Source organism: Mycobacterium hippophais, assembly GCF_027529605.1.
Taxonomy (GTDB): domain Bacteria; phylum Actinomycetota; class Actinomycetes; order Mycobacteriales; family Mycobacteriaceae; genus Mycobacterium; species Mycobacterium arseniciresistens.
In genome coordinates this window covers 56,473-114,143 of sequence record NZ_JAPZPY010000005.1, presented here as the reverse complement: position 1 = coordinate 114,143, position 57,671 = coordinate 56,473, and the positions used below count along the sequence as shown (strand labels likewise).

The 57,671-nt window shown below is 70.9% G+C and carries 42 protein-coding genes (2 of these 42 only partly in view); 22 read left to right on the top strand and 20 right to left on the bottom strand.

The annotated features are described in order from the left end of the window. Together O6P37_RS13680 and O6P37_RS13675 are read right to left on the bottom strand one after the other, a co-directional pair. Positions 1–21, bottom strand: the beginning of a protein-coding gene (locus O6P37_RS13680; protein ID WP_269894585.1) for an MMPL/RND family transporter. The gene continues 2,976 nt to the left of window position 1, outside the view; the window shows 21 of its 2,997 coding nt (coding positions 1–21); its start codon is at positions 19–21; its stop codon lies beyond the left edge, outside the window. A 65-nt stretch (positions 22–86) separates the two neighbouring features. Continuing rightward, a complete protein-coding gene (locus O6P37_RS13675; RefSeq protein ID WP_269894584.1) occupies positions 87–1,508 on the bottom strand; it encodes a condensation domain-containing protein in 1,422 nt (473 codons plus the stop codon). A gap of 262 nt (positions 1,509–1,770) precedes the next feature. On the opposite strand from O6P37_RS13675, the gene O6P37_RS13670 reads away from it, so the two are divergent. Next, positions 1,771–12,891 (top strand): type I polyketide synthase, encoded by an 11,121-nt coding sequence (locus O6P37_RS13670; RefSeq protein WP_269894583.1) that lies wholly within the window; start codon positions 1,771–1,773, stop codon positions 12,889–12,891. On the opposite strand, the gene O6P37_RS13665 is transcribed toward O6P37_RS13670, so the two are convergent. Next, positions 12,892–13,986 (bottom strand): NAD(P)H-dependent amine dehydrogenase family protein, encoded by a 1,095-nt coding sequence (locus O6P37_RS13665; RefSeq protein ID WP_269894582.1) that lies wholly within the window; start codon positions 13,984–13,986, stop codon positions 12,892–12,894. A 238-nt stretch (positions 13,987–14,224) separates the two neighbouring features. Between O6P37_RS13665 and O6P37_RS13660 the strand changes: the two genes are divergently transcribed. Beyond that, complete coding sequence (locus O6P37_RS13660) at positions 14,225–16,060, top strand: acyl-CoA dehydrogenase (RefSeq protein WP_264011492.1); 1,836 nt, start codon at positions 14,225–14,227, stop codon at positions 16,058–16,060. A gap of 491 nt (positions 16,061–16,551) precedes the next feature. Here O6P37_RS13660 and O6P37_RS13655 read toward each other — a convergent pair whose 3' ends face one another. Beyond that, positions 16,552–17,853, bottom strand: coding sequence for an acetyl-CoA C-acetyltransferase (locus O6P37_RS13655; protein ID WP_269894581.1), 1,302 nt, complete (start codon positions 17,851–17,853; stop codon positions 16,552–16,554). Positions 17,854–17,952: 99 nt separating this feature from the next. Here O6P37_RS13655 and O6P37_RS13650 point away from each other — a divergent pair, with 99 nt between their 5' ends. Continuing rightward, the gene (locus O6P37_RS13650) at positions 17,953–19,305 is read left to right on the top strand and encodes a 3-oxoacyl-ACP reductase (protein ID WP_269894580.1); all 1,353 of its coding nucleotides are present in this window, start codon (positions 17,953–17,955) and stop codon (positions 19,303–19,305) included. A gap of 3 nt (positions 19,306–19,308) precedes the next feature. After that, positions 19,309–20,157 (top strand): MaoC/PaaZ C-terminal domain-containing protein, encoded by an 849-nt coding sequence (locus O6P37_RS13645; protein ID WP_269894579.1) that lies wholly within the window; start codon positions 19,309–19,311, stop codon positions 20,155–20,157. A gap of 74 nt (positions 20,158–20,231) precedes the next feature. Here the strand turns inward: O6P37_RS13645 and O6P37_RS13640 are convergent, their stop codons facing one another. Next, positions 20,232–20,861, bottom strand: a complete 630-nt coding sequence (locus O6P37_RS13640) for a TetR/AcrR family transcriptional regulator (RefSeq protein WP_269894578.1) — start codon at positions 20,859–20,861, stop codon at positions 20,232–20,234. Positions 20,862–20,928: 67 nt separating this feature from the next. Here O6P37_RS13640 and O6P37_RS13635 point away from each other — a divergent pair, with 67 nt between their 5' ends. Beyond that, positions 20,929–22,095 (top strand): amidohydrolase family protein, encoded by a 1,167-nt coding sequence (locus O6P37_RS13635; protein ID WP_269894577.1) that lies wholly within the window; start codon positions 20,929–20,931, stop codon positions 22,093–22,095. 1 nt (position 22,096) lies between these two features. Here O6P37_RS13635 and O6P37_RS13630 read toward each other — a convergent pair whose 3' ends face one another. After that, a complete protein-coding gene (locus O6P37_RS13630) occupies positions 22,097–23,278 on the bottom strand; it encodes a glycoside hydrolase family 3 N-terminal domain-containing protein (protein ID WP_269894576.1) in 1,182 nt (393 codons plus the stop codon). Between the two features lie 153 nt (positions 23,279–23,431). Between O6P37_RS13630 and O6P37_RS13625 the strand changes: the two genes are divergently transcribed. Genes O6P37_RS13625 through bla form a run of 6 tightly spaced genes read left to right on the top strand, consistent with a single transcriptional unit; the run spans position 23,432 to position 31,782 of the window. Further along, positions 23,432–23,914 (top strand): universal stress protein, encoded by a 483-nt coding sequence (locus O6P37_RS13625; RefSeq protein ID WP_269894575.1) that lies wholly within the window; start codon positions 23,432–23,434, stop codon positions 23,912–23,914. A 23-nt stretch (positions 23,915–23,937) separates the two neighbouring features. Beyond that, entirely contained in the window at positions 23,938–24,111 is a 174-nt protein-coding gene (locus O6P37_RS13620; protein ID WP_264011484.1) for a DUF2613 domain-containing protein, read from the top strand. A 7-nt stretch (positions 24,112–24,118) separates the two neighbouring features. Then, positions 24,119–28,378, top strand: coding sequence for an alpha-(1->3)-arabinofuranosyltransferase (locus O6P37_RS13615; RefSeq protein WP_408633169.1), 4,260 nt, complete (start codon positions 24,119–24,121; stop codon positions 28,376–28,378). Positions 28,379–28,389: 11 nt separating this feature from the next. Beyond that, entirely contained in the window at positions 28,390–29,367 is a 978-nt protein-coding gene (locus tag O6P37_RS13610) for a phosphotriesterase family protein (RefSeq protein WP_269894574.1), read from the top strand. Then, a complete protein-coding gene (locus tag O6P37_RS13605) occupies positions 29,367–30,842 on the top strand; it encodes an AMP-binding protein (RefSeq protein WP_269894573.1) in 1,476 nt (491 codons plus the stop codon). Before O6P37_RS13610 ends, O6P37_RS13605 begins: the two co-directional genes overlap by 1 nt. A gap of 43 nt (positions 30,843–30,885) precedes the next feature. After that, positions 30,886–31,782 carry a class A beta-lactamase gene (gene bla, locus O6P37_RS13600; protein WP_269894572.1) on the top strand — a complete coding sequence of 299 codons (897 nt, stop codon included), beginning with the start codon at positions 30,886–30,888 and terminating at the stop codon, positions 31,780–31,782. A gap of 4 nt (positions 31,783–31,786) precedes the next feature. Here bla and O6P37_RS13595 read toward each other — a convergent pair whose 3' ends face one another. Then, a complete protein-coding gene (locus O6P37_RS13595; RefSeq protein WP_269894760.1) occupies positions 31,787–32,911 on the bottom strand; it encodes an acyltransferase family protein in 1,125 nt (374 codons plus the stop codon). 227 nt (positions 32,912–33,138) lie between these two features. Here O6P37_RS13595 and O6P37_RS13590 point away from each other — a divergent pair, with 227 nt between their 5' ends. Next, positions 33,139–34,335 (top strand): DUF3068 domain-containing protein, encoded by a 1,197-nt coding sequence (locus O6P37_RS13590; protein ID WP_269894571.1) that lies wholly within the window; start codon positions 33,139–33,141, stop codon positions 34,333–34,335. 11 nt (positions 34,336–34,346) lie between these two features. Next, on the top strand, positions 34,347–35,999 hold the full coding sequence (locus tag O6P37_RS13585; RefSeq protein ID WP_269894570.1) for a hypothetical protein: 1,653 nt from the start codon (positions 34,347–34,349) through the stop codon (positions 35,997–35,999). A 39-nt stretch (positions 36,000–36,038) separates the two neighbouring features. On the opposite strand, the gene O6P37_RS13580 is transcribed toward O6P37_RS13585, so the two are convergent. Continuing rightward, entirely contained in the window at positions 36,039–36,452 is a 414-nt protein-coding gene (locus tag O6P37_RS13580) for a hypothetical protein (RefSeq protein ID WP_269894569.1), read from the bottom strand. Between the two features lie 93 nt (positions 36,453–36,545). Here O6P37_RS13580 and O6P37_RS13575 point away from each other — a divergent pair, with 93 nt between their 5' ends. Next, entirely contained in the window at positions 36,546–37,484 is a 939-nt protein-coding gene (locus tag O6P37_RS13575) for a D-2-hydroxyacid dehydrogenase family protein (RefSeq protein ID WP_269894568.1), read from the top strand. Here O6P37_RS13575 and O6P37_RS13570 read toward each other — a convergent pair. Beyond that, positions 37,481–38,638, bottom strand: coding sequence for a glycosyltransferase family 4 protein (locus O6P37_RS13570; protein WP_269894567.1), 1,158 nt, complete (start codon positions 38,636–38,638; stop codon positions 37,481–37,483). The genes O6P37_RS13575 and O6P37_RS13570 overlap by 4 nt on opposite strands. 11 nt (positions 38,639–38,649) lie before the next feature. After that, positions 38,650–39,468, bottom strand: coding sequence for a hypothetical protein (locus O6P37_RS13565; RefSeq protein ID WP_269894566.1), 819 nt, complete (start codon positions 39,466–39,468; stop codon positions 38,650–38,652). 131 nt (positions 39,469–39,599) lie between these two features. On the opposite strand from O6P37_RS13565, the gene O6P37_RS13560 reads away from it, so the two are divergent. Together O6P37_RS13560 and O6P37_RS13555 are read left to right on the top strand one after the other, a co-directional pair. After that, positions 39,600–40,391: a class I SAM-dependent methyltransferase gene (locus tag O6P37_RS13560; protein ID WP_269894565.1), complete on the top strand. Its 792-nt coding sequence runs from the start codon at positions 39,600–39,602 to the stop codon at positions 40,389–40,391. Between the two features lie 46 nt (positions 40,392–40,437). After that, a complete protein-coding gene (locus O6P37_RS13555; RefSeq protein ID WP_269894564.1) occupies positions 40,438–41,919 on the top strand; it encodes an aldehyde dehydrogenase in 1,482 nt (493 codons plus the stop codon). 87 nt (positions 41,920–42,006) lie between these two features. Here the strand turns inward: O6P37_RS13555 and O6P37_RS13550 are convergent, their stop codons facing one another. Continuing rightward, on the bottom strand, positions 42,007–42,528 hold the full coding sequence (locus O6P37_RS13550) for a dihydrofolate reductase family protein (protein ID WP_269894563.1): 522 nt from the start codon (positions 42,526–42,528) through the stop codon (positions 42,007–42,009). After that, complete coding sequence (locus O6P37_RS13545) at positions 42,528–43,457, bottom strand: helix-turn-helix domain-containing protein (protein ID WP_269894562.1); 930 nt, start codon at positions 43,455–43,457, stop codon at positions 42,528–42,530. The genes O6P37_RS13550 and O6P37_RS13545 overlap by 1 nt, the downstream gene beginning before the upstream one ends. Before the next feature lie 69 nt (positions 43,458–43,526). Here O6P37_RS13545 and O6P37_RS13540 point away from each other — a divergent pair, with 69 nt between their 5' ends. Further along, the gene (locus tag O6P37_RS13540) at positions 43,527–44,693 is read left to right on the top strand and encodes an acyl-CoA dehydrogenase family protein (RefSeq protein WP_269894561.1); all 1,167 of its coding nucleotides are present in this window, start codon (positions 43,527–43,529) and stop codon (positions 44,691–44,693) included. Next, positions 44,690–45,697 (top strand): acyl-CoA dehydrogenase family protein, encoded by a 1,008-nt coding sequence (locus O6P37_RS13535; protein WP_269894560.1) that lies wholly within the window; start codon positions 44,690–44,692, stop codon positions 45,695–45,697. The genes O6P37_RS13540 and O6P37_RS13535 overlap by 4 nt, the downstream gene beginning before the upstream one ends. 1 nt (position 45,698) lies before the next feature. Here the strand turns inward: O6P37_RS13535 and O6P37_RS13530 are convergent, their stop codons facing one another. The 5 genes from O6P37_RS13530 to O6P37_RS13510 all read right to left on the bottom strand — a co-directional run bounded on the left by O6P37_RS13530 (position 45,699) and on the right by O6P37_RS13510 (position 48,633). Then, positions 45,699–46,565, bottom strand: a complete 867-nt coding sequence (locus O6P37_RS13530; protein WP_269894559.1) for an arylamine N-acetyltransferase family protein — start codon at positions 46,563–46,565, stop codon at positions 45,699–45,701. Between the two features lie 65 nt (positions 46,566–46,630). Further along, on the bottom strand, positions 46,631–46,963 hold the full coding sequence (locus tag O6P37_RS13525; protein WP_269894558.1) for a hypothetical protein: 333 nt from the start codon (positions 46,961–46,963) through the stop codon (positions 46,631–46,633). After that, positions 46,963–47,211: a hypothetical protein gene (locus O6P37_RS13520; RefSeq protein ID WP_269894557.1), complete on the bottom strand. Its 249-nt coding sequence runs from the start codon at positions 47,209–47,211 to the stop codon at positions 46,963–46,965. Before O6P37_RS13520 ends, O6P37_RS13525 begins: the two co-directional genes overlap by 1 nt. Before the next feature lie 40 nt (positions 47,212–47,251). Beyond that, positions 47,252–47,866 (bottom strand): hypothetical protein, encoded by a 615-nt coding sequence (locus O6P37_RS13515; RefSeq protein WP_269894556.1) that lies wholly within the window; start codon positions 47,864–47,866, stop codon positions 47,252–47,254. Then, positions 47,851–48,633, bottom strand: coding sequence for a crotonase/enoyl-CoA hydratase family protein (locus O6P37_RS13510; RefSeq protein WP_269894555.1), 783 nt, complete (start codon positions 48,631–48,633; stop codon positions 47,851–47,853). The genes O6P37_RS13515 and O6P37_RS13510 overlap by 16 nt, the downstream gene beginning before the upstream one ends. An 84-nt stretch (positions 48,634–48,717) precedes the next feature. Between O6P37_RS13510 and O6P37_RS13505 the strand changes: the two genes are divergently transcribed. Next, positions 48,718–49,527 carry a 1-acyl-sn-glycerol-3-phosphate acyltransferase gene (locus tag O6P37_RS13505; RefSeq protein ID WP_269894554.1) on the top strand — a complete coding sequence of 270 codons (810 nt, stop codon included), beginning with the start codon at positions 48,718–48,720 and terminating at the stop codon, positions 49,525–49,527. A gap of 60 nt (positions 49,528–49,587) precedes the next feature. Beyond that, positions 49,588–50,886 (top strand): alpha/beta hydrolase, encoded by a 1,299-nt coding sequence (locus O6P37_RS13500; RefSeq protein WP_408633168.1) that lies wholly within the window; start codon positions 49,588–49,590, stop codon positions 50,884–50,886. A 17-nt stretch (positions 50,887–50,903) separates the two neighbouring features. On the opposite strand, the gene O6P37_RS13495 is transcribed toward O6P37_RS13500, so the two are convergent. Next, the gene (locus tag O6P37_RS13495; protein WP_269894553.1) at positions 50,904–52,322 is read right to left on the bottom strand and encodes a WS/DGAT/MGAT family O-acyltransferase; all 1,419 of its coding nucleotides are present in this window, start codon (positions 52,320–52,322) and stop codon (positions 50,904–50,906) included. Between the two features lie 25 nt (positions 52,323–52,347). Beyond that, the gene (locus O6P37_RS13490) at positions 52,348–53,571 is read right to left on the bottom strand and encodes an alpha/beta hydrolase fold domain-containing protein (protein WP_269894552.1); all 1,224 of its coding nucleotides are present in this window, start codon (positions 53,569–53,571) and stop codon (positions 52,348–52,350) included. A gap of 183 nt (positions 53,572–53,754) precedes the next feature. Here O6P37_RS13490 and O6P37_RS13485 point away from each other — a divergent pair, with 183 nt between their 5' ends. Next, a complete protein-coding gene (locus O6P37_RS13485; RefSeq protein ID WP_269894551.1) occupies positions 53,755–55,923 on the top strand; it encodes an acyl-CoA dehydrogenase in 2,169 nt (722 codons plus the stop codon). Between the two features lie 7 nt (positions 55,924–55,930). Here O6P37_RS13485 and O6P37_RS13480 read toward each other — a convergent pair whose 3' ends face one another. After that, the gene (locus O6P37_RS13480) at positions 55,931–57,046 is read right to left on the bottom strand and encodes a TIGR03364 family FAD-dependent oxidoreductase (RefSeq protein ID WP_269894550.1); all 1,116 of its coding nucleotides are present in this window, start codon (positions 57,044–57,046) and stop codon (positions 55,931–55,933) included. A 108-nt stretch (positions 57,047–57,154) separates the two neighbouring features. On the opposite strand from O6P37_RS13480, the gene O6P37_RS13475 reads away from it, so the two are divergent. Further along, positions 57,155–57,671: the 5' portion of an HD domain-containing protein gene (locus O6P37_RS13475; protein WP_269894549.1), read on the top strand. The gene runs 8 nt beyond the window's last position; 517 of the gene's 525 nt are visible here — the first part of the coding sequence; the start codon lies at positions 57,155–57,157; its stop codon lies off the right edge, out of view.

Sequence of the window (57,671 nt, the reverse complement as noted above, 5' to 3'; positions counted from 1 at the left end):
GAGGTCGGCTAGCCGTCGCATGTCGCCCTCATCCTCGCGCCGAATTCGCGCATCGCCGATTTCCCTTGGCCATCATTTGCCCGCCGCTATGCGACGCGTCCCCAGTGCCCGGTGTCAGCAACGCGGCTCGTCACCGAGCTCATCGCCTCCATGTATCGCGTCACCGACTTCTCGGCGACGGCGTTGTCCGGATGCATGATCGCCATCACCGTGCCCTCGCCGTAGCGGAAGATGTAGATCGTCAACTGGTAGGAGAACCGGTTGTCGGGATACATGCCGATGTTGTTCGCCAGGCCCATCTCGCCGGCCGCGAGAATGGCGTTCAGCGGTGCCGCGCCACCGTGCAGGAAGTTCGACACCGGGAAGTTCGGCCGCGGCCAGTTGAGCCACGGCGCCAGTTCCAGGACCCGGTAGTACGGCACCCTCGCCATGTCCAGGCCCGAATCGAACGACGTCTGCGCTGCGCCCGCGGCATCGCTGAACGAGGTCGCCGCGATCGGCACCGTGATCGGTATCAGGCCGGTGAACCAGCCCTGGGTCATGAAATTGTCGCCACCGGTGCGGGAATCCCTTGGGGTGAGCCCGTAGTACGTCAGCGCACCGGTGAATTCGTGCTCCACCAGGCCAAGACAGGCGAACAGTCCGCCGACGAAGCGGGCGCCCGCGGCGCTGCAGGCCGACTCGAACCGATCCGTCTGAGCCGCGTCCATCAAGACCTGAGAGGACCAGGCGCTGCTCATCGACTCGTTCGGATCACCGAGCGGCAAGGGGAATTCCGGGAAGCCGTCACTGTTGTCCTCGGCGAACTCGATCCACGCACGCACGCCCGGCGAGTCCAGGGTCAACGTCGAGGTGAACTCACGCTCGCGAACACAGAAGTCGTCGAAGCTGCCGGCGTCGGGCAGCGTGAGTGCCTGACCGGTGCCACTCATGGCCGAGTACATGCCGTTGGCTTCCATCATGGTCGTGCCGATCAGGGTGGCGTCTCCGTGCACGTGATCCATGGCGGCGAAGAACGTGAAGTGGTCTTCGTGCTGGACGATCCCGAACGTGAAGCAGGCCCACTCCAGCGGATTCGGGATAGCCACGACGTGGTCGCGGATCTCTTCGACCGTCATCTCGCCCTGATCGACCGGCATGAATTCGATCGCATCCGGATTTTCAATAGCGTGCCTAACGAATTTGCCAGAATCGGTCTGCTCGAACCAGCTCCGGAAGGTGTCGTGCCGCCGGATGTAGGAGTTGACGGCATGGTCCATCGCGGCTATGTCGCACGTGCCCGCCACCTCGCAGCTGGCGATGATCTGCCGGGAGAAGTTGAGGCCCGCGGCCTCCCGCTCGCAGTAGTTACGAAGGTGCTGGCTCTGCATGTAGCTAACCGGAACCGAGCTGACCGAAGCGCGGCTCGCTGTTTCCTGCGCGGCGGCCGTCGGATGCCAGGAAGTGACCGATCCCGGACTCAGTGACCATTCACCAAGTGCGCCAACAGTTATCTTCCCGATGCGCAAAACCCGGTCCCTTCGCTCACTTCTCCTCGGCCCGATTTCCGGGCTCGGCAAATCGTGCCGCGGCATCAACGTACCCGAGGTTCGGCCGCACCCGCCGTGCACGACCGGAGCCGGGACACGGAAGCGCGCATACCTCGGGTAGGCGTGCCATAGTGTGCGTCGGAGTTCACACGATCTTGGTTCAGGCCGTCGTTACTACTGTCGAGTAGGTTAGCCTGACTACTGCGTAAATTACCGCACGGCCCCTCAAGGAGACAACCGCATGGGATCCGCTCAACATCCGACCGAGCCGACTCAGCGGTTTGCCATCGTTGGCTATGCGGCGCGTTTTCCCGGCGCACCGGACGCCGACGGATTCTGGGATGTTCTTCGCGAGGGCCGCGACGCGGTGTCGGAGATCCCCGCCGACCGCTGGGATGCCGACGCGTTCTTCGACCCGGAGCCCGGAGCCCCCGGCAAGGTCGTGACCCGCCGTGCCGGCTTCGTCGATGACGTGACCGGGTTCGACGCGCCGTTCTTCGGCATGTCGACGCGCGAGGTCAGGATGATGGACCCGCAGCACCGGATCCTGCTCGAGACGGCGTGGCGCGCGGTGGAGCACTCGGGCACCGCACCCACGGCCCTCGCCGAGACCAACACCGGTGTGTTCGTCGGCCTGGCCACCCACGACTACCTGGGGATGGCGTCCGACGAACTGACCTACCCCGAGATCGAGGCCTACCTGGCCATCGGGACGTCGAATGCCGCGGCCGCCGGCCGGATCAGCTACCGGCTTGGACTGCAGGGTCCCTCGGTGGCCGTCGACACCGCCTGCAGCTCGTCGCTGGTCGCGATCCACCAGGCATGCCAGGCGCTGCGCCTTGGCGAGTGCGACCTCGCGCTGGCCGGCGGCGCCAACGTACTGCTCACTCCCGCAACGATGATCACCTTCTCGAACGCCCAGATGCTCGCGCCCGACGGCCGGTGCAAGACCTTCGACGCCGCCGCCGACGGCTACGTGCGTGGCGAGGGCTGCGGCGTCATCGTCCTCAAGCGCCTCGAGGATGCGCTCCGCGACGGTGACCGCATCCGTGCGGTGATCCGTGGCAGCGCGATCAACCAGGACGGCGCCTCGGGCGGCTTGACCGTCCCGAACGGTGTTGCGCAGCAACGGGTCATCACCGATGCGCTGAAGCGCGCGGGCCTCGAACCCAGCGACGTCGGATACCTGGAGGCGCACGGCACCGGCACATCGCTCGGTGACCCGATCGAAGCGCAGGCCGCGGGTGCGGCGTTCGGCGCCGGACGCGACCCCGGCCGGCCGCTGCTGATCGGTTCGGCGAAGACCAACATCGGGCACCTGGAGGCGGCCGCGGGCATCGCGGGTGTCATCAAAGTCGTGCTCTCGCTCGAGAACGAGACCCTGCCCAAGCACCTGCACTTCGAGAACCCGTCACCGCACATCCCCTGGAACCGGCTGCCTGTCGAGGTGGTCACCGAGACGATGCCCTGGAAGAGCAACGGCCGCCCGCGCATCGCGGGCGTCAGCTCATTCGGGTTCGCCGGCACGAACGCCCACGTCATCCTGGAGGAGGCGCCCGAAGAAACAGCTCGGATCTCCGCGGCTCCGGCGCCCGATGTCGCCGCCGGGGCGGCTCCGGCGCCCGATGTCGCCGCCGGGGCGGCCCGGTTCAGCATCCTGCCGCTCTCCGCGCACACGCCCGCCGCACTGGTCCAGCTCGCCGACCGGTACCGCGGCTTCTTCAGCTCGCACCCCGAGGCCACTCTCGCCGACGTGTGCTTCACCGCCGGGGCGGGGCGGGCGCACCTCAAACACCGTGCCGCGCTGGTGGTCGACTCGAGGGAGTCCGCCGTCGAGCTGCTCGGTGCGCTGGCCGACGACCGCCCGGCACCGGGTCTGGTGCGCGGGGACTCCCAGGACGTTCCCAAGACGGCGTGGCTGTTCACCGGCCAGGGCAGCCAGTACCCCGGCATGGCCCGCGAACTGTTCGACACCGAACCGGTGTTCGCCGAGACGCTGAACAGATGCGCGGCGGCAGTGGCTGAGGCTCTCGGAAAGCCCTTGCTCGACGTGATCTTCGACCTCGACAGCCCCGAGAACGAAGCGACGCTGCTGCAGACCTCCTACGCACAGCCCGCCCTGTTCGCGGTCGAGATGGGCCTGGCACGCCTCTGGCAGTCATGGGGATTCGACCCGGACGTGGTGCTGGGCCACAGCGTGGGCCAGTACTCCGCGGCGTGCGTGGCCGGCGTGTTCGGCCTCGAGGACGGCGCGCAGCTGATGGCCGAACGGGGCCGGCTGTTCGGCAGCCTGCCCGAAGGCGGACGGATGGTCGCGGTGTTCGCCGCCGCCGAGCGCGTCGAGGCCATCACCGACGAGTTCCCGGCGCTGTCCGTCGCCGCCTACAACGGCGCCAACACCGTGCTGTCCGGACCCGCGCAGGATCTGGAGCAGGCGGTGGCCGGACTCGCGGCCGACAACGTCCGGTGCGACTGGCTCGACACCAGCCACGCGTTCCACTCGGCGCTGCTCGACCCGATCCTCGACGACTTCGAGTCGTACGCCGAGCGGTTCACGTACGCGGCGCCGCAACGGATCCTGATCGACAACCGCACTGGCGCCGCCCTCGGCAGGAGCGTGAAGCTCGACGGCGCATACTGGCGCCGCCACGCACGCCAACCGGTTGAGTTCGCAAAGAGTGTGCGCACCCTCGCCGGCCTCAACTGCAAGTTGCTGGTCGAGATCGGCCCGCGACCGGTGCTCACCGCCGCCGCGCTGAGCACCTGGCCCGACCCGGCCACCGCACCGCGCGTGGTCACCTCGTTGCGCCGCAACACCACCGACCACCGGCAGATCACCGAGGCCGTCGCCGACTCGTACGTACTGGGCCACCTGCCCGACTTCGCCGCCATGGCGCAGCCGCACGCCCGCAAGCTCGACCTGCCCACCTACCCCTTCGAGCGTCGCCGGTACTGGTTCTCCGACGACCGGCCCGACAGCCGCACCGACGACCAGGACAGCACCAGCGACCAGCTCCCGCCCGCCGCACGCACCCACGCCGTCCGCCTCCTCGAGGACGGCCGGATCGACGAACTCGCCGCACTGCTCGACGGTCCCGGCGGCGATCAGCAGACCCTGCAGGTGCTGACCAAGCTTGCCGCACAACACAATCAACAACGGTCGACGCAGTCCGTCGCCGACGGCCGCTATGAGTTCCGCTGGCAGGAATCCCCCGCGCCGCTCTCCGCCGGCGGGCCCGCCGGAGCCCACAGCTGGATCATCGTCGGCGACTCCGCCGACGCCGTCGCGCCCCTGGTCGCCGCACTCGACGCGCGAGGCCACCGGCACCGGACCGTTGGACTGCCGGTCTCCGATGCCGACTCCGAACAGCTCGTCGACGCGTTACGCGCCGCGGCAGCCGATGACTCGACGCTGCGCATCCTGCACGTCGCGGCACTCGACTCGGATTCCGGCACCGGGCCGTCGATGCGGTCACTGCTGCGGATGCAGCATCGCATCCTGGTCGGGACGCGGCGCCTGTTCCGCGCCGCGGCCGCCGCCGAACTGCGCAGCCCCATCTGGCTGGTGACCCGCGGCGCGCAGCGCATCACCGACGGCGACACCGTCGCACCGGATCAGAGTGCCCTGTGGGGATTCGGCCGCGCCGCGGCGCTGGAACTGCCGCACGTGTGGGGCGGACTGGCCGACCTGTCGGCCGGCAGTGGCGACAAGGCCGGCGAATGGTCCCGGTTGGTCGACCGGATCTCCTCGGCGCACGACCCGGCTTCCCGGGAGGACCAGCTCGCGCTCCGCGACAAGGCGCTCTACGTCCCGCGACTTGTGCGGCGGACGGAACCGGCGAGCGGCGCACCGCTGCAACTGCGTGCCGACGCCACCTATCTGGTGACCGGTGGGCTGGGGTCGATCGGACTGGAGACCGCCGGATACCTCGCCGCCAACGGCGCACGACATCTGGTGCTGACCAGTCGGCGCGCGCCCAGCGACGCGGCCCGGGAGCGGATCGACGCACTGAACGAACAGCACGGATGCGATGTCCGGGTCGTCACCGCCGACGTCGCCGACGCACACGACGTCGCGCGACTGATGGCCGGCATGCAGGCGGGGCTGCCCCCACTGGCCGGCATCGTCCATGCTGCCGGCGAGATCGGCACCACCCCGCTGAGCGATCTGGACGACGCCGAGGTGGACCGCGTCTTCGCCGGAAAGGTCTGGGGTGCCTGGCATCTGAGCGAGGCCGCCGCCGACCTGAAGCTCGACTTCTTCATCAGCACCTCGTCGATCGCCTCGGTGTGGGGCGGATACGGTCAGACCGCCTACGGCGCGGCGAACGCCTTCCTCGACGGGCTGGCCTGGCGGATGCGCGAGCAGGGCGTCCCGGGGATCAGCGTCAACTTCGGTCCGTGGTCGGCGGGTATGGCCGACGCGGACTCCCGCGCGCGTCTCGAGCAGCGCGGCGTACGGACGTTGTCGCCCGCCGATGCCCTGGCAGGTCTGGCCGACGTCGTGGCGGCCTCCTTGGCGAACGGTCCCGCGCAAGGAGTGGTGGCCCGGATCGACTGGACCCGCTTCCTGCCCCTCTACCAGCAGGCGGGGCGGCGGGCGTTCCTCGCCGAACTGGAGCGCGAGGTGCCCGCCCCGGCGGCCGACTCGGCGCCGGTCGTGACGCCGTCGGGCAGGACCCCACTGGTCGAGCGGCTCACGAACGCACCGCTGCAGCAGCGCAAGCGGCTGCTCACCGATTACCTGCGCGACGCGGTGGCGGAGGTGACACGCGTCGACGCCGCCGAGATCCGCGAGGACGCCGGCTTCTTCGACCTCGGCATGGACTCGCTGATGGCCGTCGAACTCCGGCGCCGCATCGAGCAGGGTGTCGGAAAGGACATCCCCGTCACCCTCGTGATGGATCACCCCCGGCTCTCCGACGCCGCCGACTGGCTGCTGGGAGACGTGCTCGGCCTCAGCGAGCAGGTGGCAGGCCCGTCCGAACCCCGTCCCGAGGCCCCGACCCGCGCAGACGATCCGATCGCGATCGTCGCCGTCTCGTGCCGCTTCCCCGGCGCACCGAACCCGGAAGCGTTCTGGGAGGTGCTCTCCGGCGGTGTCGACGCGATCCGTGAGGTCCCCGAGGACCGGTTCGACATCGACGAGTTCTACGACCCCGACCCGGACGCCCCCGGCAAGACCTACACGCGCTTCGGCGGATTCCTCGACGGCATCGACGGCTTCGACCCCGAGTTCTTCGGCATCTCGCCGCGCGAGGCCGTGTGGATCGAACCACAGCAGCGACTGATGCTCGAAACCGCCTGGGAGGGTCTGGAACGCGCCGGGTACTCGCCGGCATCGCTGCGCGGCAGCAAGACCGGCGTCTTCGTCGGCGTGGCCGCCAACGAGTACGCCCACCTGCTGTCGTCGGAGTCCATCGACAAGATCGAACCCCACTTCATCACCGGCAACGCGCTCAACGCGATCTCCGGCCGGGTCGCCTTCGCGTTCGGGCTCGAAGGTCCGGCGGTTGCGGTCGACACCGCGTGCAGCTCGTCGTTGGTGGCGGTCCACCAGGCCGTCCAGGCGCTGCGCTCCGGCGACTGCGACATGGCGTTGGCAGGCGGGGTGAACGTTCTGATCAGCCCGGTGACGGTGGTCGCCGCGTCGCGCGCCAGGATGCTGTCCCCCGTCGGGCGGTGCAAGACCTTCGACGCCTCCGCCGACGGCTACGTGCGCAGCGAAGGCTGCGGAGTGCTCGTGCTGAAACGGCTGAGCGACGCCGAACGCGACGGCGACCGGATCTGTGCCGTCATTCCCAGCACGGCGGTGAACCAGGACGGCGCCTCCAGCGGTCTGACGGTGCCCAACGGTGGCGCACAGCAACGGCTCATCGGCACGGCGCTGACCCGCGCCGGGCTGACCGGCGGCGACGTCGACTACCTCGAGGCGCACGGCACGGGCACCCCGCTCGGTGATCCGATCGAGGTCCAGGCCGCCGCGGCGGCCTACGGCGGCTCGCGCGACGCCGACCGGCCATTGCTGATGGGATCGGTCAAGACGAACATCGGTCACCTCGAATCCGCCTCCGGCGCAGCAGGTCTGATCAAGGTCGTGTTGTCGCTACAGCACGAACTGCTGCCGCAGAGCCTGCACTTCGACAACCCTTCGCCGCACATCCCGTGGGCCTCGCTGCCCGTGCGGGTCGTGGACAAGGCGATCCCGTGGCACGCCAACGGCAGGCCGCGGCGCGCAGGTGTCAGCTCCTTCGGGTTCACCGGCACCAACGCCCACGTGCTGATCGAGGAGGCGCCGCAGCCGGCCGCCGCCGACGTCTCTGCGGACGACGCCGAGGTTCCGGCGCCCGCCGGGCAGACCGCCCACGACGCACCCGTCGATGTGCTGGCGCTGTCCGCACGGTCACCCGAAGCGCTGGCGGCACTGGCGAGCCGGTACGAGACCTGGTTGAGCGCCCAGCCCGACGCCGACCTCGCCGACGTCTGCGTCACCGCAGGCACCGGCCGTTCGCACTTCGAGCACCGGGCCGCCCTGGTGGTCGACTCGATCGCCTCGGCGCGCGACGGCCTGGCCGAACTGGTGCAGAACCGCCTGCGGCCCGGTGTCGTACGCGGTGAGCACACGCACAATCCGACAACGGCCTGGCTGTTCACCGGACAGGGCAGCCAGTACCCGGGCATGGCGCGTGAATTGTTCGACACCGAGCCCGTTTTCGCCGAGACCGTGACACGCTGCGCGGAGGCCGTCGAGGGCATCCTGCCCTACCCGCTGCTCGAGGTGCTGTTCGCGGCCGATCGCGAGACCGGCGAGCGGTTGAGGCACACGTCGTTCGCGCAGCCGGCGCTCTTCGCCGTCGAGATGGGCCTGGCCAGGCTGTGGCAGTCGTGGGGAATCAAGCCCGACGTGGTGCTCGGGCACAGCGTGGGCCAGTACGCCGCGGCATGCGTCGCCGGTGTCTTCAGCCTCGAGGACGGTGCACGACTGATGGCCGAACGCGGCCGGATGTTCGGCAGCCTGCCCGAAGGCGGTCGGATGGTGGCGGTGTTCGCCGACGCCAAGCGTGTCGAGCAGCTCGCCGGTGAGTACCCGCGCGTCTCGGTCGGCGCCTACAACGGACCCAACACGGTGCTGTCGGGACCGGCCGAGGACCTCGAGAAGATCGTCGCCACGTTCACCGACGACGCGATCCGCTGCACCTGGCTGCAGACCAGCCATGCCTTCCACTCGGAGCTGCTGGACCCGGTGCTCGACGAATTCGAGTCCTACGCCGCCCAGTTGACGTTCGCCCCACCGACTCTGCCGCTGGTCTGCAACCGCACCGGCGCCGTGCTCACCGCCCAGACACCGCTCGACGCCCAGTACTGGCGGCGGCACTCCCGTCAGCCGGTGCAGTTCGCCGAGAGTGTGCGCACCGTGGCGGCCCTCGGATGCTCGGTGCTGATGGAGATCGGTCCGCAACCGGTGCTGACCGGAGCCGCCGTGCAGGTCTGGCCGGAGCACCTGCCCGCACCGCGGGCGATCGTCTCGCTCCGCAAGGGTGTCGGCGACCGGCGACAGATCGCCGACGCGCTGGCCGCCGCCTATGTCGGCGGCCACCAGCCCGACTTCGCGGCGCTGCACCGCGGGCCCCGCCGCAGGCTGGAACTGCCCACCTATCCCTTCCAGCACCGCCGTTTCTGGCCCAAGACGTCCGCGATCACCGGCGCCGACAGCAACGGCGCCGGCGTCTCCGGAATCCTGGGCAGTGCCAAGGACCTCGCCTCGGGCGACGTCGTGTACACGAGCAGGCTGTCGGTCAGATCGCAGCCGTGGCTGTCCGACCACGTCATCTACGGCACCGTCGTCGTCCCCGGGGCGACGTACGCGGCGATGGCGCTGGCCGCCGTCGGTCCGCCGGCTCGGGTCAAGGAGGTCTTCTTCTACGAGCCGATCATCCTGCCGGAGAAGGCGTCTCGCGAGGTGCAGCTGACGCTGCACCCGGCAGGCGACGGCGGCGAGTCGAAGTTCCAGGTGCACAGCCGTCCGTACGGTGAGCGCGACGTCGAATGGTCGTTGAACGCCGAAGGCGCCGTGGTCACCGGTGTCTCCGGCGCCGGCGACGATCCGGATCCCGAGCAGGATCCGGTCGACGAGGCCATCGAGCGGTGCACCCGCATGCGTCCGCAGGAGTTGTTCGAGACCTTCGCCGACCTGGAACTGGCCTGGGGGCCGACCTGGTCGGGCTCGCTGAAGTCGCTGTGGCTCGGTGACGGTGAGGCGATCGGCGACATCCTCGTCGGACAGGAACTGGCCGAGCACCTCGGAACCGAACCGATGCACCCGGTCCTGATGGACCTGTGCACCGGTGTCGCCTTCCCCGCGTTCCCAGCACTTCTCGCCGCCGAACAGGGCGTCAACGACCTGTTCCTGCCGCTGCGGTACGGGCAGGTCACGCTGAAGGAGAAGATGCCCCGGCGGTTCTACTGCCGCGCGAGGTGGCACAACAGCGGCCTCGACAGTGAGACGCAGGTCTTCGATCTGGACTTCCTCGACCGTGACGGCAGCCTGCTCGGCGGGATCCGCGAGTTCACCGTCAAACGCGCACCGCGCGAGGCGCTGCTGCGCGGCCTCGGCGGCGACGCCACCCGGCTGCTCTACACCCTCGGCTGGCACGAGGTGCCGACACCACCTGCCGATGCAGACGTCGTCGCCCCGAGTGGCACATGGCTGATCGCGGGATTCGGCGAACTGGCCGCCGAGGTGCCTGGCTGCATCCCGTTCGACCGGCAGGCCGATCCGGAGCTCCTGGGACAGGTGCTGGCGCAGGCCGTCGAGCGCGGCATGCCGTTCTCCGGCGTCGTCTGGCGCAGCACCGGGCCGAGTGCGCAGGAGTCGAGCGCCGACGCGAGCGGGCGGCTCGAGGCCGAGCTGTCCAACCTGCTCAGCGCCGTGCATACGGTGCAGAACGACGGCGTGAAACTGCCGGGCGGGCTGTGGATCGTCACCGAGCGGGCCGTGGCCACCGAGTCCGGTGAACCGGTGGATGCGGTTCAGGCGGCGCTGTGGGGCTTCGGTCGCACCACGGTCAACGAGGAACCGGCGCTGCGCGCCAGGCTGGTCGATTGCGACGGGTCACCGGAGGCGGTGCGGGCACTGGCCGCGATGCTGGCCACCCCGGTCGAGGAGCCGGAGATCGCAGTGCGGCAGGGGAAGCTGCTGGCGTCCCGGTTGGTGCCGTGGGCGCGCAGCGGCAATCTCACCGTGCCTCGCGGGAGCGACTACGTGCTGGCGCCGACGGAGCGCGGTGCGATCGACAACCTGCGGATCACCGAGAAGGACGTGCCGCCGCCGGACGAGGGTTACGTGCAGGTCCGCGTCGAGGCCGCCGGCCTCAACTTCCGCGACGTGCTCAACGTCCTCGGTCTCTACCCGGGCGACCCCGGACCGATCGGTGGTGACTTCGCCGGCGTCGTCACGCAATTGGGCGAGGGTGTCGGCGACGTCGAGGTGGGGCAGCGGGTCTACGGCTCCATGCAGGGTGCGTTCTCCAGCCGGTTCAATGTGCCGTCGCAGTTCCTGGCGCCGATCCCGGACGGGGTGAGCGCGGTGCAGGCCGCGACGATTCCCGCCGCGGCGCTGACGGTCCGGCTGTCGTTCGACTGGGCGCAGCTGAAGCCCGGCGACAAGGTGCTGATCCACGCGGCCAGCGGCGGCGTGGGCCTCGCGGCGGTCCAGATGGCACAGCGGTGCGGTGCGACGGTCTTCGCCACGGCCAGCACATTCAAGCGCGCCACGCTGCGCAAGCTGGGTGTGGAATACGTCTACGACTCGCGCACAATCGATTTCGCCGATCAGATCCTGGCGGACACCGGTGGTGCCGGCGTTGACGTGGTGCTCAACAGCCTGACCAGCGAAGGGTTCATCGAGGCGACGCTGAAGGCCACCGCCCGCAACGGCCGATTCGCCGAGATCGCCAAGCGCGACATCTGGTCGCCGGAGCAGATGGCCGAGGCCCGACCCGACATCGACTACGAGATCGTCGCGTTGGACACGGTGATGCTCACCGACCCCGATCGCATCCGCGACCTGCTCACCGAGGTGTCGGACGGACTGGCCGACGGTGAGTGGACTCCGCTGCCCGCGGAGATCTACCCGCTGACCGAGTCGAGGGCGGCGTTCCGGCGCATGCAGCAGGCGCGCCACATCGGCAAGATCGTCGTGCAGATCCCGAACCCGTTGCAGCCGAAGGCCGATCGGAGCTACCTGATCACCGGTGGGCTCGGTGCGATCGGTCTGCACACGGCGTCGCATCTGGCCCAGCTCGGCGCCGGTGACATCGTGCTGACCAGCCGGCGTGCGCCGGATCCGGCGGCGCAGAAGGTGATCGAGGAGATCACCGAGCGCTACAAGTGCCGCGTGCACGTCTTCACCGCCGACGTCGGCGAGGAATCGGACGTCGTGGCGCTGCTCGACCGGATCCGCGCGGAGTTGCCGCCGCTGGCCGGTGTGGCGCATCTGGCGGGCGTGCTGGACGACGCGCTGCTGTCCCAGCAGAGCCTCGAGCGGTTCCGGACGACGCTGGCGCCCAAGGCGTACGGCGCGTACCACCTGGACCGTCTGACAGCCGACGACGATCTGGACTTCTTCATCGTGTCCTCGTCGGTGTCCAGCCTGTTCGGGTCGCCCGGTCAGGCGAACTACGCCACGGCCAACGCGTGGCTGGACGGTCTCGTCGCGCAGCGACGGTCCCGGGGCCTGCCCGCCACGGGCATCAACTTCGGGCCGTGGGCACAGGGCGGCATGGCATCGTCGGAGGCCGCGACCGCCAACATCAGCGCCCAGGGCCTCGTCCCGCTGGATCCGGCGGCGGCGCTGAGCGCACTCGGCGAGGTCGTCGCGAACGGCACCGGCCAGGCGACCGTCATCAGGGCGAACTGGCAGCGTGCGGCGAAGGTGCTGGGCAGTTCGCGGCCACCGATCCTCGACCTGGTGCTGCCGAGCGCCGTCGGCGAGGTGACCGGTGACAGTGAGCTGCTCAAGCAGCTGCAGGAGATCCCCGTGCCGCAGCGTGCGGGCTTCGTGACGGAGTTCCTCCAGAAGGAGGTGCAGAACTTCCTGCGCCTGGCGTCGCCACCCGCCGCGACGAGCCGGTTCCTGGACCTCGGCACCGACTCACTGATGGCGATCGAACTGCGCAACAGGTTGCACAGCCAGTTCGGCGGCGCGTTCACCATCAATGCGACGGCGGTGTTCGACTACCCGACCATCGGGGGGCTCGCCGAGTACCTGGTGGGTCAGCTGCCCGACGCCGAGGCGGCAGCGGAGCCGGCGGCCGCGGAGGCACCGGTCCCGGCAGCCGTCGCCGCATCCGGGCCGGAGTGACTATTCGGCCCAGCGGGCGGCTTCGGCGTCGGCGGCCAGCGCCGAGCGCAGCGGCACCTGCAGACCGTCGTAGATGCCCGGCTTCTGCTCGACGAGCCAGTTGAGGGCGCCAAGCAGCCGGTTCGCGGCGGTGGTGTTGCCGCCGTCGGCGCGGGTGCCGCCCGGCACGTCCGCGCGGGTGACGATCGTCAGCTGCGGGTCGCCGTCGATGATCACGCGGTGATCGCCGACGCCTCCCCGATGAGCATCGTCGGGCTGCGGCCAGTCCGGCGCGCAGGACGGGTGGATGCGGGTGATGTGCTCGATGACGATCCGCCTCCTGCCGCCGGACCACCCGACGACCCTGAGGAAGAAGGCGCCCTGCGTGCCCTTCTCGAAGCGGCCCATCACGGTGTCCACCGACTCGTCGAGGGGCAGCCGCTCGACCTCCTCGGTGATCTCGTCGATCTCGATGCCCAGGCCGCGGCCGATGAGCCGGACGTTGCCGCCCCAGACCATCGTCGGGATGGTCGGCAGCAGCATCATCGGGGTCTCGTCCATCGACCCGCCGAAGCCGCACGACACCTTCACCGCGAACGGCTGGTTGTAGGTGGAGTAGTCGAAGATCTCCTGGCAGGTGATCGTGTCGATGCGGGTGCACAGGCTCGCGGCCGTCACCGCGAGGGCGTCGTTGCCCCAGCCCGGGTCGACGCCGCTGACCAGCAGTGTCGATCCGCCCTCCTCGGCGGCGGCGGTCAGCCGCTGCACCCACTCCGGCGGGGCGGACGCCGGGTCGTAGAGCGAGTACAGCGACGGCGTCACCACGTGCAGGCCGGCACGCAGGCACCGCTCGATGTCCGCGATCGCCTCCTCGGGGCGGATGTCGCCGGAGGCCATGTAGGCGACGGCGTCGCACTCCGCCAGGACACCGTCGACGTCGTCGGTTGCCGCGACCCCGGTGGGCGCATCGAGCCCGGCGAAGCCGGCGGCGTCGCGGCCTACCTTCTCGGCGGTCGAGGTGATGACGGCGGCGAGCTGGAGACCGGGAAAAGCGGTGGCCGACCGGATCGCGGTCGAGCCCATGTTGCCGGTTCCCCACACTGCGACGCGAAGCATTGGAACACCCTAGCGGCCCGAACGTGACCATCGTCACACCGGGCCATCTTCGCAGCTCAGGGGTGCCAAATCGAGGTTCGCCAGCTTCCGGCCAACCGCCTGGTTGATTAGCCGGTGGAAATTGCTCGCGCGAGCTTTGCGTTGAAGTTACCGGGCGGTATAGTGACCATTAGTTACTGGTGGGTAACTTAACCGAAGTACCCAACCGCAGGTGGCAATTCTCGTCGAGGAGGACATAGTGAGCCACTACAAGAGCAACGTCCGGGACCAGGTATTCAACCTGTTCGAGGTGCTCGAAGTCGACAAGGCCCTCGGTGAGGGGGTGTACAGCGACCTGGACGCCGACACGGTCAAGGAGATGCTGGGCGAGATCGCCCGCCTGGCCGAGGGTCCGATCGCCGCATCGTTCGAGGACGGCGACCGCAATCCGCCGGTGTTCGACCCCAAGACGCACACCGTGACGTTGCCGGAGTCCTTCAAGAAGTCGGCGCGTGCCGTCATCGACAACGACTGGGACAAGGTCGGCGTCGAAGAGGAACTCGGCGGCATGCCGATGCCCCGCGCGCTGGTGTGGGCGCTGCACGAGCACCTGCTCGGCGCGAACCCGGCGGTGTGGATGTACGGCGGCGGCGCCGGCTTCGCCAGCATCTTCTACAAGCAGGCCACCGACGAGCAGAAGAAGTGGGCGCAGCTCGCCGCAGAGCGCGGCTGGGGCGCCACCATGGTGCTGACCGAGCCCGATGCCGGTTCGGACGTGGGCGCCGGCCGCACCAAGGCCGTCAAGCAGGACGACGGCTCGTGGCACATCGACGGCGTGAAGAGGTTCATCACCTCCGCCGACTCCGATGATCTGTTCGAGAACATCTTCCACCTGGTGCTCGCCCGCCCCGAGGGCGCGGGCCCGGGCACCAAGGGCCTGTCGCTGTTCTTCGTGCCCAAGTTCCTCTTCGATTTCGAAACCGGTGAGCTGGGTGAGCGCAACGGCGCCTTCGTCACCAACGTCGAGCACAAGATGGGCCTGAAGGTTTCGGCCACCTGTGAGCTGACCTTCGGTCAGCACGGTGTGCCCGCCAAGGGCTGGCTGGTCGGCGAGGTGCACAACGGCATCGCGCAGATGTTCGACGTCATCGAGCAGGCCCGCATGATGGTCGGCACCAAGGCCATCGCGACGCTGTCGACCGGCTACCTGAACGCGCTCGAGTACGCCAAGGAGCGGATCCAGGGCGCCGACATGACGCAGATGACGGACAAGACCGCTCCGCGGGTCTCGATCACCCATCACCCCGACGTGCGCCGTTCGCTGATGACCCAGAAGGCCTACGCCGAGGGTCTTCGCGCGCTGTACCTCTACACCGCCACCTACCAGGACGCGCCGGTGGCACAGGCCGTGCACGGTGTCGACGGCGAGCTGGCGCTGAGGGTCAACGACCTGATGCTGCCGATCGTCAAGGGTGTCGGTTCCGAGCAGGCCTACGCCAAGCTGACCGAGTCGCTGCAGACGTTCGGTGGGTCGGGCTTCCTGCAGGACTACCCGATCGAGCAGTACATCCGCGACGCCAAGATCGACTCGCTCTACGAGGGCACCACCGCCATCCAGGCGCAGGACTTCTTCTTCCGGAAGATCGTTCGCGACAAGGGTGTGGCGCTGGCGCACGTGGCCGGGCAGATGGAGGAGTTCGTCAAGAACGAGTCGGGCAACGGCCGGCTCAAGGCCGAGCGCGCGCTGCTGGCCACCGCTCTGACCGACGTCCAGGCGATGGCGGCCTCGCTGACCGGCTACCTGATGTCGGCACAGGAGGATCCCAAGGAGCTGTACAAGGTCGGTCTGGGTTCGGTGCGCTTCCTGATGAGCGTCGGCGACCTGGTGATCGGCTGGCTGCTGCAGAAGCAGGCCGCCGTGGCCATCGAGGCGCTCGACGCCGGCGCGACCGGCGACGACAAGGCCTTCTACGAGGGCAAGATCGCGGTCGCGTCGTTCTTCGCGAAGAACTTCCTGCCGCTGCTGACCAGCACCCGTCAGGTCGTCGAGAACCTCGACAACGACATCATGGAGCTCGACGAGGCTGCATTCTGATTCCTGGTGTGCTGATCTGACCTACCCAAGAGGCCCCCGGATCCGTCCGGGGGCCTCTTGCGTGGGCGGGCGTGAGATCGACGCCGTGCAGGAGAAGTGCGGGCAGGGTGCTGCGACAGATCAATCTCGAGAGCCTGTAGGAGGGCCGGCGGCAGTCACAGGCGGCGCCGCGGGGAAGCAGGCGGAAGAAGACATGAGGGCGGGTTCGGGAGGACTCATGGGGGCGTCTCTCTCGCGAGATACACGCCGCCGGCTGTTCACCCCTCGCCGGCTGTTCGGATCAGTCGCTCCCGAACCCGTCGTATGGCTGACTGTACGCCTCTGACACCCCTCGTACCAGAGGAAATACGTCGAACCGAAGTAAGTGGCCCCGTGTTGCCGTCGGGTCGGGGGGTCAGACGGCAACACGGAGCTATCCCCTGTATCGATCGGTTCGCCGGAGGCGTTACAGCCGTGCCGAATTTAATTTTCACGAGTCGATATTCGATGCCTCAGGCCTCGAGAATCGCCGCCACGCCCTGCCCACCGGCGGCGCAGATCGAGATCAGCCCGCGCACCGGCTGGCCGGTGTCCTTCTTCTTCTCCGCCAGCTGCTTGGCCAACTGGGCGACGATCCGCCCGCCGGTGGCCGCGAACGGATGCCCGGCGGCCAGTGACGACCCGTTGACGTTGAGCTTGGTTCTATCGACACTGCCTAATGCACTATCTAAGCCGAGGCGCTCCTTGCAGTACTCCTCGGACTCCCACGCCTGCAGGTGCGCCAGCACCACCGACGCGAACGCCTCGTGGATCTCGTAGAAGTCGAAGTCCTGCAGGCTCAGCCCGTTGCGTGCGAGCAGCCGCGGCACCGCGTAGGTGGGCGCCATCAACAGGCCGTCGGCGCCGTTGACGTAGTCCACCGCAGCGGTCTCCCCGTCGACGTAGTACGCCAGCGGCTCGATCGAATGCTGCTGCGCCCAGTCCTCGCTGGCCAGCAGCGCCACCGAGGCGCCGTCGGTCAGCGGCGTGGAGTTGCCCGCCGTCATGGTCGCGTCGCCGAACTTGACGCCGAACACCGGCTTGAGCTTGGCCAGCTTCTCCGCCGACGAGTCCGCCCGCACGTTGTTGTCGCGGTACAGGCCGAGGAACGGGCTGACCAGGTCGTCGAAGAAGCCGCGGTCGTAGGCGGCGGCCATGTTGCGGTGGCTCGCGGCGGCCAGTTCGTCCTGGTCGACACGCTTGATGCCCATCTCCTTGGCGGTGATGGCGGCGTGCTCGCCCATGGACATGCCTGTGCGGGGCTCGCTGTTGACCGGGATCTCGATGCCCACCGACGCGGGCAGCTTGCCGACCAGCTTGAGCCGGTCGACGTTGGACTTGGCGCGGCGCAGGCCGAGCAGGTTCTTGCGCAGGTTGTCACCGAACGCGATCGGGGCGTCGGAGGTGGTGTCCACCCCACCCGCCGCGGCCGCCTCGTAGCGGCCCAGCGCGATGCCGTCCGCGGCGGCCAGCGCCGCCTGCAGCCCGGTGCCGCAGGCCTGCTGGATGTCGAACGCCGGGGTGTACGACGACAGCGCGCTGCCCAGCACGCATTCGCGCATCAGGTTGAAGTCGCGGCTGTGCTTGAGCACCGCGCCGCCGATCACGGCGCCGAGCCGCTCGCCCTCGAGGTTGTAGCGCTCGATCAGCCCACCCAGGGCGGCGGTGAACATGTCCTGGTTCGAGGCGCTGGCGTATGCGCCGTCCGACCGTGCGAACGGGATCCGGTTTCCGCCGAGGACGGCGACCCGCCGGCGGGAATTGGTGTCAGCCACGTTTGTCTGCCTCCGTTGTCGGTTATCCAGGACATCTCGTCAGGGTCCTCTGCAGGGCCATAGTACCCACGCTTCTTACTCTGGAGTAAGTTCGTACCCATGCCTTCGGATCTGTATTCCCAAATCGTCCACTCGGCACCCGGCTCGTTCCTCGCCAAGCAGCTCGGCATCCCGCAGCCCGAGACGCTGCGCCGCTACAAGGCCGGCGAACCGCCACTGCCCGGCGCGCTGCTGATCGGCGGCGACGGCCGCGTCGTCGAACCACTGCGCAGCGCACTGGCCGACGACTACGAGGTGGTGTCCAACAACATCGGCGGCCGCTGGGCCGACAACTTCGGCGGCCTGGTCTACGACGCCACCGGCATCACCGAACCCGAGGGCCTCAAGGGGCTCTACGAGTTCTTCACGCCCGTGCTGCGCAACCTCGCGCCGAACGCCCGCCTCGTCGTCGTCGGCACCGACCCCGACGCGATCTCGACCCCGCACGAGCAGATCGTGCAGCGCGCACTCGAGGGCTTCACCCGCTCGCTGGGCAAGGAGCTGCGGCGCGGCGCGACGGCGTCACTGGTGTACCTCTCGCCCGACGCCAAGCCCGCCGCCACCGGCCTGGAGTCGACGATGCGCTTCATCCTGTCCGGCAAGTCCGCCTACGTCGACGGCCAGGTCTACCGGGTGGGCGCCGCCGACGCCGCGCCGCCGTCGGACTGGGACAGGCCGCTCGCCGGCAAGGTCGCGCTCGTCACCGGTGCGGCGCGGGGCATCGGCGCGACGATCGCCGAGGTGTTCGCCCGCGACGGCGCCGCGGTCGTCGTCGTCGACATCGAGGGCGCCGCCGACGATCTGGCGAAGGTCCGCGACAAGGTCGACGGCACCGCGCTGACGCTGGACGTGACGGCCCCCGACGCCGTGGACAAGATCGCCGAGCACCTTCGCGAACACCACGGCGGAACCCTCGACATCCTCGTCAACAACGCGGGCATCACCCGCGACAAGTTGCTGGCCAACATGGACGAGGGCCGCTGGGACTCGGTGGTCGCCGTCAATCTGCTTGCGCCGCTTCACCTCACCGAGGGACTCGCCGACAACGGGGTGCTCGCCGAGGGCGGCCGGGTCATCGGCCTTTCGTCGATGGCCGGCATCGCGGGCAACCGCGGGCAGACCAACTACGCGACCACCAAGGCCGGCATGATCGGGCTGACGGACGCGCTGGCCGAGAAGCTGGCGGACAAGGGCATCACGGTCAACGCGGTGGCGCCCGGGTTCATCGAGACGAAAATGACCGAGGCGATCCCGGTGGCCACCCGCGAGGTGGGCCGCCGGCTCAACTCGCTCTACCAGGGCGGCCAGCCCGTCGACGTGGCCGAGACCATCGCGTACTTCGCGAGCCCGGCCTCGAACGCGGTGACCGGCAACACGATCCGGGTCTGCGGCCAGGCGATGCTGGGGGCCTGAGACGTGACACAACCCTCCGGGCTGCGCAACCTGGCGCGTGCCGCCGCAGGCGCCCTGCCGTTCGTGCCGCGTGGCGACACCCTGCCCGACCGCACGCTGACCGTGGACGAACTCAGCATCGACGCCGCCAACGTCGCCGACTATGCGGCGGTCACCGGCCTGCGGTTCGGTGACCGGGTGCCGCTGACCTATCCGTTCGCGCTGACGTTCCCCACCGTGATGGATCTCGTCACCGGTTTCGACTTCCCTTTCGCCGCAATGGGTTCGGTGCACATCGAGAATCGCATCACCCAGCACCGGCCGATCCTGGTGAGTGACACCGTCGGGGTGTCGGTGCATGCGGAGAACCTGCGGGAACACCGCCGCGGACTGCTGGTGGACATCATCACCGACGTCAAGGTGGGCAACGACCTGGCCTGGCACCAGGTCACCACGTTCCTGCACCAGCAGCGCACCAGCCTGTCCGACGAGCCCAAGCCGCCACCGCAGAAGCGGCCCAAGCTGGGCCCGCCGAACGCCGTGCTGCGCATCACGCCCGCGCAGATCCGCAAGTACGCCTCGGTCGGCGGTGACCACAACCCGATCCACACCAATGCGGTGGCCGCCAAGCTGTTCGGCTTCCCGAGCGTGATCGCGCACGGGATGTTCACCGCGGCCGCCGTGCTGGCCAACATCGAGGGGCAGCTGCCCGACGCCGTCGAGTACGCGGTGAAATTCGCCAAGCCGGTGATCCTGCCCGCCAGCGCGGGCCTGTACGTCAGCCGCGGCTCCGACGGCGGCTGGCAGCTGGCGCTGCATCACCTGAGCAAGGGCGACCCGCATCTGACGGGCACGATCACGGCGCTGAAGTAGGCCCGTGGCGCGTTGACTTTGCGCTCAGATCGCGATTTCACGCGCAGATGCGATCTGAGTGCAATCTCAACGCGTCAGGTGTGCGCGTCGGCCACCGACGGGGCGTCCTCGTGGGCCGGAGTGCCCTTGAGGCCGCGCCAGAACAGGTTGATCATCAGCTCGGCGGCCTCGTGGACGTCGGCGTCCCCGGTGCTGACCCGGGCGGCCACCGCCTCGCCCGCGCCCACGAGCGCGACGGCCATCATGTCGAAGTCGGTGTCCGGTTCGGGGTGCCGGGTGCCCGACCGCAGCAGCCTGCCGACCAGGTCGACGATCCGGTCGCGGCCCTCGCGCACGGTGTGGGCGAACGCCTGCGAGCTGGTGGCCTGCGTGTAGAGCACCATCCACGACGCCCGGTTGGCGTCGATGTAGCTCAGGAACGACACCACCGCGTTGCGCAGCAGATCCTTCGGGCTTTGCGAGAAGTCGATCTTGCTGCGCACCTCGTCGACGAACCGGGTGAGCTCTCGGGCCAGGCACGCGCCGAAGAGCTCCTCCTTCGATCCGTAGTACAGGTAGAGCATCGGCTTGGAGATCTGCGCCTCCGCCGCGATCGCGTCCATGGACGTCTCGTGATACCCGTTCACCGAGAACATCTGCACGGCGGCGTCGAGCATCTGCTGCTCCCGGACCGCCCGGGGCAACCGCTTCGTTCCGCCTGCCATGACCTCAGGGTAAGCAATGGGTGACCGGACGGCGTCCGCGGCGCGGTGGTTGAGCGAGAATCACAGCATGGCGCTGCCCGACCTGTTCCTCGGTGTCGAGGCCGACGTGCCGCGGGCGCTGGCCGACCGGCTACGCGAGATCGAACTCGTCGACCACCACGTGCACGGCGCATTCGCGGTGCCCGTCGACCGGCCGGACTTCGAGGCGTCGCTCAACGAGGGCTCCCCCGACCCGGTGCCGGAGTTCATGACGCAGTTCGACTCACCACCCGGCCTCGCGGTGCGGCGATGGTGCGCGCCGCTGCTCGACCTGGCACCACTGGCGGGACCGGACGAGTACTGGGAGCGACGCAGCGCGTTCAGCGCCGAGGAACTCGCCACCCTGATGCTGCCCGCCGCGAGGGTGGCGCGGTGGATCGTCGACCCCGGCTTCAAGGGCGACCGGATCACCACACCGGAGGGGCTCGCCGCCCTCAGCGGCAGGCCGGCGTCGCAGGTGGTGCGGTTGGAGACGCTCGCCGAGGACCTGCTGGCCGGCGGCGCCACACCGGAACAGTTCCCCGACGCGCTGCGGGCGGGCCTGGCGACCGCCGCCGAGACGGACGGCGTCGTCGGCGCCAAGACGATCGCGGCCTACCGCACCGGCTTCGACATCGACTGGACCCGGCCCGCCGATGCCGACGTCGTGGCCGCCGCCCGCGAACTGGCAGCCCGACCGGCGCCGCTGCGGCTCGACAGCCCGGTGCTGACGGCGTTCGTGGTGCACGAGGCGGCCGCACACGGCCTGCCGCTGCAGGTGCACGTCGGATTCGGCGACCGCGACCTCGACCTGCACCGCACCGACCCGTTGCTGATGCTGCCGCTGCTGCGCACGATGGCGCCGGTGCCCGTGCTGCTGCTGCACTGCTACCCGTTCCACCGCCAGGCCGGCTACCTCGCCCAGGCCTTCGACCACGTCCACTTCGACGTCGGCCTCGGCATCAACTTCCTCGGCGTGCGTTCGACGGCGCTGGTGGCCGAGGCGCTGGAGACGGCGCCGTTCGCCAAACAGCTGTACTCGTCGGACGCCTTCGGCCCGCCCGAACTGCACGTGCTGGGTTCGGTGCTGTGGCGGCGCGCGATGGGCCGGGTGCTGGGCGACTGGGTGCGCTCCGGCGACTGCGGTGTGGACGACGCGGTGCGCATCGTCGACATGATCGGCGTCGACAACGCCACGCGCGTCTACGGTCTTTAGCTCAGCAGCGCGGGTTGGGGCCCTTCGCCGCGGCCATGCGCAGCACCGACGCGTCGACGGCGGCCGGAGTGAGCTCGCCCGCGGCCAGCGCCTTCTCCAGGCGGTCGAGCACCGCGGGAACCTCGCCGGTGCTGACCCACAGTGCGGTGTCGGCGCCGGCCTGCAGGCTGCGCAGCACCGCCTCGGCCACCCCGAACCGGTCGGTGATCGCCTGCATCGACGACAGGTCGTCGGTGAACACCGGGCCACCGAACGGCGGGCCGCCGTACTCGCCCGAACGCAGCAGCGCGTAGGCCGCCGGGCTGAGGCTGGCGGGATCGCTGCCGGTCAGTCCGGGCACCTGCATGTGGCCGACCATCACGGCGACCGGCGCCTGGGTGGTCAGCGTCCGGTACGGCACCAGGTCGTTGGCCTGCAGGTCCGCCAGCGACGGCGTGGTGACGCTGCCGGTGTGCGAGTCACCCGACCCGTGCCCGTGGCCGGGGAAGTGCTTGAGCACCGGCAGCACGCCCGCGTCGCGCAGCCCGCGGGCGTAGGCGCCTGCGTAGTCGGTGACGGTGATCGGGTCGGCGCCGAACGAACGGTCGCCGATCACCGTGTTGTCGGCATCCTCGGTGACGTCGACCACCGGCGCGAAGTCGATGGTGATGCCCAGCCCACGCATCTTGCGGCCGCGGTCGAGTGCGATGCCGTACACCTGCTCGGGCGACTGGCTGGCCGCCAGCTCGCGCGGCGACGGCTGGCTGCCGATCAGCCCGGCGAGCCGCGACACCCGGCCGCCCTCCTCGTCGACGCTGACCGCAAGCGGAAGCGGGCCCGCCTCGGCGCTGATGTCACGCAGCTGATCGCCCATGATCGACAGGTCGGTCCAGCTGCCGATCATGATCCCGCCGACGTGGTGGGCATCCACGACCGCCCGAGCGTCGGCGGCGCCGGTCACCCCGACCATCAGCAGCTGAGCCAGCTTGTCGCGGGTCGACATGCCCGCCAGCACGTCGCCACAGGCCGGTGCCGCGGGCGCCGCGGGCAGCGGGCCCTTGAGCAGCACGTTCGGCGACGCCTGCGGGACGACGCTGTTGACGGGGCTCGGCTGCGGCATCGAGGCGGACTGCTCGCCGGCCGGCGCACAGGCCAGCAGCAGCCCGGCCATCGCCGCCAGCGCGCTCACGCGGGACAAGACCATAGGGCTCGACACTAGCGGCACATGAACGCGTAATCGATCCCCGTGGTCGTCGAGGCCCACCCAGACCGTGCAGCGGCCGCCGCGCCAGAAGACCCGTTACCCGTCCGTCACCTCCCATATTCTTGCGGTGTCCACGATCGGGAGTGAGGTGCCATGACCGCCGAAGCGCAGGATTCGGCCGCGCGCGTCATGGTGATCGCCTTCGACGGGACACTCAACGCCCGCCGCGCGGTGCGCTACGCCGGCCGGTTCCTCTCGGCCGAACGGGCCGTGGTGCTGACGGTGTGGTCGCCGGTGCTGCGCGGGCCCGGCCCGGTGTCGGTGGACCTCGACGGCCCGCCCGACCCCGACGATCCGGACGACGTCGACATCGCCTGGGCCGACGCGCAGCGCACCAACGACGACGGGGTGGAACTCGCGACGGCGGTCGGCCTGCCCGCCGAACCGATGTGCGTGGCGATGGCGGGCACCGTGTGGAACTCGATCATCGACGCCGCCGACGCCCTGGACGCCGACCTGATCGTCACCGGCACCCGCGGTACCACCGGGGTGCGGTCCCTGCTGCAGTCCAGCGTCGCCGACCGCGTGCTGCGGCACGGCCACCGGCCGGTGCTCATCGTGCCGCCGGGGCGCTGACCTGCCCGTGCTACGTTGGCGGCATGGACAGGTTCATCGTGCCTTCCGCGGCCAGTATCGTCGTCGGCCTGCTGTTGGGTGCGGCGGCCGTGTTCGGCGTGACACTGATGGTGCAGCAGGACAACAGGCCTCCGCTGCAGGCGGGCGATCCGGCGTCATCGGTGCTCAACCGGGTCGAGTACGGCGACAGAAGCTAGCCCCCGGGTGGCCCGGGAGGATGGGCCGCCCACACCACCCGAGCGGTTCGAGCCGTTGTCACGGCGCTGGTTGTGGGTGGCCGCCGCGGCGGCGCTGATCCTGACGTTCGCCCAGTCGCCCGGCCAGATATCGCCGGACACCAAGCTCGATCTCACCGCGAATCCGCTGCGCTTCCTGGCTCGCGCGGCCAACCTGTGGAACAGCGACCTGCCGTTCGGCCAGGCGCAGAACCAGGCGTACGGCTACCTCTTCCCGCACGGCGCGTTCTTCCTCGCCGGCGACGTCGTCGGCCTGCCTGGCTGGGTCACCCAGCGGCTGTGGTGGGCGCTGCTGCTCGTGGTCGGCTTCTGGGGCGTGCTGCGGGTCGCCGAGGCGCTGGGCATCGGCACGCCGACGTCGCGCATCGTCGGCGCCGTCGCGTTCGTGCTGTCACCGCGCGCGCTGACCACGCTCGGCGCACTGTCGTCGGAGACGCTGCCGATGATGCTGGCGCCGTGGGTGCTGCTCCCGGTGATCCTGGCCTTGCGCGGGTCGGGTCCGGTCCGGCTGCTCGCGGCACGTTCGGCGGTGGCCGTGGCGCTGATGGGCGCGGTCAATGCGGTCGCGACGCTGACCGGGTGCCTGGCCGCGCTCATCTGGTGGGCGTGTCACCGGCCGAACCGGCGATGGTGGCGGTTCACCGCGTGGTGGTTCGGCTGTGCGGCGCTCGCGGTGGCGTGGTGGGTGGTGCCGCTGCTGCTGCTCGGCCGCATCAGCCCGCCCTTCCTCGACTTCATCGAGTCGTCGGGCGTCACCACGCAGTGGATGTCGCTGACCGAGATGCTGCGCGGCACCGGCAGCTGGACGCCGTTCGTCGCGCCCGGCGCCACCGCGGGCAGCTCCCTGGTGACCGGGTCGGTCGCGGTGCTGGCGACGACGCTGGTGGCGGCGGCGGGTCTGGCCGGCCTGGCGATGCGGTCGATGCCTGCGCGCGGCCGGCTGGTCACCGTGCTGCTCACCGGCGTGGTGTTGCTGGCCGCCGGTTACTCCGGCGGGTTGGGTTCCCCTGTGGCACAGGCCGTCCAGGCGTTCCTCGACGCCGACGGGACACCGCTGCGCAACCTGCAGAAGCTCGACCCGCTGCTGCGGGTGCCGCTGGCGCTCGGGCTGATCCACCTGCTGGGCCGCATCCCGCTGCCGGGCAGCGCGCCACGGCCGGTGGTGCGCGAGGCGTTCAGCCATCCCGAGCGCGACAGGCGGGTGGCGGTCGGCATCGTCGTGCTGGTGGCGCTGGCGGCGGGGACGTCGCTGGCGTGGACGGGCCGGCTGGCGCCGCCGGGCGCGTTCGACGAGATCCCGCCGTACTGGCAGCAGACCGCCGACTGGCTCGACGAACACAACACCGGCACCCCCACCGCAGGGCGGGTGCTGGTGGCCCCCGGCGCCCCGTTCGCCACCCAGGTGTGGGGCAGCAGCCACGACGAGCCGTTGCAGGTGCTCGGGAACAGCCCGTGGGGCGTGCGTGACTCGATCCCGCTGACGCCGCCGCAGACCATCCGCGCGCTGGACTCCGTGCAACGGCTGTTCGCCGCCGGGCGACCATCCGCGGGATTGGCCGATACCCTCGCCCGACAGGGCATTTCCTACGTCGTGATCCGCAACGACCTGGATCCGGAGACGTCGCGCTCGGCCCGGCCGGTGCTGGTGCACCGCGCCGTCGACGGCTCCCCCGGCCTGACCAGGGTGGCGCAGTTCGGCGACCCCGTCGGCCCGGGCACCCTCGACGGCTTCGTCACCGACAGCGGTCTGCGCCCGCCCTATCCGGCGGTCGAGATCTACCGGGTGGACGCCGGGGCGGGCGCGCCGCACCCGGCGGCGCCGTACCTCGTCGACACCGACGCGATGGCGCGGGTGGACGGTGCACCCGAGGCGCTGCTGCGGCTCGACCAACGCCGCCGCCTGCTCGACCGGCCGCCGCTTGGCCCGATGCTGCTGACGGCCGACGCCGAACGGGCGGGGCTGCCCGCCCCGCTGGTCACCGTCACCGACACGCCCGTCGCGCGCGAGATCGACTACGGCCGGGTCGACGACCACGCCTCGACGATCCGCGCACCGGGCGACACCCGGCACACGTTCAACCGCGTCCCCGACTACCCCGTCGACGGCGCAGATCCGGTGTACGCCCGGTGGACCGGCGGGCGGATCACCGTGTCGAGTTCGGCGGCCGACTCGACCGCGCTGCCCAACGTCGCGCCGGCCACCGGACCCGCGTCGGCCGTCGACTCCGACACCTCGACCAGCTGGGTGTCGAATGCGCTGCAGGCCGCCGTCGGGCAGTGGCTGCAGATCGACTTCGACCGCCCCGTCACCAACGCCACGCTGACCATCACCCCCAGCGCCACCGCCGTCGGCGCCCAGGTGCGGAGGCTCGAGGTGTCCACGATCAACGGCACCAGCTCGGTGCGCTTCGAGGAGGCCGGCGAGCCGCTGACGGTCGCGCTGCCCTACGGCGAGACGCCGTGGGTGCGGATCACCGCGGCCGCCACCGACGACGGTTCGGCGGGTGTGCAGTTCGGCCTCACCGACCTGTCGGTCACCCAGTACGACGCGAACGGTTTCGCGACGCCGATCACGGTGCGCCACACCGTCGACGTGCCCGGCCCGCCGGCCGGATCGGCGGTCGCACAGTGGGATCTGGGCTCCGAATTGCTGGGCCGGCCGGGTTGCGTCGACTCCCCGGACGGGGTGCGGTGCGCGGCGACGATGGCGCTGGCGCCCGAGGAGCCGGTGAACCTCAGCCGCACGCTGACCGTGCCGCAGGCCGTCGCGGTGACCCCGACGGTGTGGCTGCGCGCCCGGCAGGGCCCGAAGCTCGCCGATCTGGTCGCTGCGCCGGGCGCCGCCAGGACCACGGGGGACGCGGACCTCATCGACGTGCAGGGATCGGCGTTCGCCGCGACCGACGGCGACCCCAGGACGGCGTGGATCGCTCCGCAACGCGTGGTGCAGCAACGCAACCCACCCACCATCACCGTGCGCCTGCCGTCCGCGACCGACGTTGCGGCGCTGCGCATCACGCCGAGCGGGGTGGAACCGCCGGCGCGGCCCACGATGGTCGCGGTCAACCTCGGCGACGGACCACAGGTGCGCCGGTTGTCCGGTGAGGACGAGACCCAGACCATCGACCTGCACCCGCACCGCACCGACACGGTGACCGTGTCACTGCTGGACTGGAACGACGTGATCGACCGCACCGCACTGGGATTCGATCAACTCAAGCCGCCGGGCATCGCCGAGGTCGAGGTGCTCGACCGCCGGGGCAGGCCGATCGGCACGCCCGACGCGTCCGCTGCCAGATCGCGCACGATCACCCTGCCCTGCGGCCGAGGACCGATCATCGGCGTGGCCGGGGAGTTCGTGCCGACGTCCGTCCGCACCACCGTCGGGGCGCTGCTCGACGGCGAGCCGATCGCCGCGCAGCCGTGCCGCACCGACCCCATCGCGCTGCCCGCGGGCCAGCAGGAGCTGGTGATCAGCCCCGGCCCGACGTTCGTGGTGGACGGCGTGCAGTTGGCCGGTCCGCGTGCCGACGAGATACGTCCTGCGGCAACAACTCCCGTCGACACCGGAGATTGGAGCGCCGACCGGCGGCAGGTCGACGTGCCCGACGCGGCGACCTCGCGGGTGCTCGTGGTGCCGGAGAGCGTCAACCCCGGCTGGCACGCCCGCACCGCCTCCGGGGAGGAACTGGAGCCGGTGACCGTCAACGGCTGGCAGCAGGGTTGGGTGGTCCCCGCGGGCACTTCCGGAACGGTGACACTGGCCTTCGCGTCCAACGCGCTGTACCGCACCGGCCTGATCGCCGGGCTGTGCCTGCTGCCGGTGCTGGCGCTGCTGGCCTGGCTGCCCGCGCGACGCCGCCCCCGCCCGGACGACCCGGCAGTGCCGTGGCGGCCCGGGCCGTGGTGGGCTGGCGCGGCCGCGGTGGGCGTCGGTGGTGTCGTCTCCGGCGTGGCCGGCGCGCTGGTCGTCGGCGCCGCGCTGGCGGTGCGGTACGTGCTGCGGAACCGCGCGCGGCTGCTCGACAGGATCACGGTCGGCACCGTCGCCACCGGTCTGATCGCGGCGGGCGCCGTGCTGAGCCAGACCCCCTGGCGCTCGGTCGACGGGTACGCCGGGCACTCGGTGGGTGTGCAGTTGCTGGCACTGATCTCGGTGGCGACGCTGGCCGCGTCGGCGGTGCCGGATCGCCGCGAACCGGACCCGCCCGACGCCGCACAGCCCTAGCATCGACGGTGATGCCGCAGCTCAACACCGCACGCGGAGCGCTCGATACCGCCGACCTCGGCGTCACGCTGATGCACGAGCACGTGTTCATCATGACCACCGAGATCGCGGTGAACTACCCCGAGGCGTGGGGCGACGAGCGCACCCGCATCGCCCGTGCGATCGACCGCCTCGACGAGCTCAAGTCGCGCGGGGTGGACACCATCGTCGACCTCACCGTTGTCGGCCTCGGCCGGTATGTGCCGCGGATCGCCACCATCGCCGCGGCCACCGAGCTCAACATCGTGGTCGCCACCGGCCTGTACACCTACAACGACGTGCCGTTCCGGTTCCACTTTCAGGGCCCCGGCACCGCGCTGGGCGGACCCGAGGTGATGACCGAGATGTTCGTCCGCGACATCACCCATGGCATCGCCGACACCGGCATCAAGGCCGCGATCCTCAAGTGCGCGACCGACGAACCCGGGCTCACCCCCGGCGTGGAGCGGGTGCTGCGCGCGGTGGCACAGGCGCACCGCCAGACCGGGGTCCCGATCTCCACCCACACCCACGCCGCCACCCGCCGCGGGCTCGAACAGCAGCGCGTCTTCGCCGAGGAGGGCGTCGACCTGTCGCGCGTCATCATCGGCCACTGCGGCGACACCACCGACCTGGCCTACCTCGAGGAGCTCATGGCAGCGGGGTCGTATCTCGGGATGGACCGCTTCGGCGTCGACGCCTACCTGTCGTTCGAGGACCGCGTCGCCACCGTCGCCACGCTGTGCGCGCGCGGCCACGCCGGGCAACTGGTGCTGTCGCACGACGCGTCCTGCTACTTCGACGCGCTGCCCGAGGCGACGCTGCCGGTGGCGATGCCCAACTGGCACTATCTCCACATCCACAACGACGTGCTGCCCGCGCTTCGCCGGCAGGGTGTGACGGAGGAGCAGATCACCACGATGCTGGTCGACAATCCGCGCCGGATCTTCGAGCGGCGGGGCGGGTACTGATGGCACCGGTGGACCCGATCGGCACGCAGGTTTCGCAGCTGGCCGCGCAGGATCCCGGCGCACCCGCGGTCACCTGCGCGGGACGCACCCTGACCAGGGCGGAGTTGGACGCATCGACCAACCGGCTCGCCCGCGCCTACGCCGAACTCGGTGTGCGACAGGGCGATTACGTGACGGTCGTGCTACCGAACTCGATCGGCTGGGTGCAGGCCGTGCTGGCCGCATGGAAGCTCGGCGCGGTGCCGCAGCCGCTGTCGGCCCGGCTGCCCGACGCCGAACTGGCCGCGCTGCTCGCGCTGCGGACGCCTGCCCTGCTGGTCGGCCGGGCCGATCCCAACAGCGTCGCGCGCAGCGTCCCGGCTGACTTCGAGCCCGATCCGACGGTGTCGGCGGACCCACTGCCGGAAACGGTTTCGCCGGTCTGGAAGTCGATGGCCTCGGGCGGCAGCACCGGCAGGCCCAAGCTGATCGAGGCAGGCAACGACAGCCGGGTGCCCGCGCTGATCGGTGTACCGCTGGGCGCCGAATACGGTGACGTCAACCTGATCTCGGTGCCGATGAGCCACAACACCGGGTTCACGACCTTCGCGATCGGCCTGCTGATGGGCCACCACATGGTGGTGATGCCGCGGTTCGACCCGCACGAGTTCCTGCGCCTGGTCACCGAGCACCGGGTCACGTTCCTGACCACTGTGCCGACGATCATGCAGCGGCTGCTGCCGGTGTACCGGGCCGCCGTGGAAGCCGACCCGGCCGCCTACGACCTCTCGTCGATCCGGCGGTTCTGGCATCTCGCCTCGCCGTGCCCGCCGACGGTCAAGCGGGCGTGGATCGACCTGCTCGGCCCCGACGTGGTGTGGGAACTATACGGCGGCACCGAATTACAGGCGCTGACGTTCATCTCCGGCGACCAGTGGCTGAGCCATCCGGGATCGGTGGGCACGGTGGTCGCGGGCGAGATGACGGTGCTCGACGACGACGGGAACACCTGCCCGCCGGGAGTGACGGGCGAGATCTACATGCGGCGCGCACCCGGCAGCGCACCCACCTACCGCTACGTCGGCAGCACCGCGAAGAGCCGCGACGGCTGGGAATCGCTCGGCGACCTGGGCTACTTCGACGACGACGGCTTCCTCTACCTCAACGACCGGCGGATCGACATGTTCACCGTCGGTGGCCGCAACGTCTATCCCGCCGAGGTCGAGTCGGCGCTGTCGGCGCACCCGGACGTGTTGTCCTGCCTCGTGGTCGGGATCCCCGACGACGACCTGGGTCAGGTGCCGCACGCGCTGGTGCAGCCCGCACCGGAGTCGGCGCTCGACGAGGCGGCGGTGACGGTGTTCGTCGCGGAGCGCCTCGCCGGATACAAGGTGCCCCGCACCGTCGAGTTCACCGACCAGCCGCTGCGCGACGACGCGGGCAAGGCCCGGCGGTCGGCGGTGCGCGACGCCGTCATCGCGAGGGCGGCGCGTTGACCCGGCGACCCGGCCGCGGCGCCGCCATGGTTCGGTACACACCATGAGCCCACAACTGAACCGGCGCCACGCCATCGGGCTGGCCCTCGCGCTGACCGCCGGAGCCGCCGTCCGGCCAGGCCTCGCCGCGGCCATGCCCCCGATCGCCGATCCCGAGATCCAGGGCCTCGAGGAGCGGTTCAACGCCGAGATCGGGCTCTACGCCGTCGATCTGGTGTCGTCGGCCACGCTGATGAACCGGCCGGACCAGCGCTCGGCGATGTGCTCGACGTTCAAGGCCTACGCCGCCGGACGGCTGCTGCAACTCGCGGACCAGGGCGCGCTGCGGCTGGAGGCCACACCGGTGCAGGTCGCCGCGGCCGACATCGTCGCCAACTCGCCGGTCACCGAGAAGCGCGTCGGTACGACGATGACACTGGCCGAGCTGTGCGCCGCAGCGCTGATCAACAGCGACAACACCGCGGGCAATCTGCTGCTGCGCGCGATCGGCGGCCCGCAGGCGATCACGGCCTTCGCCCGCTCGATCGGTGACGACCAGACCAGGCTCGACCGCTGGGAACTCGACCTCAACGACGCCGACCCCGGCGACCCCCGCGACACCACCACCCCCCGCGCGCTGAACGGCGGCTACCGCGCACTGCTCACCGGCGGCGTGCTCACCCCGCCGTCGCGGCAGCGGCTGCTGGACTGGATGCTGGCCAACGTCACCTCAGGCACCCGGTTCCGGGCCGCCTTGCCCGCGGGGTGGACCAGCGCCGACAAGACCGGCGCCGGCGACTACGGCACCACCAACGACTCCGGCCTGCTGATCGGCCCGGCCGGCCAGCGGCTGCTGGTGACGGTGCTGACCCGCTCGCGCGACGGCCGGGAGAAGGTGCCGCCGCTCAACGACGCCGTCGCCGAGACCGTGCGCGTCACGCTGCGCAGGCTGGGGCACTGACGCGTCAGTGCGAGATCGGTTCCGCGGCCCCGGTGACGGCACTGTCGAGCGGCGGCACCGGCCTTCCGTCGACCCTGGCCCGCCGGTACTCCCAGCGCCGCAGCGCCACCCGGCACGGCGATTCGACCAGCGCATAGCTGACGGCCGCGATCGCGAATCCGAAGACGAGTGTGAGCGCCAGCACCACCGGCATGTGTCCGGTGAAGGCGAACTCCCCGATCACCGGGAACACCATGGCCAGCGCGGCGAGGTGCCAGACGAACAGCCCGTAGGACCACCGGCCCAGCGTCACCATCACCGCGCTGCCGAGCAGGCGGTGCGGGGTGTCGGGCCGGTCGAGCACCAGCGGCGCCAGCAGCGCCGCGGCCAGCACCGCCCCCATCGCCGTCTTCACCATGAACTGGTCGGTGGTGCCCGGGGTCAGCCCCTCGGGGCCCGCGACCGGCGACGCCGCGACGAGGTAGGCCGCCACCGCGACGACGGCCATCAGGATCCGCCTGCGCGCCAGCCGGTGCGGCCAGGACACCGGGGACACCGTCAGCTCCGCGAGCAGCATCCCGGCGGCGAACCAGGAGAAGAACGCCGGCGGCCAGTTCAGCGAGTTGACGCCGAGGGGGGTGCTGATCGGGATCAGCGCCCAGCCCATGCTGGCGAGCGCCGCCACCACGATCACCGGGATGCGCGCCCGCACCGGCACCCGCCGCGCCAGCAGCGCGAGCAGCGGCAGCACCAGGTAGAAGCTCACCTCCACCGACAGGCTCCACATCTGGGTCAGCCCGGCGGTCAGGGTCAGCGGCACGTAGATCTGCGTCAGCGTCAGGTTGGCCAGCCACACCGTGAGGTCGGCCCTGGCGTCGGGCAGCAGGGTGAGGATGACGACGACCGCCACCAGGTAGCCCGGCATGATGCGGACGATCCGCGACCGCAGGTAGTGCCCGGTCGGCGGGACGGGGCGCAGGCCCCTTGCGGCCGCGGCGTGCCCGCGCCACAGCAGGAACCCCGACAGTGCGAAGAACACCGCGACCGCGAGGTCGAAGCGGCCGAGCAGACGGCCGTCCACACCGCCGGTGTGCCCGGTCTGGAACGCCACGTGGGTGACGACGACGCCGATGGCCGCGCAGGCGCGCATGCCTTCGACGGCAGGCAGGAAGTCGCGCTGCCCTCCGGATCCGGTCGCGTCTGCCACGGTGACCAGTGTGCCGGGCGGTCGAACGGGTAGTACCTCCCCACCCCCGAGCGGCCCCCGGGCCGCGACCTCGTAGTAAGTACCCGCCTTATTGTCTGCTGTTAGGGTCAGACGGGTTTTGCCGCGACCTCAGGCCAGCCGGCCGGAGTCCAAGCCGAAGGAGGCACGGTTTGAACCGCGCAGTCGCGCTGCGTATTGCGGCATGCGGACTCATGGGGCTCGGAGCAGCCCTTCTGATCGCCGCGCTGTTGCTGTCGACCTACACCAAGAGCAAGGTGGCCAAGGTCCCGCTCGACATCGACGCCACTCTGGTCAGCGACGGGTCGGGCACCGCGTTCGATCCGGCATCGCTGCTCGGTGAACGGTTCGTGGTCGACCGCGACGTGCCGCTGAGCCTGCAGCAGGAGGTGAGCGTCGAGGCCCCGTCGAACGCCGACGTGGTGACGCTGCAGGTCGGCTCGACGCTCCGGCGCACCGACAAGCAACAGGACAACGGACTGATGCTGGCGATGGTGGACACCGTGACCCTCGACCGGTCCTCGGCGATGGCCGTCTCCAGCGAGAGCAACCCGGGTGGTGCGGTGCAGAAGCCCCGTGGCATCGACGACGACCAGCCGCCGACCAGCATCGCGTTGCCGCACGAGGGGCTGACGTACCGCTTCCCGTTCGACACCGAGAAGAAGACCTACCCGCTGTTCGACCCGATCGCGCAGAAGGCCTACGACGCCAACTACGACGGCGAAGAGGACGTCAACGGGCTCACCACCTACAAGTTCACCCAGAACGTCGGCTACGACGACGAGGGCAAGCTGGTCGAGCCGGTGAAGTACGCGTCGCTCTACGAGGACGACGCCGACAGCCAGGTCACCGCGCGGGCCGCTCTGTGGGGCGTTCCCGGCGACCCCGAAGAGCCGATCACGATGAGCCGCTACTACGCGGCGCAGCGCACGCTGTGGGTGGATCCGGTGTCGGGCTCCATCGTGAAGAACGAGGAGCACAGCTACCACTACTACGCGCGGCAGGCCCTCGAGCCCGAGGTCACCTTCGTCGACTACAAGGTGACGTCCACCGAGGAGACCGTCGAGACGCAGGTCGCCGCGGCACGAAGCGAGCGCGACCGGGTGTCGCTGTGGGGCCGCATACTGCCGATCACGTTCACTGCGGTGGGGCTTCTCGCCCTGGTCGGCGGCGCGCTGCTCGGATCGTTCAGCATCCGCGCCGAGTCGGCGCTGATCGACCCCGGACTCGACGAGGCCGACCACGGCTTCTTCGACACCATGGGCATCCAGGTGCCGGGCGCCGAGGCCAAGACCGAGAAACTCCCGGCGCAACGGCCGACCGACCTGCCGCCCGACAGACCGGTCTGATCGGGGCGCTCGTGCTGCCGGCGTACGCGCTGGCACTCGCGCTGGTGGTGACCGGGCCGCTGCTGGCGCCGGGATACCTGCTGCTGCGCGACGCGGTCTCCACTCCCCGGTCGCACCTCACCGACGTCGCCCTCGGACTGTCCGACGCCGCACCCCGGGCGTTGCCCCAGGACTTCGCGGTGGCGCTCGGCTCTCATGTCGTCGATGGCGGCGTCGTGGTCAAGGCGCTGCTGGTGGCCGGCCTGTGGCTGGCGGGCTGGGGTGCGGCGCGGTTGACGGCGGCGGTGCTGCCCGACGCCGGACGCGCCGGCCAGGCCGTGGCGACCACGCTGGCGATCTGGAACCCGTACGTCGCCGAACGCCTCCTGCAGGGCCATTGGAGCCTGCTGGTCGGCTACGGCTGCCTGCCGTGGGTCGCGGCGGCGGTGCTGCGCCGGCGAGAGGGTGCGGGCTGGTGGTGGCCGCTGGCGTTCTGGCTGGCGCTGGCGGGCCTGACACCGACCGGTCTGATGCTGGCCGCGACGGTCGCGCTGGCCGCGGCGTGTGCGCCGGGCGTGCGGTCCTGGCGGGTGCCCGCGGTGACGCTCGCCCTCGCGCTGCTGGTCGCCTCGCCGTGGCTGGTGGCATCGGCGGTGGCGGGTTCGCTGCCCGCGTCGCAGGCCGCCGGGGTGCCCGCGTTCGCCGCCCGCGCCGAACCCGGGCTGGCCACACTGGGGAGCCTCGCCGGGCTGGGCGGGATCTGGAACGCCGAGGCGGTACCCGAAACGCGGGCAACGGCATTCGCATTCATCGCCACGCTGGTGCTGCTCACCGTGGTGGCCGTCGGCCTGCCGGTGGTGGTGCGCCGTCCGGCGGCCGTCCCGCTGCTCGCGCTCGCGGCCGTCGCCGTCGTGGTGCCCGCCGCGATGGCCACCGGGCCCGGGCTGGTCGCCGTGGAGGCGGTGGTGAACGCGCTGCCCGGTCTCGGGGTGGTGCGCGACGGGCAGAAGTGGGTGGCGCTCGCGGTCCCCGGCTACGCGCTGGCCGGCGCCGGTGCGGTGATCCTGCTGCGACGGTGGCTACCGGGTGCTGCGGTCGCGGCGGTGTGCTGCGCGGCCCTGATCGCGACCCTGCCCGACCTCGCGTGGGGCGTCGGCGGCCGGATGACCGCGGTATCCTACCCGGACGGCTGGCGCTCGGCGGCGGCGGTGATCGATGCCGATCCCGGCCCGGTGGCCGTGCTCCCGCCCGACAGCATGCGCCGCTTCGCGTGGGCGGGCCCGGCGCCGGTGCTCGATCCGCTGCCCCGCTGGGTGCGTGCGGACGTGCTCAGCACGGGTGACCTCGTCATCGGTGGCCGGACCGTGCCCGGCGAGGGTGCGCGGGCGCGGGAGGTGCAGGACATGGTGCTGGGCGGGGCGACCCGCGAAGAGCTGGCCGCCGCGGGCGTCGGCTGGGTGGTGGTCGAGTCGGGCTCCGGCGACCTCGATCTGCCCCTGGCCTTCCGTGACGACGACCTCACGGTCTACCGGGTGGGCGGCTCCGCGCCCGCGTCGCCGCACCGGGCGCTGATGATCGCCGTGCACCTGGCCTGGCTCGCGGTGTTGCTGGCGGGGGCGGCGGGGACGACGGTCGCCACGCTGCGACGGCTCCGGTCGGGTGCGACTTCTGCACCAGGGCAGTGATCGTCGCGCAATCGCGACCCTGATGTCGAAGTCGTGTGGCTATCGCGGCTTCTTGGGTGCGCCGCGGCCACGCGCGGGCGGGTCCCGCGGCACGCCCGCCGTGCCGCGGCCCGTCAGCCGGCCCAGGGTCGATGCGCCCGGCATCGTGGAAACGGCGTTGAAGACGTCGTTGCCGGTGTTCACCAGCGCCTCGAGCTGGGGCAGCACGGCGTCCATGGTCCGGATCATCGGGTCGGCCAGCGCCAGGTACCGCTCGGCGCGGTCGATGGCCGCGTTGAGCCGTTCCGTCGCGGCGACGAGGTTCTCGATCAGGTCCGGCAGCTGACCGACGAGCTCCAGCGACGCGCGTGAGCCGCGGAACGCGTCGTTCACCGCTCCCTGCGCCGTCTCGGCCGCGAACTGCGCAGCGGCCTTCACGTCTTTGGGGCCTGGGACCTTCGGCGGCGGAGTCATGTGTCAACTGTGCGCGACGACGCCGTCGATCAAGGTGCTTTTCGTGGCATTCGGGACGGTCGGCGCGCGCCGAGTGTGGCTACTGTGTGAGCCGTGAAGGTCGCGATCCTCGACGACTACCAGGGCGTCGCGCTGGAGCTGGCCGACTGGTCGCCGGTCGCGACGCGGGCCGAGATCACGGTGTTCACCGACCACGTCCGTGACCCCGACGACGTCGTGGCGCGGCTGGCGCCGTTCGATGTGGTCTGCGTGATGCGGGAACGAACACCGTTGCCGCGCAGTGTCCTCGAACGCCTGCCCCGGCTGAGGATGATCGCGTCGACCGGGTCGCGGAACGCGTCGATCGACACCGTCGCCGCGCAGGAGCGCGGAATACACGTCAGCGGGACCGGTGGGTCCGCGGCGGCGACGGTGGAGCTCACGTGGGCGTTGATCCTGGCGAGCGTCCGCGACGTCGTCGGCCAGGCCACCTCGGTTCGTGGCGGCGGCTGGCAGACCTCGATCGGCCGCGAGCTGAGCGGCCAGACACTGGGCGTCCTCGGTCTCGGCCGCATCGGCGCCGCGGTGGCACGCATCGGCGCCGCGTTCGACATGCGCGTCATCGCCTGGAGCCCGAACCTCACGCCCGAACGCGCGGCGGCCGCAGGCGCCTCGTGGGTGAGCAGGGACGAGCTGTTCGCCCTTGCCGACGTGCTGACCATCCACCTCGTGCTCGGCGACCGGACCCGTGGCCTCGTCGGCGCCGACGACTTCGCGGCGATGAAACCGACTGCCCGCCTGGTCAACACGTCACGCGGACCGATCGTCGACGAGGCGGCCCTCGTCGAGGCGCTGCGGAACGACACGGTCGCCGGCGCGGCGCTCGACGTGTTCGGCACCGAACCGCTGCCCGCCGACCACCCGCTGCGGGTGCTGCCGAACGTGCTCGCCACACCGCACATCGGTTACGTCGCCGAGAACCAGTACCGCACGTTCTACGGGGAGGCGGCAGCGGCGATCGCGCAGTGGCTGGACGGCGCGGCAGTGCCTTAGACCAGGCCGCTGACCATCCGGCCGTCGCGGACCGCGTGCAGCACCTCGTGCATGGCGTCGGCGCTCTGCCGCCAGGAGAACTCACCGCTGCGGGTCTGCGCCTTGGCACCGAGCTGGTCGCGCAGCACCGGGTCGGTCAGCAGCCGGTCGAGCCCGTCGACGAGCCCGGTGAGGTCGTCGACCAGCAGTCCGGTGACGCCGTCGACCACCGAGTCGACCAGACCGCCGGAGTCCCGGTAGCCGATGGTGGGCACGCCGTGCTGCGCGGCCTCGATCACGGCGAGCCCCCAGCCCTCCTTGCGGGACGGCAGCACGTGCACCCAGGCATGTTGCAGCGCAGCGTGTTTCGTGTTGTCGTCGACGTGGCCGTGGAACGTCACCGCGTCGGCGATGCCCAGGTGCGCGGCGCGCTCGACGAGGCGCTGTCGCCACCAGCCGTCGCCGAGGATGTCCAGGTGCAGGTGCGGGAGCCGGGGCCGCAGTGCGGCGACGGCGTCGAGCGCGTCCTCGATCTGCTTGTGCGGCACCAGCCGGGACAGCACGACGACGCGCGGCTGCCCGGCACGCTCAGCGGTCAGGGTGTGCGGCGGAGCCGCGTCGACACCGTTGCGCACCACGGCGACCCGGGCCGCGTCGACGCCGAGGTCGGTCAGGTCGCGGGCCGACGGCAGCGAGACCGTTACGTACTGGTTGCGGCGGTGCGCCCGCGGAGACACCCTCGACTCGACGAACCAACCGAGACGCGACATCAACGGACCCGCCACCGGCCACTGCTCGCGGTGGCAGTGGTGCACCAGCACGGCCACCCGCCTGCCGTACGCCAGCCTGGCCAGGAACGGCACCCCGTTCTGAGTGTCGACGACGACGTCGGGCCGGACGCGGCGCAGCGGGCCGAGGCCGATCCGCGCGAGCACCATCGCCAGTCCCGCCCACACGTACACCGAGTGACGGCCGCCGGCGCGGCTGATGTGCACGCCGTCGACCGTCTCGCGCCGGGGCGCGCCGCGGTAGCGCGCGGTCCGCAGCGTCACCCGGACGCCGTCGGCGGCAAGCTGGGCGCCGATGCGTTGCAGGTAGGTCTCGCTGCCCCCACCCTGCGGGTGCCCGGTGTCACGCCAGCACAGCAGCAGGACGGAGCGGACCGGGGCAGACATCGGGCGCCAGCTTATCCGGCGGCGAACTCGGCGAGCTTGGCGTCCACGGCGGCGTCGTCGGGCGAACCGTAGATCCTCGGATCGTCGCTCTCGACGGTCGCCATGAAGGGGCAGTCGGTGGCGGGGCCGTTGACCGTCCCGAGGTTCTCGACGACCCTGCCGGACTTGGCCTCGTGCACGGTGATCTCGTACTCGACCGCATAGTGGTCGGCCACCTCGCCGTCGTCGAACTCGCAGGTGCCGGACTTCACCTCGGTGCCGGCGACACGGGACACACAGGCCACGGCGTTGATCGCCTTCCACTTCGCGTCGTCCGCGGCGTACGAGCCTTCCAGCGTGACACCGGTCCAGATCAGGTCAGTTCCGATGATGCCCGTCGTCTGGCGGAACGCGACGATGGTGTACGGCTTCCGGTAGGTGGCGGCGTTGCTCACCGAACCCTCGCCGCACACGACGTCGAAGTCCGATGCGTCCGTCGCGGTGGTGGCGTTCGCCGCGCGCTGCTCGTCGCTGACGCCGTCACTCCCGGAGCCCACGACGACGACGGCCAACACGACGATCACCACGACGACGGCCGCCGCTGCCACCAGCCCGATGATCAGTCCGGTGTTCTTCGACGGCGGACGCGGCGCGGTCGGCGGGGCCCACGGCTGTCCCTGCGGAGGAGGCCAGTGCGGCGGCGCCCCCCACTGCGGCGCTCCCTGAGGCTGTCCCAGCGCCGGCCCCCATTGCGGCGGTCCGCCGGGCGGAGGGCCCTGCGGCGGCCCCCACTGCGGCGGTCCCTGCGGGGGTGGCCATCCCGGCGGCGGTCCTTGGGGCGGCACACTCACAGCGAGTCCTCCTCGGGGATCCGGCGGGGATACGCCGTCGTCGATTGCGTTGCCGTGCGAACTCGCATCCTATTTGCCGTCGGACCCGCCGTGGCGCACGAGATTTCCGCCCGGCTGCATAGGGTGTCCCGATGGCCGTCACCGACCTGTTCGCGAAGCGGGCGACGCTGGGCCGGTCGGTGCGGCTGCTCTCGGAGTTCCGCTTCGAGCAGTCCGACCCGGCGCGCTTCTACGGGGCACTGGCCGACGACACCGCCGCGATGGTCGCCGACCTGTGGCAGGCCGGCGTCGGCGGCTCACCGTCGGGCCGGTCGGTGCTGGACGTGGGCGGTGGGCCCGGGTACTTCGCGGGGGCGTTCGCCGCGGCGGGGATGGATTACCTCGGCGTCGAGCCCGATCCCCGCGAGGCGCATGCCGGAGCCGCGTTGGCGGCGACATCGAACACAAGCCCGGCCGCCGACTCCGCGAGCGGGCGCTACGTGCGGGCCTCGGGGATGGCGTTGCCGTTCGCCGACGCCGCCGTCGACGTCTGCCTGTCGTCCAACGTCGCCGAGCACGTGCCGCGGCCCTGGCAGCTGGGCAACGAGATGCTGCGCGTCACCCGTCCCGGCGGGCTGGTGGTGCTGTCCTACACGGTGTGGCTCGGTCCGTTCGGCGGGCACGAGATGGGGCTGACGCACTACCTCGGCGGGGCGCGCGCCGCAGCCCTGTACGCCCGCAGGCACGGCCACCCGGCGAAGAACAACTACGGGTCGTCACTGTTCGCGGTGTCGGCGGCCGACGGCCTGCAGTGGGCGCGCAGCACCGGCGCGCTCATCGGCGCTTTCCCCCGCTACCACCCGCGATGGGCGTGGCGGTGCACCGAGGTGCCGCTGCTGCGGGAGTTCCTGGTGAGCAACCTGGTGCTCGTCCTGCGGCCGTGACTGGAACAGGTTCTCGTTTGGCCCGTCCTTCGGTAGTGTGACGCTCATGACACAGACGGTGCAGGCGGCTGCCTTCAAGACCGAGTACGACAAGCTGTTCATCGGCGGCGCCTGGGTGACGCCGTCGACCTCCGACGTCATCGAGGTGCACTCCCCCGCGACCGGCGAGAAGGTCGGGCAGGTGCCGCTGGCCGCCGCGGCCGACGTCGACGCGGCCTGCGCCGCGGCGCGCAAGGCTTTCGACGAGGGCCCGTGGCCGACGATGACCCCGCAGCAGCGGGCGGAGATCCTCGGCGCCGCGGTCAACCTGATGAGCGAGCGCGCCGACGAGCTGAAGTTCCTGCTCACCGCCGAGACGGGGCAGCCCGCCACGATCGTCGACATGATGCAGTACGGCGCGGCGATGTCGGCCTTCGGCTACTTCGCCGGCGCCGCCGACAAGTTCGAATGGTCCGAGATCCGCGACGGCATCTACGGCCAGACGCTGGTCACCCGCGAGCCGATCGGCGTGGTCGGCGCGATCACGGCGTGGAACGTGCCGTTCTTCCTGGCCGCCAACAAGCTCGGCCCCGCGCTGCTGGCCGGCTGCACCGTGGTGCTCAAGCCGGCCGCCGAGACGCCGCTGTCGGTGTTCGCGATGGCCCAGATGTTCGCCGAGGCCGGGCTGCCCGAGGGTGTGCTGTCCGTGGTGCCGGGCGACGCCGAGACCGGCCGCGCGCTGACCGCGAATCCCGAGCTGGACAAGTTCACCTTCACCGGCAGTTCGGCCGTGGGCAAGGAGATCGGCAAGTTGGCCGCCGAGCGCCTCAAGCCCTGCACGCTGGAACTGGGCGGCAAGTCGGCCGCGATCGTGCTCGAGGACGCCGACCTCGACTCGTCGCTGCCGATGCTGGCGTTCTCCGGGGTGATGAACTCCGGGCAGGCCTGCGTCGCGCAGACCCGGATCCTGGCGCCCCGGTCGCGCTACGACGAGGTGGTCGAGAAGCTCGCCAACTTCGTCGCGGCGATGCCGGTCGGGTTGCCCGACGACCCGAACGCCGCGATCGGCCCGCTGATCAGCGAGCGGCAGCGCGAGCGCGTCGAGGAGTACATCAAGAAGGGCGTCGACGAGGGCGCCCGGGTGGTCACCGGCGGCGGCAGGCCCGAGGGGCTCGACAGCGGCTGGTTCGTGCAGCCGACGGTGTTCGCCGACGTCGACAACTCGATGACGATCGCCCAGGAGGAGATCTTCGGCCCGGTGCTGGCGGTCATTCCCTACGACACCGAGGCCGACGCGGTGCGCATCGCCAACGACTCGGTGTACGGCCTGGCCGGCAGCGTGTGGACCACCGACAACCGCAAGGCGCTGGAGATCGCCGCCAAGATCCGCACCGGCACCTACGCGGTGAACATGTACGCGTTCGATCCGGGCGCGCCGTTCGGCGGCTACAAGAACTCCGGCATCGGTCGCGAGAACGGGCCGGAAGGCATCGAACAGTACTGCCAGGCCAAGAGCACCCTGCTGCCGTTCGGGTACACCCCGGAGTGACGAGGGGTCGCGCTCGTGACGTGGCGGCGGCCCCGGGGCCGGGACACCGCCGCCACGTCACGGGCGCGGTAACCTCCGCGCCGGAGTTCAGGCCCGGCGCCAGCGCGCGCAGACGAAGTCGGCGTTGACCGCCGACTCCACCAGCGCCCACTCCGAGCGCACCGGCAGCACCCGGGAACCGCCGCCGAGCGAACACGGCGCATACGAGACGATCATCTCGTCGATCAGTCCCGCCTCGACGAACTGCGCGGCGACCAGTCCGCCGCCCACCACCCAGACGTCCTTGTCCGCGGCCGCCGCCACGAGTTCGGGATGCAGCTCGGTGACCGCGCCGGAGAAGACCCGCACCGGATGGCCGCCCACCACGATGTCCGGGCGGCTGGTCAGCACCCACGACGGCTGGGAGTACATCCACTCGCCGGGATGGTTCTTCACGATCCACTCGTAGGTCGCCGACCCCATCACCACCGCACCGATCGTCGCGAAGAACGCGTCGTAGTGGAACGGTCCGTCTGCGTCGATCTCGCGCGAGGTGAGCCAGTCCAGGCTGTCGGCCTCGTCGACGACGTAGCCGTCGAGACTCGACGCGGTGTAGTAGATCGTCGCCATCAGTGTCCTCTCATCCATTCCAGCGGGTCGCCGCGATGGGTGGCCACGCCGAGGCGGGCGAGCATCGCGCGGGCCAGGCCGCGGCGCAGCGCGGCGTACTCGAGCACGTGGGCGACGATGCCGTACAGCTGGAACGACTCCGGCGGTTCGCAGAGCGCGTCGATGACGGTGTCGCCCAGCCTGCCCTCGGCGCTGTACTCAGAAACCATTGCCGCCCAACGGCTTCCGATGTCCTCATGATGCGCGGCCAGCCCCGCCGGTGACACCGACGCCGGATCGCTGGCATCGCGTCGGGGCACGTCGCGGCCCTCGATGGTGGCCAGCCACACCTCCTTGGTCCACACGATCGCACCGAGCACCGCGCCGACGCTGGGCTCGGGACCGTCCCAGTCGAGCACCACCTGCCCCGGCGTCAGCTCGGCGGTCCACTGTTCGGCCGACAGCCCGGCCGCCCGGTCGATGAGGTAGGCGGTGTCGGCGATGTCGTGGGCCACCATCAGCTGGGACATGTCGGGCTCCTTCGTCGCCCCGTCGCCGTCGAGCCACAGCGACTGCGGCGGATGGAAATGCAGACCGTTGGGCGCCGGCACCCGGAAGGCGACGTCGGCGGCGCGCGACGGCGGCACCCCGAACGCCCTCCGGAACGCCCGGGAGAACACCTCGGCCGACGACCAGCCCTCGTCCGCGGCGACCGCGGCGACCCCTTCGCCGCTGCGCAATCGCCAGGCCGCCCGTTCGAGCATGATGCGGCGCCGCAGCGCGGCGGGCGACTCGCCGGTCAGCCGCCGCACCTCGCGGGAGAAGTGGAACTCCGAGGCGTGACTGCTGCGGGCCATCTCACCCACGACGGTGTTGTCCGCGTCCACCACCGCGTCGAGCAGTTCGCGCAGGCGGTCCCTGCCGGCGGGCGTCGACGGTTGCTCGCTCACCCGACCGAGTATGGTCGCCGCCCGCCGCCGGGAACATGACGATTCCTGCTCACTAGACTCACCTGCCCAGTGGGTGAATTCGAGGCGCTGTGCGCCAACGACGGGGACCTGGCCCCGCTGCGCGCCGCGGTGCGCGGCTTCCTGGCCGACGACCGAGCCGAGCACGGCTGGACGCCGGCGGTGGACTGCTGGCTGACGGGCTGGGATCCGGGCTTCAGCGCGCGACTGGCCGCGGCCGGATTCGTCGGGCTGACGATCCCCGCGGAGTTCGGCGGGCATGCGCCGCCGTCCGGGTCCGGCCACCTGCACCGCTACGTCGTCACCGAGGAACTGCTCGCGCACGGCGCGCCGGTCGCCGCGCACTGGATCGCCGACCGGCAGGTGGCGCCCGCACTGCTCACCTACGGCACCGACGAGCAGCGGCGGCGCCTGCTGCCCCGCATCGCTGCCGGGCAGCTGTACTCGGCGATCGGGATGAGCGAGCACGGCGCCGGGTCCGATCTGGCCGCGGTGCAGATGCGCGCCACCCGCGTCGACGGCGGCTGGACGCTGTCGGGCACGAAGGTGTGGACCAGCGGCGCGCACCTCGCCCACCAGATCGTGGTGCTGGCCCGCACCGGCCCGGTCGACCCGGACCGCAGGCACGCCGGCTTCAGCCAGTTCATCGTGCCCACCGACCTGCCGGGCATCGCCGTCAGCCCGATCGTGCTGATGAACGGCGAGCACCACTTCAACGAGGTGCTCTTCGACGACGTCACCGTCCCGGACAGCGCACTGCTCGGCGGGCTCGGTGACGGGTGGCATCAGGTGACCGCCGAGCTGGGCTTCGAACGCAGCGGGCCCGAGCGGTTCCTGTCGACCGCGACGCTGATCTTCGCGGCGGTCCGCGCGCTGGGTCCCGGGGCCGACGACGGCGCCGCCGCCGCGGTGGGCGAGCTGATCGCCCGTGTCGTCGCGCTGCGTCAGCTGTCGATCTCGGTCGCCCGCGCGCTCACCGCAGGCGCGGACGCAAACTCGCGCGCCGCGCTGGTCAAGGATCTCGGCACCCGGTTCGAGCAGGAGTCCGTAGACCTGGTCGCCGACCTGCTCACCCACCTGGATCCGGCCGGTGCGGACGCCGCCCGGCTGCGCGCCATGTTGGCCACGGCGCGACTGCAGGCGCCGCTGTTCACGCTGCGCGGCGGGACGAACGAGGTGCTGCGCGGCGTCGTCGCCAAGGGGCTGGGAGTGCGGTGAGCGACGAACTGCGGCAACTGGTCGACGAATTGGGGCAGCGGGCCCACGACGCGCGCGCAGGCAGGCGGCGGCGCCCCGACGGGTTCGACGCCACGCTGTGGCGGCACCTCGAGGACACCGGGCTGAGCCGGCTGACCAGTGCCGAGGACGCCGGACCCGCAGACGCGGCGATCGTGCTGGACGGGCTGGCCCGGCATGCGGCCGCCGTCCCCGTCGCCGAGACCGACCTGCTGGCCGCCTGGCTGGCGGCCGAGGCCGACGTGCCGGTGCCGCCGACGGGCCCGATGACCGTCGCGGTCGCCGACGTACAAGTGGCGGGCGGGCGCATCACCGGCGTCGCGCGGGACGTGCCGTGGGCCGACGACGCGACGATCATCCTGGCGGGCCGCACCGAGGACGCGGTGTACGTGACGCGCCTGCAGGACGCGTCCGTCACCTCCGGGCAGAATGTCGCCGGTGAGCCGCGCTGCGCCGTCGCGGTGGACGTGGCGGCCGACGACTGCCGACGGCTGCCTCCCGCGATCGGCGAGCAGTTGATGCGGCGCGGCGCATGGGCACGGTGCGTGCAGATCGTCGGGGCGCTCGACGCCTCCGCGGCCCTGACCGTCGAGCACACCCGCGGTCGCGTCCAGTTCGGCAGGCCGCTGAGCGCGTTCCAGGCGGTGCAGCACGCGCTGGCCGGGATGTCGGGCGAGATCGAGCGGGCGCGCGCCACCGTGGCACTGGCCGTCGCCGCCGCGCAGGAACGCGGATTCGAGGACGCCGCAACGGAGTACGCGGTGGCGGTGACGAAGGTGGCCGTCGGTCGCGCGGTCGGCCCGGTGACCACCGCTGCGCACCAGTTGCACGGGGCGATCGGGGTGACGATCGAGCACCCGCTGTGGTCGGTGACGATGCGGGCGCGCAGCTGGGCCGACGAGTTCGGCGACACCGCGTCGTACGCGCGGCGCCTGGGCCGGGCGGCGCTCGCCGGCGATCCGTGGGACCTGGTCGTCGGCCCCTGAGTCAGCGGTCGAGGACCTCGTGCACGCGGGCCTCGACGTCGACGCGGTCGCCGAGATCGGCGAGGTCGATGCCGAAGCGGTCGGTCAGCGCGTCGAGCACCTGCGCCGCCGTGTCGAACCGGATCCGCTCGGTGCCGTCCGCTCGGTGGACGGCGAGGTTGCGGCCACGCATGTTCCAGCGGGCGTCGTCGGCGATCAGCGCCGCGGTCAGTCCCACCACGAATCCCGACTTCGGATGCGTTGACACGTACCAACTCCCGACTTCGAGGTCGATCAGTGGCCGCGGCCGGAGCGAGAAGATGTACAGCGGGCGCCACGTCCCGCGGATCAGCGCCTCTAGCAGGAGGCCGTCGCCGTGTTCGCGGAGCCGGTAGGGCTCGTGACGGGTCTCCTGCAACGGCCCCGCCTCCAAGCGGATCGGTGCGGTCAACGTCTGCCCGCCGAATCCGACGTCGACCAGGAACCGGCCGTCCTCGCCGGGCACCGTCACCGCCAGCAACTGGTGGGTCTGCGCGGGCAGCGCCGCGGCGAAGCCGTCGTCGCCCGGGACCCAGTCGTCGTTCATCCACACCACCCGACCGGCCAGCCGGTCCACCCCGTACCCGAGCGCCTCCAGCACGTAGCCCATCAGGCCGTTGTGCTCGTAGCAGTAGCCGCCTCGGCGCCGGTGCACCAGCTTGTCGGTCAGCGCAGCGGCCCCGAGGTCGGCGACGGGGATGCCGAGGACAGGGTCGAGATTCTCGAACGGGATCGTCCGGTTGTGCGCGGCCACGACGGCGCGCAGCGTCTGCAGGTCCGGCCGCGCCGCCGCGCCGTGACCGATGCGGTCGAGGTATCCCGTGACGTCGACTGTGGTGGCGATGGTCATGCCGCCATCCTGCGACCTCAAGGGAGGTTGAGGTCAACCCCGGTGCGACGCCCCGCCGAACCTCGTCAGGGCTTGCCGCGGGCCGGGGTCTGCGCCGCCACACCGTGCCGCAGCGGAGTGTTCGCCTCCGCGGCGGTGGCCGTGCTGACCGGGGATCCGCCCGCGGTGCCCGACACCCGCGGCGCGTTGGCCGGGTCGCCGCCGGACGGCTCGGCGCCGCCGTGCAGCTCCTTGAGGCGGGCGTGCAGCAGTTCGAGCACCGGGATGCGGTTGCCGTGCGCCGTCTCGTGGTCGAACAGGACGCGCAGTGCCGGCTCCTCGAGCGAGCGGATGCGGTGCCGCAGTTCGGTCAGCGGCAGTTGGTCGTAGTCGGGCAGCGGCAGTTCGTCGTGTGCCATCAGGTGTCTCCTCGGGATCCGGCGTGCGTCAGCTGGCCGTTGGTCGCGGGGTTGACGGTGTCGCGCGACGCGGCGCCGGCCTCAGATGTGTCGGTGCGGCGTTGCGACAGCCACCATGCGGCGCCGACGACGGCGGACACACCGGTGAGGACCAGCGTCACCCACAGCGAGGCCTGTAACAGCCATATCCGCCGCTGGGCTTTCAGGATTCGGCGCTGCACATCGCGCAGCCGGGACAGCGTGCTCATCTGCGACGGGTGCCCCCGACGGCCGGGCCCGAAACGCGGTCTACGCGGTCTCGATGATCGTCGTGGTGACCGAGACGATCTGTGGTTCGGCCGGGGCGGAGGCGAAGCCGAAGCGCACCGGCGGTCGCAGCGGGGCCAGCGCGCCGAGGTCCTCGCCGTCGAGCCGGCCCGACACCCCGACGATGCGCCGGGACCGCCGGACGCCGTAGTACTCGCGCCTGCCGTTGCCCGCGGTGCCCGCGGTGTGCACGCCGGCCACCATGCGGGACGCCACCGGATCGATCGCCCGCAGCCACCACGGCGCGACGGCGAGCCGTGCCGGCACCAGCCGCAGCAGCCGGTCCAGCGGCGCCGCTCCCCCGATGTCGATCCGCAGGTCGAGATTCGGCGCCGCCAGCGTGAGCCGGTGCTCGGTGAGCTCGGCACGCACCGGCCCGACGAGCACACGGTCGAACGCATACGTGGTCGACACGAAGTCGGCGATCTCGCGCGTCGGTGCCAGCAGCACCCGCTCGTCGTCGGCTCGCTGCACCATCACGTCCGTGAACGCGCCGTACGGCGAGGTCTGCCAGCTTCCGACGACGAGGCGGTGACCGGACTGCGATCCGACGCCCGCGATGTGGCCGGAGAAGACGCGCTTCAGCTGCCGGTCCACTGGGGTGGGCGCTTCTCCGCGAACGCGATCGCGCCCTCCTGGGCGTCCTTGCTGCCGAACACCGGCATGATGATCTCGTTCTGCTTCGCCCAGAACTCCTCGGGCGACCAGCCGCGGGACTCGACGATCACCCGCTTCGTGGCGGCCACCGCGAGCGGGCCGTTGGCGGTGATCCGCTCGGCCAGCGCGATCGCCTCGTCCAAGGCGTGTCCGGGCTCGGCCAGCGCGTTGACCAGGCCGAGGGCGTGGGCGCGTTCGGCGGGCAGCGCCTCGCCGGTCAGTGCCAGCTCCATCGCAATGGCCGACGGGATCCGCTGCGGCAGCCGGAGCAGCCCGCCGCCGCCGGCGACCAGGCCGCGCTTGACCTCGGGAATGCCGAACGCCGAATCGCGGGCGGCCACGATGAGGTCGGTGGCCAGCGCGAGCTCGGTGCCGCCTGCCAGCGCGTAGCCCTCGACGGCGGCGATCAGCGGCTTGGCGGGCGGACGCTCGGTGAAGCCCATGCCCCGGCCCGGGACCATCGGCAGCTCACCGCTGGCGAAGGCCTTGAGGTCCATGCCCGCACAGAACGTCCCGCCGGCCCCGGTGAGCACGCCGACCGACAGCCCGGGGTCGTCGTCGAGGCGGTCCACGGCGGCCGCGAGGCCCTCCGCGACGGCCTTATTGACGGCGTTCTTGGCCTTGGGCCGGTTGATGGTTATGACCAGGATGCGGTCACGCTGTTCGACGAGTACGGGGTCCGGGGCGCTGTTGACGTCGTTGCTCACGACGTGATGCTAGCGAGCGGCACCACGATGCCGGTACCATCGAAAAACTAGAACACGTTTCAATTCTACCGGAGGGGCCACCTCATGAGCTCGACCGACAGCATCCCGTCGGAGATCTCCAAGTGGGATCCCGGGTTCACCGCGCAGGTCATGGCGGTGCTGAGACCGATCCTCAAGGCCTATCACCGGGTCGAGGTGCGCGGCCTCGACGACTTCCCGCCCGGCGGCGCGCTGGTGGTGTCCAACCACAGCGGCGGCCTGTTCGCGATGGACGTCCCGGTGTTCGCCAGCGGCTTCTACGAGAAGTTCGGCTACGACCGGCCGGTGTACACACTCAGCCACGACATGCTGATGACCGGCCCGACCGCGGAGTTCTTCATCAAGATCGGCTTCATCCGCGCCAACCACGACAACGCCGACGACGCGCTGCGTTCGGGCGGGGTGGTGGTGGTGTTCCCCGGCGGCGACTACGACGTGTACCGCCCGACGCTGACGCAGAACAAGATCGACTTCGCGGGCCGCACCGGCTACATCAAGGCCGCACTCAACGCCGGTGTGCCGATCGTGCCGACGGTCTCGATCGGCGGCCAGGAGGCCCAGCTGTTCCTCACCCGGGGAACCTGGCTGGCCAAGCGGCTCGGCCCGATCGCGCGGCTGGCCCGCACCAAGATCGTGCCCGTGTCGTTCGGCTTCCCGTTCGGCCTGTCCGCGGTGGTGCCGCTCAACATGCCGCTGCCCACCAAGATCGTCACCCAGGTGCTGGCGCCGATCGACATCGTCGCCGAGTTCGGCGAGAACCCCGACATCGACGAGGTGGACGCCCATGTCCGCCGCGTCATGCAGCGGGCGCTCGACGAGCTGGCCGCCGACCGCCGGCTGCCCGTGCTGGGCTGACCGGGTTTCAGCGCGGGGCACATAGGCTATCCGTCGGCCAATCACCACGCTCCGGGGGAGATGTCTGTGCTCAAGAAGATCGTCAAGCCGCGCCCTGTGCTGCGCGCGGTCGGTGAGCTGGCCAACGCCGCCAACGGCGTGCAACCGCTGGCGCGCAAGGGTTACGTCACCATCCCGGTGTTCTTCCTCGGCTGGCCCACCAGTGAACTGGCGCCGCTGTTCCTGACGGCGTCGGTGCTCGACACCGCGCGGCGGTACTGGCGCGGACACTTCGCAGGCAGGCGCGGGGCAGTCGCGCTGGCGCTCAACGCCATCACCTGGGGGGTTCTGGTGTTCCTCCAACGCCGCAACGTGCGCTCCGAGCCGGTCTTCGAGGCCGGCCTGCGTGAAACCCTCGGTGCCGACTACGAATCCGTGACCGCCAAGTCCCCGACGCCCCGCAGGCGGTCAGGGGTTTTCCGCACCGGATGGTCGCGGCGGCGCTACACCGAGAAGGCGGTGCGGTACGGCCCGCACCGCGCCAACACCGCCGACATCTGGCGGCGCGCCGACCTCCCGCGAGACGGCAAGGCGCCCGTGGTGCTGCAGGTCCCCGGAGGCGCCTGGGCGATCGGGATGCGCCGCCCGCAGGCATATCCGCTGCTCAGCCATCTCGCCGAACGCGGATGGGTGTGCGTGTCGATCGGCTACCGGGTCAGCCCGCGGCACACCTGGCCGGCCCACATCGTCGACGTCAAACGCGCGCTGGCGTGGATCCAGGAACACATCGCCGAGTACGGCGGCGACCCCGACTTCGTCACCATCACCGGCGGTTCGGCGGGTGGACACCTGACCGCGCTCGCCGCGCTCACCCCGAACGACCCGCAGTTCCAGCCGGGTTTCGCGGATGCGGACACCTCGGTGAAGGCAGCCGTGCCGGTGTACGGGCGCTACGACTGGGTCGGTAAGGAGGGGACGGGCAGGCCCGAATTCATCGCGTTCCTGCAGCGGTTCGTCGTCAGGAAGAGCTTCGCCCGTAACCGGCAGCTGTACGTCGACGCCTCACCCATCGCGCGGTTACGCCCCGACGCGCCACCGTTTTTCGTGCTGCACGGCCAGGACGACTCCATCATCCCGGTGCCCGAGGGCCGCGAGTTCGTCGACGCGCTCCGCAAGGTGTCGACGTCGCCGGTGGCCTACGTCGAGGTGCCGCACGCTCAGCACGCGTTCGACTTCTTCGGCTCGCCCCGCGGGCACTACACCGGCCAGGCGATCGAGCGATTCCTGTCCTGGGTGTACGCCACCCGCACGTCCTCGTCGACGGCCGCCGACACGACGGTTGTTGACGCGTCACGGGCCGATACCGCGCAACAACCGTAGTCTCGGCACGCGGCGGGTCAGGGGGCCATGGCGGTCTCGACGACCGTGAGCTCCTCGGAAAGCCCTGCGGCTTTGCGGATCTCGATGAAGGCCGCGAGCATCGCGTCGGTCACCTCGTGCGGATCGTCGAGCGTGGAGCCGTCCGACAGCACGGTGATGTTGAGCTGGTCGACGTAACTCCACACGGTGATGTTGAGCCCGCTGCCCGCGGTGAGCGGACCGACGGAGTACAGCTCGGTCACCAGCGCGCCGCCGACCCGCCCGCGCTCCCGCGGACCGGGCACGTTCGAGATCGTCAGGTTCTGGATCTTGTTCTGGCCGTCCTTCTTCGACAACCACCGGAACAGCGACTCCGCGGGCGCGGGTGGCATGTACGCCGACCAGCGACTGACCAGTTCGGGCCCGATCAGTTCGTGGCTCTCCTTGGCCGAGATGGCCGCCTCGCGCGCCTTGCGCACCCGGTCCAGCGGATCCTCGCAGTCGGTGGGCAGCGCGACCAGGATGCCGGTGAAGAAGTTGCCGGAGATCCGGTCCGGCGAGAAGTCGAAACTGATCGGCACCGACGCCAGCAGCGGATGGTCGGCGTGACCGTCGTAGCGCAGCAACAACTTCCGCAGCGCCCCAGCCGAGACGGCCAGCACCAAGTCGTTGATCGTCACACCGAGGTGCTTGCTGGTCTGCTTGACGTCGGCGAGCGCGAGCGTCGCGGTCGCGACGGTGCGGGTCGCATCGATCATGTGGTTCATGAACGTCGGCGGCGGCGTGAACGGCCGGGTCAGCTCGGGCGACAGCTTGCGCGAGCTACGCCGCACCCGGCTCAGGCCCTGGCCGGTGTAGCGCATCACGCCCGGGATGCGGCCGAGCTGGCGGATGTGGTCGCCGAACGCGGTGCGCACCAACTCCGCTCGGCTCGGCGCCGGGTCGGTGGCATACGAGTCCCGGTCGGCCTGCGGCCCCGTCTGCAGATCCATCCCGCGGGCCAGCAGATTCGCCGAGGCGACGCCGTCGGCCAGGGCGTGGTGGATCTTGCCCAGCACTGCGATGCGGCCGCCGGCCAGCCCCTCGATCAGGTACATCTCCCACAGGGGGCGGCTGCGGTCCAACGGTGTGCTGGCGATCCGGCCGACGGCCTCGTCGAGCTGACGCCGGCCGCCGGGGCTGTCCACCCGGTAGGACCGCACGTGGTAGTCGAGGTCGACCTCGCAGTTCTCCCGCCACATCGGGTGGTGGAACTTCCACGGGATGTCCACGAGCTGGTAGCGGAACGGGTCGAGCTTGTAGAGCCGCCCGTGCAGGACCTTGCGGAAGTCCTCGACGCCGAAGGTGCGCCCACCGAGGTCGTCGAGCTCGATGACCGCCAACTTGAGGGTGTGCATGTGCACATTCGGTGTCTCGCTGTACAGCAGCACAGCGTCCCACCCGCGAAGCCGTTTCACCCGGATACCTCCCTGTCGGAGGCGTCTATATAACCTCTTTGGCCGCGGCGCTCATCCGGTTTCGATGGATCTGGTTGAGGAACAGCCGGACGGCGGTGGCCATCGATCCGGTGCGGGCCCCGTCGATCATGTCGAAGCCGTGCCCGGCACCCGGCAGTTCCACGTAACTGACCACCGACCGCGACACCGCGCGGAGCCTGTCGACGAAGCTGCGGGCCTGCGCGACCGGGATCACGCTGTCGCCGCTGCCGTGGATGACCAAGAACGGCGGCGCCTCGGGGTGCACCCGGGCGATCGGCGAGGCCTTGCGGAAGATCTCCGGATGCCGCGACAGTCGGCGCTTGACCACCACCCGCTCCAGGAAGTCGACGAAGCGGACGCGTTCGACGGTGGAGCGGTCCTCCCAGTCGTAACGGCCGTAGATGCCGATCACCGCGTCCACCGAGGTGTCGGACCCCTCCGGCAGCTCGCACTGAAGTTCGGCGTCGTTGATGGTCAGTCCGGCCAGCGCCGCCAGATGGCCGCCCGCGGAGGTTCCCGCGATCGCGACGAAGTTGCGGTCACCGCCGAATCGGTCGACGTTGGCGCGCGCCCAGGCGATCGCCGTCTTGACGTCGGTGATGTGCGCCGGCCACGGATTGTGCGGCGACACCCGGTAGTCGATGGACAGGCAGACCCAACCCATCTCGGCCAGGTGCGACATCAACGCGTAGCCCTGCAGCAGCCGGCTGCCGTGCACCCACGCGCCGCCCGGGATGAACAGCAGCACCGGGGCCGGTTCGGTGGGCAGGTTCTTGGGCCGCCAGACGTCGAGGAGCTGAGAGGGCAACGGGCCGTAGCGAACCGAGGACTTGTAGACGTTGCGGCGGTGTTCGAACGCCTTCCACAGCGGCGGCGCCTTCTCCGGGGCCGGCCAGTCGATGGCGAGGTCGGCGGCGGGAACGACGCCGCGCAGGGCGGCGTCGGTGACGGAGTGCGTCATGTCGCGCTCCTTCTGCCGCACCTCGTCGTTGCCCGGCTCGAACCAGGACTTCGCCGATGCGGACAGCAGTTCCGGCATCTGCCGGTATCCCCACACCCCCATGGCGGCGAGGGCGCCAAGCGGCTCAAGGTGTTTCCCGATCACGGGCAGGGAGGCGGAGGCGACACTCATGGCGAGCAGGTGATCGGCAGGCTTGGCGTTGAGGAGCCAACGTGCGCGCGTCCACATTGTCGGTCCGGGGTACCGGGTGTCCGGTCGCACGGTCATGATCGCGACTGTACCCCGCAGGTCAGTTCCTAAACGGCGTCATTCGGAAGTTGTCAACCAGCGGCACTTTCGTAACGCGCTGTGACGGGCGTCACACCTTTCTGACCGGCGGTTTTGCCGCTAGCGTGCACTTGACGACCGTCAAGTTACGACTCGATGACGAAGCGAAGAGGACGTGCCGCCGTGAACAGATCAGCCCTGGCCATCACCGACGAACACCGCGATCTCGCGGAATCCGCAGCCGGCCTGCTGGACCGGCTGCAGGCGCTCGCAGCGGCGCGGGCCACCCTCGACGAGGGGTCGGCGCACCCGGCGGAGCTCTGGACAGCGCACGCCGACCTCGGACTCACCGGCCTGGCGCTCGCCGAGGATCACGGCGGATCGGGATTCGGCCTTGCCGAACTGGCCGTGGTGCTCGAGGTCCAGGGCCGGCGGGTGTGCCCCGGTCCGTTCCTGCCCACGGTGGCCGCCGCGGTGGTGATCGACCGCTGCGCCCCGGAATCCGTTCGCACGCAACTCCTTCCGGGGCTGGCCGACGGCACGACGGTGGCCGCACTCGGGCTGTCCGGCACGGTGGCGGCCGACTCCGACGGAACGGCCGACGGGGAGAGCCCGGCGGTGCTGGGCGGCCCCGACGCCGGTGTGCTGGTGCTGACCGCGGGCGACGACCTCGTCGTGGTCGACGCGGACGCCGACGGCGTCACCGTCACCCGGCTGGCCGGCCTCGACACCACGCGAAGCATCGGTTCGGTCGCGCTGCGCGGGGTGCGACTGCCCCAGGACCGCGTCATCCGCGGCGCGGCGCGCCGCGCGCGCACCGTGTTCCGTATCCTTGCCGCGGCGGAGGCGGTGGGGATCAGCTGGGCGTGCCTGGAGATGGCGGTGGACTACGCCAAGGTCCGCGAGCAGTTCGGCCGGACCATCGGCACGTTCCAGGCGGTCAAGCACCACGCCGCCAACATGCTGGTGGACGCCGAGCAGACCACCGCGGCCACCTGGGACGCCGCGCGGGCCGACGACCTCGACAGCGCCTGGTTCCCGGCCGCGGTCGCCGCGTCACATGCCGTACGCGCGCAGATCGCCAACGCGCAGGTGAACATTCAACTGCACGGCGGTATCGGCTACACCTGGGAGCACGACGCCCACCTGTACCTGAGGCGTGCCCGCACCCTGGCGGCGGTGCTCGGCGACGGCGCCGACCCGCTGACCGACATCGTCGAGGCGCAGCGCAGCGGGCAGGCGCGCGGCGCCACGTTCAGGCTGCCGGCGGAGGCCGACGAGTACCGCCAGGCGGCCCGCAGCGCGGTGGCCGAACTGAGCGGGCTGCCCGAGGACCGGCGGCGCGACTTCCTGGTCGACTCCGGCTATCTGGTGCCGCACTGGCCGAAGCCGTGGGGTCGCGAGGCGGGCACGCTGGAGCAGCTGGTGATCGAGGAGGAGTTCCGCGACACGAAGGTCCCGGACATGGGCATCACCGGGTGGGTGACGCTGACGATCAGCCAGGCCGGCACCGACGACCAGCGGGAGCGCTGGGTGGAGCCGGTGCTGCGCGGGCAGACCATGTGGTGCCAGCTGTTCTCCGAACCCGGCGCCGGCTCCGATGCCGCGGCGGTGCGCACGGCGGCCAAGCGGGTGGACGGCGGCTGGCGGGTCACCGGACAGAAGGTGTGGACCAGCCTCGCCCACCTGTGCCAGTGGGGTCTGGCCACCGTCCGCACCGATCCCGACGCACCCAAGCACGCCGGGGTGACGATGATGGCGATCGACATGAAGGCCGAGGGCGTGACGGTGAACCCGCTGCGCGGCATCACCGGCGACAGCCACTTCAACGAGGTGTTCTTCGACGACGTCTTCGTCCCCGACGCCGATGTGGTGGGCGACGTCAACCGAGGCTGGCTGGTGGCCCGCGCCACCCTGGGCAATGAGCGGATCTCGATCGGCGGCGGATCGGGCGCGCCGACGGGTTTCGGCGCGGACGACCTGGTCGCACTGCTGGACCGCGCGCCCGCCGACGTGGCCGCCGCCCGGGTGCGGCGGGCGGGTGAGGTGATCGCGGCCGGACACACGCTGCGACTGCTCAACCTGCGCCGGGCCAGCCGCGCCATCGCCGGGGCCGAACCCGGTCCCGAGGGCAACGTCACCAAGCTGCTGGTGGCCGAGCATTCGCAGTGGCTGACCGAACTCGGCATGGAACTCGCGGGCACCGCGGCCGTCACCGGCGCGACGCCGGCACTGACCAACGGCTACCTCGGCAACCGCGCGATGACCATCGCCGGCGGCACGTCGGAGATCACCCGCAACACCATCGCCGAGCGGATCCTCGGCCTGCCGCGCGATCCGCTGATCAAGTAGCGGGGGCTCAGAGGCCGATCAGGTCGGCGGTCTGCTCGGCGAGCGCGGGCCCCAGGGTCATGCCGCGGCCGCCGGGTCCGGTGATCACCCAGACCCCGTCGTCGGGTGAGGTCCTGCAGACCAGCTGGTGTGGGTCGACGCACTGGCTGTAGACGCCTGCCCAGCGCCGGCTCACCGGCGGCAGCGGCCGGCCGAGGAGCTCCTCGACCACCTCGGTGAGGTAGGCGTAGGGCTCCTCCTGCACGTCGAAGGGGAAGGGCTGCTCGTATTCGTGGGTGTCCCCGATGGTCAGGCCGCCGTGCAACCGCTGCACGCACAGCAGCTGCATGTGGTGCCGATCGGCGGTGTCGTGCTGGGATTCGTTGCGACGCAGCGCTTCCAGTGACGGGCCGGCGAACCCGGGGTAGTAGCGGAAGCTGTCGCCGTCGGCGATCGCCGTCGGGAACGGCTCACCGAGCGGTTCGGTCTGCATCATCTGCAGCCGCACCCGGCGCACCGGCAGCTCGCCGGCGATCTCGCGGACCAGCCCGCCGTGCGCGGCGCCCGCGCACACCAGCACCACGTCGCCCTCGTGGCGGCGGTCGGAGTCGTCGCGGACGGTGCCGCCCTCGACGGCGCGGGCCTCGGTGTTCGCGTGGAAGGTGTAGCGGCCGCTGGCGCGGAGGTGGTCGCGGATGGCGGGCAGCGCCTGGCGGGACTCCACCGCCGCGTCGCGCGCACAGTGCAGGCCGGCCAGGAACCGGCCGCGCAGCGCGGGGTTGTGCGCGCGCACCGCGTCCGGCTCGAGCAGCGTGAAGCCGCGGACGTCGGCGTCGCTGCGTGCCGACATCTCCTCGGCCACCGCCAGCTCACCCGGTGTGCGCAGCAGCGTGATCGAGCCGGACGGCCGGAATCCGATGCCGGGGATGTCGACACCGAGCTTCTCCCAGAGCTCACGCGAGCGCAGCGTCGTCTCGAGTTCGGACGTCGAGCGCCCGGACACCCAGACCAGGCCGAAGTTGCGCACCGTCGCCCCGCGGGCCTCCGGCTCGCGCTCCAGATGCACGACCCGGTGGCCCCGGCGGACCGCCTCGACGGCGTGTGCGGTGCCGAGGATGCCGCCACCGATCACCGTCACCCGCATGGCGCCGACGCTGCCTCCTGTGGCCGACGGGGACTGGGACGGCGGATGTGCACCGCCGGAACAGAATATGAACAATTGGTATAGACCAATTGCGTATACCATTGCGGCGTGGGCGAACTCAGCGAGGTATCCGCGATCCTGGAGTCGTTGCGCGGGGTGTGGGACGAAGAGGCCGTCGACGAACTCGACCATGCGCTGCAGTCGGCACGCCAGGCCGTGCACGACCGGGCCGACGACGAACTGGTGCTCGCGGCGGCGCTGCACGACATCGGGCACAGCCCGATGTTCGGCGATGTCGCACCCCAGCACCACGACCGGCTGGCCCAGCAGTGGCTGACTCCCCGGTTCGGTGAACGGGTCGGCTGGCTGGCGGGCGCCCATGTCGCCGCCAAGCGGTATCTGGTGGCCACCGATCCCGCCTACGCGGCCACACTGTCCGACGTGTCGGTCGACTCCCTGCACTACCAGGGCGGCGCCGGGGTCGACGCGGCCTACACGGATCACCCGTGGTGGCCGGACGCGGTGCGGCTGCGCCGTTACGACGACGCCGCGAAGGTCCCGCGTGGTGCGGCGGTGTCGATCGGCGAGGTGCTCGCGGTCGCGGAACGGGTTACGGCGCGACGGC

Bases quoted from the DNA above. Each gene is read 5' to 3' on its own strand.
- O6P37_RS13560 (WP_269894565.1), top strand. From the start codon at position 39,600: ATGGCCGTCACCGACCTGTTCGCGAAGCGGGCGACGCTGGGCCGGTCG.
- O6P37_RS13500 (WP_408633168.1), top strand. From the start codon at position 49,588: ATGTCTGTGCTCAAGAAGATCGTCAAGCCGCGCCCTGTGCTGCGCGCG.
- O6P37_RS13555 (WP_269894564.1), top strand. From the start codon at position 40,438: ATGACACAGACGGTGCAGGCGGCTGCCTTCAAGACCGAGTACGACAAG.
- O6P37_RS13570 (WP_269894567.1), bottom strand. From the start codon at position 38,638: ATGTCTGCCCCGGTCCGCTCCGTCCTGCTGCTGTGCTGGCGTGACACC.
- O6P37_RS13640 (WP_269894578.1), bottom strand. From the start codon at position 20,861: ATGGCAGGCGGAACGAAGCGGTTGCCCCGGGCGGTCCGGGAGCAGCAG.
- O6P37_RS13505 (WP_269894554.1), top strand. From the start codon at position 48,718: ATGAGCTCGACCGACAGCATCCCGTCGGAGATCTCCAAGTGGGATCCC.
- O6P37_RS13520 (WP_269894557.1), bottom strand. From the start codon at position 47,211: ATGAGCACGCTGTCCCGGCTGCGCGATGTGCAGCGCCGAATCCTGAAA.
- O6P37_RS13480 (WP_269894550.1), bottom strand. From the start codon at position 57,046: ATGCGGGTGACGGTGATCGGTGGCGGCATCCTCGGCACCGCACACGCC.
- O6P37_RS13595 (WP_269894760.1), bottom strand. From the start codon at position 32,911: ATGCGCGCCTGCGCGGCCATCGGCGTCGTCGTCACCCACGTGGCGTTC.
- O6P37_RS13580 (WP_269894569.1), bottom strand. From the start codon at position 36,452: ATGACTCCGCCGCCGAAGGTCCCAGGCCCCAAAGACGTGAAGGCCGCT.
- O6P37_RS13610 (WP_269894574.1), top strand. From the start codon at position 28,390: ATGCCGCAGCTCAACACCGCACGCGGAGCGCTCGATACCGCCGACCTC.
- O6P37_RS13605 (WP_269894573.1), top strand. From the start codon at position 29,367: ATGGCACCGGTGGACCCGATCGGCACGCAGGTTTCGCAGCTGGCCGCG.
- O6P37_RS13650 (WP_269894580.1), top strand. From the start codon at position 17,953: ATGCCTTCGGATCTGTATTCCCAAATCGTCCACTCGGCACCCGGCTCG.
- O6P37_RS13525 (WP_269894558.1), bottom strand. From the start codon at position 46,963: ATGGCACACGACGAACTGCCGCTGCCCGACTACGACCAACTGCCGCTG.
- O6P37_RS13670 (WP_269894583.1), top strand. From the start codon at position 1,771: ATGGGATCCGCTCAACATCCGACCGAGCCGACTCAGCGGTTTGCCATC.
- O6P37_RS13635 (WP_269894577.1), top strand. From the start codon at position 20,929: ATGGCGCTGCCCGACCTGTTCCTCGGTGTCGAGGCCGACGTGCCGCGG.
- O6P37_RS13625 (WP_269894575.1), top strand. From the start codon at position 23,432: ATGACCGCCGAAGCGCAGGATTCGGCCGCGCGCGTCATGGTGATCGCC.
- O6P37_RS13490 (WP_269894552.1), bottom strand. From the start codon at position 53,571: ATGACCGTGCGACCGGACACCCGGTACCCCGGACCGACAATGTGGACG.
- bla (WP_269894572.1), top strand. From the start codon at position 30,886: ATGAGCCCACAACTGAACCGGCGCCACGCCATCGGGCTGGCCCTCGCG.
- O6P37_RS13630 (WP_269894576.1), bottom strand. From the start codon at position 23,278: ATGGTCTTGTCCCGCGTGAGCGCGCTGGCGGCGATGGCCGGGCTGCTG.
- O6P37_RS13550 (WP_269894563.1), bottom strand. From the start codon at position 42,528: ATGGCGACGATCTACTACACCGCGTCGAGTCTCGACGGCTACGTCGTC.
- O6P37_RS13620 (WP_264011484.1), top strand. From the start codon at position 23,938: ATGGACAGGTTCATCGTGCCTTCCGCGGCCAGTATCGTCGTCGGCCTG.
- O6P37_RS13665 (WP_269894582.1), bottom strand. From the start codon at position 13,986: ATGCTTCGCGTCGCAGTGTGGGGAACCGGCAACATGGGCTCGACCGCG.
- O6P37_RS13530 (WP_269894559.1), bottom strand. From the start codon at position 46,565: ATGACCATCGCCACCACAGTCGACGTCACGGGATACCTCGACCGCATC.